Source organism: Stenotrophomonas sp. INTA L402-1 (genome assembly GCF_059295135.1).
Genome location: NZ_JCAFWP010000016.1, coordinates 1 through 54,998, shown reverse-complemented (window position 1 = coordinate 54,998; position 54,998 = coordinate 1). Strand labels below are relative to the sequence as shown.

Below are 54,998 nucleotides of genomic sequence, written 5' to 3'. Positions count from 1 at the left end.
AGCACGATGCGTTGCGATTGGGTTGCGCAGTGCAGCACGAGGTTCACAGGGCTGCGCGTGGAAGTTGACAAACCGCGGCTGTCCATCGAAAGAATGTGACAACGTTGTTCCCAGCCACTCTCCGACGCCGTGTTCTGCGGCCGTCGCCGCAGGAGCCCTCCTGATGTCCGCCGTCCCCGCTGCAAGCGCGCGCCCGAACGTGGCCACCTCCATCGCCATCGTTGGCGTGTTGTTCTTCCTGATCGGCTTCTTCACCTGGCTCAACGGCCCGCTGATCACCTTCGTCAAGCTCGCCTTTGAACTCAGCGAGGTCGGCGCCTTCCTGGTGCTGATGGTGTTCTACCTGTCCTACTTCTTCCTGGCCCTGCCGGCGTCCTGGATCCTGCGCCGCACCGGCATGAAAAAGGGCCTGAGCCTGAGCCTGCTGGTGATGGCCGGTGGTGCTGCGTTGTTCGGTGAGTTCGCCACCCAGCGCTGGTACCCGGGCGCGCTTGGCGGCCTGTTCGTGATCGGCAGCGGCCTGGCCCTGCTGCAGACTGCGATCAACCCCTACATCTCCATCCTCGGCCCGATCGAAACGGCGGCACGCCGCATCGCGCTGATGGGCATCTGCAACAAGATCGCCGGCATGCTGGCGCCGGTGCTGATCGGCACGCTGGTGCTGCACGGCATCGGTGACCTCGATGCACAGGTGCAGGCGGCAGATGCAGTCACAAAGGCCGCGCTGCTGAACGAGTTTGCCGCCAAGATCCACACCCCGTACCTGGCGATGGCTGCGCTGCTGGTGGTGCTGGCGGTGGCGGTGCTGTTCTCGCCGCTGCCGGAAATCAAGTCGTCCGAAGCCAACGCCACGCCGGCGGCTGCCGGTGCCGCCGAGCGCCGCAGCATCTTCCAGTTCCCGCACCTGTGGCTGGGCGTGCTGTGCCTGTTCGTCTACGTGGGCGTGGAGGTGATGGCCGGTGATGCGATTGGTACTTACGGGCATGGCTTCGACCTGCCGCTGGACCAGACCAAGATGTTCACCTCGCTTACCCTTGGCGCGATGCTGGTCGGCTATGTGGTCGGCCTGCTGTTGATCCCCAAGGTCGTGTCGCAGTCGCGCTACCTGACCATTTCGGCGGTGCTGGGCGTGGTGTTCTGCCTGGGTGCCTGGGCCACCCACGGTTATGTGTCGGTGGCCTTCGTGGCCCTGCTGGGCTTCGCCAACGCCATGATGTGGCCGGCGATCTTCCCGCTGGCGATCCGCGGCCTGGGCCGTTTCACCGAGACCGGCTCGGCGCTGCTGGTGATGGGCATTGCCGGTGGCGCGATCATTCCGCAGCTGTTCGCCGTGCTCAAGCAGCACATCGACTTCCAGCTGGTGTTCGTGTTGCTGATGGTGCCGTGCTACCTGTACATCCTGTTCTACTCGGTGGTCGGCCACCGCGCCGGCCTGCCGCAGGACAAGGCCTGATCGGCGATGATGGACGGCAGCCAACCCCAGGGAAAACCCATGCGCAGAGCGACCATCAAGGACGTTGCGGAAAAGGCCAAGGTCTCGCTGAAGACGGTCTCGCGGGTGATCAACAACGAGCCTTCGGTGATGCAGGCCACCCGTGCGCGGGTGCTGCGTGCCATCGCCGAGCTCGATTACGAGCCCGATCCGTCCGCACGCAACCTGCGCAGCGGCACCACCTTCGTGATCGGGCTGGTCTACGACAACCCGAACCCGTACCACATCATCGGCGTGCAGAACGGCGTGCTGGCCGCGTGCCGCGAGACCGGCTTCGGCCTGCAGATCCATCCCTGCGATTCCAGCTCGCCGCTGCTGGCCGATGAACTGGCCGACTGGGTACAGCGTTCGCGCCTGGCCGGGTTGGTGCTGACCGCACCGATGTCCGAGCGCCGCGACCTGATCCAGGCGCTGACCGCGCGCGGCATCAAGCTGGTGCGCATCATTGCGGCCACCGAAGACCCGGCCGATGGTGCCTGCGTATTCGTCGACGACCGCGAGGCCGCCTACGAGATCACCGAGCACCTGATCCAGCTGGGCCACCAGCGCATCGGCTTCCTCTGGGGCGGCATCTCGCACCGCTCCTCGGGCGAACGCTATGCCGGTTACGAAGCCGCACTGAAGGACTACGGCATGACCGTGGACAAGCATCTGGTGGTGCAGGGCGACTACACCTTCGACGATGGTTTCCGTGGTGCGCGCCGCCTGCTGGCGCTACGCGAACCGCCCACGGCCATCTTCGGTTCCAACGACGAAATCGCCGCCGGCGTGCTGGCCGCCGCGAAGTCGGCCGGCATGAACGTGCCGTACGACCTGTCCATTGCCGGCTTCGAGGACAGCCCGTTCTCGCGCCAGTCATGGCCGCCGCTGACCACTGCCAAGCAGGCCACCGAAGACATCGCCCGCCATGCCGCGCGCCTGCTGATCGCCCAGCTGCGCAGCGACGCTTACGACGATGCACCGGCGCCACTGCACAACCAGGGCTTCGTGCCGCAGCTGGTGGTGCGCGGTTCGACCGCGCCGATGCGCCCGGCCGGCGCACGCCCCCTTCCTTCCGATCCTGCCTGAGCCTGCCATGTCGCTGTCAGACCCCACGTCCACCCTGATGTTCGCCGAAGCCGCTGAAGCGGCCGACGTGGTCGCGCGCCAGTTCTCGCGCAACCACGCCACCATGGAAACCCTGGCCGCCAGCCTGCGTGCGGCGCCGCCGCCGTTCGTGGTCACCTGCGCACGCGGCAGCTCCGACCATGCCGCCACCTATGGCAAGTACCTGCTGGAAACCCAGCTGGGCCTGGTGGTCGCATCGGCTTCGCCGTCGGTGGGTTCGGTCTATGCCGCACCGCTGCAGCTGCGTGGCGCGCTGTTCATCGTCATCTCGCAGTCGGGCAAGAGCCCGGACCTGCTGCGCAACGCGGAAGCTGCCAAGGCCGCCGGCGCGCGCGTGATCGCACTGGTCAACGTCGAGGATTCGCCGCTGGCGCAGCTGGCCGATACGGTCATTCCGCTGCATGCCGGTGCCGAGAAGAGTGTGGCGGCGACCAAGAGCTACCTGGCGTCCCTGGCCGCGCTGCTGCAGCTGGCTGCCTACTGGAAGCAGGACGCAAGCCTGCGTGCGGCGCTGGACCTGCTGCCGGACGCGATGCGCGAGGCCTGGCAGTGCGACTGGACGCCGGTGACCGAGGGCCTGGTCGAGGCGACCAACCTGTTCGTGCTCGGCCGTGGCCTGGGCCTGGGCGCGGCGCAGGAAGCTGCATTGAAGTTCAAGGAAACCTGCAGCCTGCATGCCGAAGCCTACAGCTCGGCCGAAGTGAAGCATGGCCCGATGGCGCTGGTCGACCGCGGTTTCCCGGTGCTGGCCTTTGCCCAGCCTGATGAAACCGGCGCCGGCACCCGTGCCGTCGTCGAAGAATTCACCGCGCGCGGTGCACAGGTGTGGATGGCCGGTGCCGGTGGCAACCTGCCGGTAGCGGCCGCGCCGCATCCGCTGTGCGCACCGCTGCTGACCGTGCAGAGCTTCTACCGCGCGATCAACGCGCTGGCGCTGCGTCGTGGCTTCAACCCGGACCTGCCGCCGCACCTGAACAAGGTCACGGAGACGGTGTGATGGCAACGGTCCTGCGCAATGCCCGCGTCCTTGCCGGCGACGAATTCCGCGATGATCTGGCGGTGGTGATCGAGCACGGCCGCATCAGCGCGTTGCTGCCCGATGCAGCGCCGCAGCTGGGCCAGGCCGCCGAGCAGGTTGATCTGGGCGGTGGCTGGCTGCTGCCCGGCTTCATCGATGTGCAGGTCAATGGTGGCGGCGGCGCGCTGTTCAACAACACGCCGGACGTGGCGTCGCTGCGGACCATCGCGCAGGCGCACCGCCGCTTCGGTACCACCGCGATGCTGCCGACGCTGATCAGCGATGACGTGGGCGTGATGCGTGAAGCCATCGATGCGTTGCGCGAGGCGATCGCGCAGGGTGTACCAGGCGTGATCGGCATCCATCTGGAAGGACCGTACATCGCGCCGGCCCGCAAGGGTACGCACGATGCCAGCAAGTTCCGTGTGCCAGACGAAGCAGAGATCGCGCTGGCCGCATCGCTGGACAACGGCGTGACCCTGCTGACGCTGGCACCGGAACGCGTGCCGCTGGAAACCATTCGTGCGTTGGTCGAGCGCGGCGTGATCGTTGCCGCCGGCCACACCGCAGGCACCTATGAAGAGATCCGCGCCGGCCTGGATGCCGGCGTGCGTGGCTTCACCCATCTGTACAACGCGATGTCCCCGCTGCAGGGGCGTGAGCCCGGTGCGGTCGGCGCTGCGCTGGAAGACCGCGACAGCTGGATCGGCATCATTGTCGATGGCGTGCATGTGCATCCGGCCAGCCTGCGCGTGGCGCTGGCGGCCAAGCCACGCGGCCGCCTGCTGCTGGTCACCGATGCGATGCCGCCGGTCGGTGCCGACGATCCCAGTTACGTGCTGTACGGCGAAACCATCACCGCCATCGATGGCGTGGTGCGCAATGCGGCCGGTTCGCTGGCCGGTTCGGCGCTGGACATGGCCACTGCCGTGCGCAACACCGTGCAGCTCCTCGGCCAGCCGCTGGCCGAAGCCGCGCGCATGGCCTCGACCTATCCGGCGCAGTTCCTCAACGTTGACGATCGTCTGGGCCACATCGCCGAGGGCTACCAGGCCGACCTGGTGCTGCTGGACGATGCCCTGCAGGTGCGTGGCACCTGGATTGCCGGACAATACGAGGCCGCCTGATGAACAGTATGCCGCCGCGCCGCTTGGGCTCGATCGATGCCCTGCGCGGCATCACCGTGGCGGCAATGCTGCTGGTCAACAACCCGGGTGACTGGAGCGCGGTGTTCGCGCCGCTGCGTCATTCGGAATGGCATGGCTGCACGCCTACCGATCTGGTGTTCCCGTTCTTCCTGTTCCTGGTCGGCGTGTCGATGGCCTTCAGCGTGGCGCCACGCGCGCTGGACGCGTCGGCGCGACCGGCATTGGCACGCGGCGTGCTGGAACGCGCGCTGCGCATCCTGCTGGCCGGAGCGCTGCTGCACCTGCTGATCTGGTGGGCGCTGGATACCCATCACTTCCGCATATGGGGCGTACTGCAGCGGATCGCGGTATGCGCGGCGCTGGTGGGCGTGCTCGCGGTGTATGCGCTGCCGCGCGTGCAGGTCGGTGCGCTGATCGTGCTGTTGGTGGGGTACACCGTACTGCTGCTCGGCATCGGTGACCTTGCGCCGTGGACCAATCCGGCCAGTCGTCTGGATACCGCGCTGTTCGCACCGTGGATCTATCAATGGCACGCCGATACCGGGCTCGGCCATGACCCGGAAGGGCTGCTGAGCACGCTGGGCGCGTTGGCCAGCACGGTGCTTGGCCTGCTGGCGGGTGGCCTGCTGCGCAACCGGCGCACTGCTGCGTTGGCTGGGCTGGGCGCGGTTGCTGCCGTGCTGGGCTTGCTGCTGGCCGTGGTACTGCCGTTGAACAAGCAGCTGTGGACGCCCAGCTACGTGCTGTGGACCGGCGGCCTTGCGGCGCTGGCGCTGTGGCTGGGCTACGTACTGATTGACCAGAAGGGCTGGCCGGCACTCGGCCGGCGCTTCGGGGTCAATGCGATCACCGCGTATCTCGGGGCATCGGTGATGTCGGTGGTGTTGATGGCCACCGGCGCCTGGGGCTGGATCTGGCAGCAGTTGGCCACCGCGATGCCGCAGACGCTGGAGCTGGCGTCGATGCTGCAGGCGCTGGTGTTCGTCGCACTGTGGTGGGGCGTGGCGTGGTGGCTGGACCGGCGGAAGATCTATCTGAAGATCTGACCCCATCCGCCAACGGCATCCACGCATGGCGTGGATCTACCAGGTGCCATGAGTGAATCGATTGGCGATGCAGGGTCAGTAGATCCACGCCATGCGTGGATGCTTTGCGCGTGATTCCCAAGTTCCGAAAAAATGAACGATTTCAGGCACATCACATTGGCGTGAGGACCGGGCGTTTTCACATCTGAACTGTGATTCTCTGCACGCAAGTTCACCTGTCGAAACGCTTCACCACACGGCAGACTGCAAGCGCAGTGCCGCACATACGCAGTTCCTGATTTCCCGTCCAGGAGTGCCCCATGTCCCGTGCCGTTCCGCGTGCGTTCCGCCCGCGCCGCCTTGCTGTTTCCGTGTTGCAGGCCCTCGCCGTTCCGTCCCTGCTTCTGACGACCGCCGGCGTCGCCTGGGCGGGCTGCAACAACCCGGCACCGACCGCCGGCCAGACGGTCACCTGTGATGCCAACGCACCGAATCCGCAGACCGTTCCCATCACTGCCAGTGGCGTGGCCGGAATCACCGTCAACGTCGCCAATGGTGCCCAGTTGCAGCAGAATGGTGGTGGATCGGCCATCGCGCTGGTCGGTGCCGGCGGGCACCTGCTGTCAAACCAGGGCGCGATCAGTTCAGTGGGCGGTGTGGCCGTGCAGCTTGGGGGCGGCAGCCGCGTCGAGAACCTTGGCAGCATCAGCACCGGCAACACCATCGCCCTGCAGTTCGTCGGTGGCGGTAACAGCGTGTTGATCAACCGCGGAGCCATCAGTGGCCGCACAGGCGTGCAGTTCGATGCCGGCAACGATCGCCTCGAGATGCAGGCCGGCAGCATCGCCGGAGGTGTCCTGCAGGGTGATGGCAACGATGTGCTGCAGCTCAGCGACGGTACGATCGACAGCGTCGACCAGGGCACCGGTGATGACCAGGTGACCGTCACCGGCGGCACCGTCACCGGTGTGGTGGTGCAGGGCAGCGGCCGCGATGATTTCGTCATGAGTGGCGGCACGATCGGCGCGCTGCAGCAGGGCGACAACATCGATACCTTCCGCATGAGCGGTGGCCGCATCATCGGTGCGTTCGAGGATGGCGACCAGGCCTGGATGACCGCTGGCCGCGTCGGCCGCGTCAACATGAAGCTGGACAAGAATCTGTGGGATCAGTCCGGCGGCATCGTTGAGGGCAACGTGGTCACCGGCTTCGACACCGACACCATCATCATCTCGGGTACGGCCTACATCGGCGGCAATATCAGTGTCAGTGGTGGTGCCGATAGCGTGACCATCACCGATGGCACCGTGCGCGGCCAGGTACTGCTCAGCACCGGCAACGACACCTTCAACTGGAACGGCGGCGGCATCGTCTACGGCGCGATCGACTTGGGGCCGGACAACGACGTGGCCAACCTCAGCAACCTCAACCAGGGCAACCTTGGTGCAGTGCCGCTGTTCGACGGTGGCAGTGGCATCGATCAGCTCAACTTCAACAACGTCAAGGCTGCGGGCGTGGGACGCTTCCAGAACTGGGAGACAATCAGCCTGGCCAACAGCACCGAGCTGACCTTCGATGTTGATCTGGTGCTGGGTGACAGCGGAACCGGCACCGGCACGCTCACGGTGGATGACACCAGCACTGTCTACGCGGGCAGTGGCGGCCATGCCGTCCGTCCGTTCAACAGTGGCGGACTGGTGGAGATGGTCAATGCCGGGCGCATCGACCTGACCGGTGCCGGCGCCGGCGACGTGTTCACCGTGCGTGGCAACTACCGCGGTGACGGTGGCGGCCTGTACCTGCGTACCGTGCTGGGTGCGGACAATTCCACCAGCGATCGACTGGTGATCGATGGCGGTGCCGCCACCGGCACGACCGGCATCGGCGTCATCAACGCTGGAGGCAGTGGAGCGGCCACGTTGGCCGATGGCATCCTGTTGGTGCAGGCGTTGAATGGTGGTCGCACCGCGCCGGGCGCGTTTTCGCTGTTCGCACCGGTGGCAGCCGGTGCCTACGAGTACTTCCTGTTCAAGGGCGGTGTCAGTGCCGGTACCAGCGAGAACTGGTACCTGCGCTCGACCGTGGTGGCCGGCCCGGCACCGGCGCCCAACGGAAGCGGTATCAATGGCGCACCGCCGCCGCCGACACCACCCGTCGCACCCCCACCACCGATCACCCCGGCACCGCCACCGCCGCCCGAAGGTGCAACCGATCCGGATCTGACCGCAGGCGAGACCGCGCCGCCACCACCGCCGCCGGAACCCGTACCGGTGGCGCCGCCCAGTGATCCAGCGGTGCCGGACGTGCCGGTGGCTGGCGGAGCGCTGCCCGGAACCGGTGCGCCGCCGACGCCGGGTGCACGCCCCGCCGAGGGCGCAGTGGTACCGCTGTACCGCGTGGAAACCGCCACCTACGCCGTGGTGCCGCCGCTGCTGCGCGAGACCTCGCTGGCCAGCCTCGGTACCTTCCACGAGCGGCAGGGCGAACAACACCTGCTGTACAACCAGGGTGCATTCCGCACCGCGTGGGGCCGGTTGGTGGGGCAGAGCAGCGAGATCCACTGGAAGGGTGATGCGAAGCCCGGCTTCGATGGCGATGTGATGGGCCTGCAGGCCGGTCTGGATGTGTGGGCCGCAGCGTCTGACAATCATCGCAACCAGATCGGCGTGTTCGTCGGCCGCACCCGCGCGCAGGGCAAGACCACCGGCCTGGCACTCGGCTGGGAGAACGTGCAGGTGGGGCAGAACCGCTTGGACGACAAGCACGTGGGCCTGTACTGGACGTTCACCGACAGCAGCGGGGGCTACATCGACGCCGTGGCGATGCAGAGCCGCTACGACGGCCGCGTGCGTTCTTCGCGTGGACTCGGCTTCGGGATCAAGGGCGATGGCACCAGCGTATCGGTGGAAGCCGGCAAGCCGCTGCTGCACGTCGGTCAGTCCGCATGGTGGCTGGAACCGCAGGTACAGGTGATCTGGCAGCGCACCGCGCTGGACGACCGCCGCGATGAAGTATCGAGCGTGCGTTTCGACAACGACAATGCCTGGACCGGCCGCATCGGCCTGCGCCTGGCCGGCGACTACCAGTTGGCCGACAACGGCTGGCAACCGTACTTCAAGCTCAACTACTGGCATGGCCGTTCCGGCGAGGACCGCGTCGGCTTCGACAACGACACGATCATCAATTCGCAGCGCTCGCGTGCACTGGAAGCAGGCGTAGGTGTGGTCGGGCGTTTCAATCGCACCATCAGCGCCTATGCCGTGGCCGACTACACACGCGAGCTGGGCGGCGACCGCAACGAGAAGCGCCGCATCATCGAAGGCAACATCGGCCTGCGCGCGAACTGGTAGCGCCGGGCCATGCCCGGCGGCATGACCCGCTCTGGTGGGTGTCGACCTTGGTCGGCACAGATTCCACCGGCGCCCTGACCCTGCTCTGGTAGGTGTCGACCTTGGTCGGCACGGATTCCACCGGCGCCATGACCTTGCTCTGGTGGGTGTCGACCTTGGTCGGCACAGATTCCACCGGCGCCATGACCTTGCTCTGGTAGGTGCCGACCTTGGTCGGCACGACTCTCTCCGCTGCCATGACCCTGTAGAGCCGAGCCATGCTCGGCTGCTTCGGTCCAATCCCACAGAGCCGAGCATGGGCTCGGCTCTATAGGACAACGGTGCGTGGCGAGATCGATCCCGCCACGGCTATCCTATGGCTTCGATACATGACAAGGAGTCGTCGATGCTGGACCTAAGGAATGTTCGTGCCGCCATGCTCGCCACGCTGCTGCTTTCATCTGCGGCCGCTGTTGCAGAGGAAACAGTGGAGCTGCCGTCGCCCGAAGCGCGTGAGCAGATGCTGCAATTGTTGGAAACCCAGTCCTTGTACCGTGGCCGCGTCGATTGGAACGACGTGCGCGCGCGCCTGAACGCCGCAGGTGATGACCGCGCACAACAGCGCCGTGTTCTGGATGAGGCCGCCGCACTCAGCAGCGGAGGCCACGGCCGTTGGTTTTCACCAAGCGAGCAGCGTCAGCGCTCCGAACGTGCTCAGCGCTTGAATGCCGCTCAGGCGACCGACCTCGCTGCCCCCAGACACGCCAATCCCCGCATCGGCGTGCTGCGGGTGAGCCCCTTCGTGGAAGACCTGCAACGCAGCGAATCGGAACGTTATGAAGCACGCAAGGTCTACGCGCTGGCGTTGCAGGAGCGTATCGCTGGCCTGGATGACGGCATGCGGTGCGGCTGGGTAGTGGATGTAAGCAGCAATGGCGGCGGCAACATGTGGCCGATGTTGTTTGGTTTGTTGCCATTGCTGCATGGAACGCCGGATACGCAGGGAGCGTTGATCGGCGCTTTCCGTAGTGCCAATGGATTGCTGTGGTGGCGGCAGGCGGAAGGTGAAGTCGTGCAAGGCAACGCATCGATGCTGCGTTCACGACAGGGCGCGTATCGGCTGCGTGCGGGCACGGCACCGGTGGCGGTGGTGATGGGGGCAGGCACTGCCAGCTCCGGCGAAGCAGTGGCACTCGCGTTTCGAGGGCAACCAGGGAGTCGTAGTTTCGGTCAGCCGAGCGCGGGCTTTTCTACCGGCAATCGACCGACGACGCTGGTGGACGGTACCACCTTGCTGTTGACCCACAACGTCATGACCGACCGTAACGGCCAGGGCGACGGTGGCAGGATGCAGCCGGATCAGGCTACCCCCAGCGGACCGGCCACCCTTGCCGCCGCCCAAGCCTGGCTGCTGGTCCAGCCTGCCTGCCAGGGCAGCTGATCCATGATCCTGATCGGCCAGCAGGAGCGGGTGGTGGTGGTCGGCCCAGCCGAAGCCCACCACTGCCTGCGCTGCCAGACGGAAACCGAGTTCGCGCCCCAGCTGCGCTACAAGATGGCGCGCATCGACCTGCTGTTTGGCCTTGCCTACCATCGCCGCTACGAGACCCGCTCTGGTAGGTGTCGACCTTGGTCGGCACAGATTCCACCGGCGCCATGACCCTGTAGAGCCGAGCAATGCTCGGCTGCTTTGATCGTGTCCCATGCAGCCGAGCATGGGCTCGGCTCTACAACGGCTATCCGCGTAATGGCGCGGCATGATTCGCCACGGTTATGCTGTGAACCTGACCCAACGACAAGGAAACGTCGCATGCAGATGTGCAAGGGAGTTCTTGGGAATGGCGCGCTGATACTGACCCTTCTGGCAGCCAACGCAACGGCCGCCATCGCGTCCACCACCGAAGTACCTTCGCCGGAAGCGCAGGTACAGATCCTGGATCTGCTCGAGCATGAAGCCTTGTACCGCGACAAAGTGGACTGGCCTGCCGCTCGTAAGCGACTGGCGTCGTTGCAGGCGTACCCGGGTGCGTTGCATACCGCCCTGCGTGAAATCATCGTGGAGAGCACCGGGGGGCATGGTGTCTGGATGACGCTTGCACGCAAGCGTGAAGCCACGGAGCGCTCGAAGCAGGTCGGCGCTGAGGCCGTTGCCAAGGCGAAAGTGGCTGGTGCCGTCGATGCACGCATTGGCTGAGTGGTCATCGAAGGCTATGCCGCCACGCCGGGGGCTACGCGGCAGGACGAGTTCAATCAGGACATCCAGCGCGCGCTGCAATGGCAGGATGTCATCCGTGGCAAGGACAGCGGCGATCGCTGTGGCTGGATTGTCGATCTGCGCAGCAACCGTGGGGGCAACATGTGGCCGATGCTGCTGGGTGTTGCGCCGTTGCTGCGCACGTCGTCGACAGGCGTGGAAGAGGTCGGGTCGTTTGCTACTGCCCACGGGCCGCGGCGCTGGAGTCTGGCGCCGACCATGGTGCAGGTCGATGGTCGTCCCAGGCTGGGATTCGGTCGACCGGGGTATTCCCTCAAGCAGCCCGGCGCGCCCGTCGCCGTTCTGGTCGGGTCGAATACCGCCAGCTCTGGCGAAGCGACGATGCTGTCATTCAGGGGGCGCCCCCAGACGCGGAGTTTCGGGCAGTCGACAGCGGGCTTCTCGACAAGCAACGATACGCGGCCCTTGGTGGATGGCAGTGTGTTGGCGGTGACGACCGCGGTGATGAAAGACCGCACTGGCGCTGGCGCCGGTGCCAGGATTACTCCGGATGAATTGACGACAGGCGATGCGGCCACCCTTGCCGCCGCCCAAGCCTGGCTGCTGGCCCAACCCGCCTGCCAGGGCCGCTGATCCATGATCCTGATCGGCCAGCAGGAACGGGTGATGGTGGTCGGCCCGACCGAAGCCCACCACTGCCTGCGCTGCCAGACGGAAACCGAGTTCGCGCCCCAGCTGCGCTACAGGATGGCGCGCATCGACCTGCTGTTTGGCCTCACCTACCATCGCCGCTACGAGCTGGCCTGCAGCCGGTGCGGGCACGGCTGGGTGCTGGACACCGACACCATGGACCAGCAGCTGGGCGGGGTGCCGATCCCGTGGCGGCACCGCTTCGGCCTGCCGCTGATGCTGGTGGTGGTGGCCGGTCTGGCGGCGTTGGGCTGGCTGTGGCGTCATGGATTCCTCGGTTGAGGAGCGGGCCTGTTAAAGTCTGCCCTGCAATCACGTACCGGAACCGACCATGGACCACGACACCCCGTTCGAACCCCTCAACGACCTCGAGGCGCGCCTGCTGCAGGCCCAGGACGGCACGCTGACCGCAGCGCAGTTCCTCGACGGCCTGCTGACCTCGACGGCGTTCGTGCTGCTGGACAAGGCCATTGGCGAAGACGGCGCCTGGGACGAGAGCATCTCGCCGCTGGTGCTGACCAGCGAGAGCGGCGAGCCGATGTTCGCGGTGTTCACCGCCCCCGAGCGCGCCGGCCTGTGGCACGAGCAGCTGCCGCAGTTTGCGCATGCCATGCCGATTGCGGTGCACGCGCTGTTGGCCGGTATCGGCGACGGCGTCGGCCTGGTGCTGAACCCGGGCCTGGACGTGGGCATGGAGATGATTCCCGATGCCGTGGCCCAGCTGAAGCAGCGGGCTGCAGCGATCACACGTGGCATGGCGCACTGATCCAGGGATTGTCTGGTTGCCGCCCAGCGGCCGGCACTACCAGGGCTTCAGCGGGCGGCGGCGATGGCCTTCACCCGCGCCTTGGCCAGTGCTTCGCCGATGGCCGGGCCCTTCAGATGCGTGGTATCCAGATCCCGCGCCTGCACTGACAGCGCCGCCTGGTGCAGGCGCTTGAGCGTTTCGCCCTGTGGGTAGTCGGCATCCTCGAAGCCGAGCCGGCCGCGCTTGTCGGCCTCGCAGCACAGCGCAATGCGGGCCACGCGTTCCGGACGGCGCAGCGCATCGCAGCGGCCCAGCAGTTCCAGGACGGTGGCATCGCGCAGTTCGTCGATGCGGTGCACGTTCAAGTGCTCGCGGCAGACCGCTTCGGCCAGCTGCTGGTGCTCGGTGGGAATCTTCAACCGCGCGCACAATGCCTTCAGTGGCTTGATGCCGCGCTGCTCGTGCATGATGTGGCGTGGCCATTCCTCCGGCGGGGTCAGGCCCTTGCCGAGGTCGTGGGTGAGGGCAGCGAAGCCGACCAGGTCATCACCCGGTGCCAGCTTCGCGGCCATGTCGCTGACCATTTCCTGGTGGATGCCGGTATCGACTTCCGGGTGGAATTCGGCACGCTGCGGCACGCCATACAGCGCTTCCAGTTCGGGCAGGATCGGGCCCAGTGCCTGCGCATCGTGCAGCGTGCGCAGGAAGGCGGAGGGCCGTTCACTGACCAGCGCCTTGCGCAGTTCCTGCCAGACGCGTTCCGGCACCAGCGCGTCCAGCTCGCCACTGGCGGCGACCTCGCGCATCAGCGCCATGGTCTCTTCGGCGATGGTGAAGCCCAGTGGCGCGAAGCGCGCCATGAAGCGCGCCGCACGCAGCACGCGCAGCGGGTCTTCCACGAACGCAGGACCGACGTGGCGCAGCACGCGCTGTTCAATATCGCGCACGCCACCGTAAGGATCGACCAGCGTGCCGGTGTCTTCGTCACAGGCGATCGCGTTGATGGTGAAGTCGCGGCGCTGCAGGTCTTCTTCCAGCGTCACCGCCGGATCGGCGTCGACCACGAAACCGCGATAGCCGCGGCCGGATTTGCGCTCGGTGCGTGCCAGCGCGTACTCCTCGCCGGTCTTCGGGTGCAGGAACACCGGGAAGTCGCGGCCGACGGCGGTGTAGCCCTGCGCCTCCATCTGCGCGGGCGTGGCACCGACCACCACCCAGTCGCGGTCGCCGGCAGGGCGCTGCAGCAGGCGGTCGCGCACGGCGCCGCCGACAAGATAGATCTTCATGGGAGGATGATCGCATGCCCGGCACTACCGACGCAGCGGCATCACGGCAGGCCGCGCCACTCCGGCACGAACAGGCCGGCCAGGAACCACAGGCCGTAGACGATCCACAGGCAGAGGAAGTACAGCTTGATCTGCGATTCGTCCCACAGGCTGCCCCAGCTGTCGACGAAGGCCAGCGACTTCCAGCCTTCCATCCAGGCCGCGCCACCCCAGCGCAATACCCAGGTGGCGAACAGGCTCCAGGCGGCGAACATCCCGATCCAGGCCAGCAGGCTCATCGCTTTCCTCTCCCCGGGAAATGGATGCCGGGTAGTGCCGGCCGCTGGCCGGCAACCCTTGGATGATGGCCGAAGCCGGCCAGCGGCCGGCACGACCGTGTTGCGATCAATCGCCGCCCTGGTCAGCGTTGGCGGCGCAGCTGAAGCTCTTGCGCTTGTCCACCAGGCGGCCCATCAGGCGGTCGCTCAGCGGCAGCGCATCGCCATTGAGGCGCCAGTCGTAGATCACGCTGAAGGCCAGCACGCGGGCGACGTACTCGCGGGTTTCCTTGTAGCTGATGGTCTCGATCCACAGGTCCGGATCAAAGCCCGGGCGCTGGCCCTGCCAGCGCGCGGTCGGGGTCGGGCCGGCGTTGTAGGCGGCGATGGTCACGTACGGCAGGCCGTCGTACTTGTTCATCAGCTGGCGCAGGTAGGCGGTACCGATGGCGATGTTGGTGTCCGGGTCGTACAGGCTGTCGGCACCGCCGTAGCCGGTCAGGCCGATCGACTTGGCCACGCCGGCACCGGTGGCCGGCAGCACCTGCATCAGGCCCATGGCGTTGGCAGGCGAGCGCGCGCGCGGGGTGAAGGTGCTCTCGGCGCGGATCTCTGCCGCCACCCAGGCCGGATCGATCGCGTTGCGTGCCGATTCGCGGCGGATGGTGGCGTCGTGGTGCAGCGGGAAACGCAGGTCGTACAGGCGCTGTTCCTGCGGCTGCTTGCCGAGTGCGAACACGGCGCGGTCGAACCAGCCATTGTCCTGCGCCACGCGAACGGCGAGGCGGCGCTGGGTGTCATCGAAGCGCGATAGCGCGCTGTTCCATTCGGCCACGGCCCAGCCGGCGCGATCGATCTGGTACAGCGCCATCGCGCGCTGGATGGCTGGGTCGCGCGCGATCACCGCTTGTGCCTGCGTGCTGTCGTTCGGCTTCCACGGGCACAGCGTGTAGCCCTGCTGCAGTTTGTCGGCGGCGAGGAAACCATGGAAGGTCGGTGCGCGCGCGGCCTCGCGGAACAGCGGCTGCGCCTGTTGGGCCTGGCCGGTCTTCTCCAGCATGCGGCCTTCGAAGTAGCGCCAGCGCGGGTCGCTGCGCTGCTTGCTGCCCATCTTGCGGATCGCGGTCAGCGCCGCCGGCCAGTCACCGCGCGACATCGCTTCGCGCACGCGCCACTCGTGCAGGCGTTCGTCGTACGCCGATTCCGGCACCGCGTTGAGGCGCCGCGCCGAATCCGGAAGATAGGAAGCGACCGTCCACAGTGCGATCTGGTACAGCACCTGGCCCTGCTGCTCGGCACTCAGGCCCAGTGCCTGCGCGTACTGCGGCAGCTGCTGTTCGGTGGCGCCGGGATCGGCCTTGGCCAGCTTGGCCAGGCCATCGGTGGCGATGCGCCGGCTGCGCTCGTTGCGCGGCCAGTTCAACGCGCTGGCGTTGGGCTTGTCGACAAAGGCGGCGTAATTGTTGGCCAGCGCCAGGTCGGTGGCAGGCAGGCCCCGTGCGGCGCTGCGCATCACAGCGGGTTGCTGGGCGTCGGCGGCAGCGTCGATGCGTTCCCAGCGCAGGGCGTCGCTCAGACCACCCTGTGCCTGCAGCACGGCAAAAACGGCATCACAGCCGTCCGGCAGCGACTTGCCGTTCTTGCGCCACAGATCCTGCGCTTCGCTGATCCACTGCGGATCGACCTTGCCGGTCACCTGGCGCGCGGTCAGCTGCGCACAGCGCAGGCCGGCGTTGTCGGTGGGCGCCCAGTTGGCGAGCAGGGTCGGCCAGTCCTGGCGGCGCGCGACCGAGGGCAGCCATACGCTGCGGAACGTGTTGGCCACGGCTTGGCCGTCATAGCGCTTGAGGAAGGCCTGCGCCTGCGCGGTATCGACGGTGTCGATGTTGCGGCGCAGGTTGGCGTACTCCAGCCAGCCGTATGCCGGATGGCGGCTGAGTGCGGCGGCCTGGCCGGGATCGAACTGGCCGCGTTCGGCGGCAGCGATCGCGGCCTTCAGCTGCGCGTTCTGGGCGTCGAGGGACTGGGCATTGGCGCAACCGATCAGCAGCGTGGTGGCCAAGGGCAGCAGGGACAGGGCGGTCGAAGAGCGTCGGGTCATGGCGGGCAGCATAGCGGGCAATGGCTGAATTCAGTTTCGCATTGCGTGCACGCGATGGGTCGGCAACGGCAGCTGAATGCTCGTGCAGCAGGCACTGCCTCGCGAGCCTGCGGGCGACGTAGTGTCGAGCTTGGGCGAACGGCCCGGCTGCAGGGAGCGGCACATGGCGTTCAGTAGCGCAGGAAGAAGCGGCCCGCTGGCGGACATCAATGTCACGCCACTGGTGGATGTGATGCTGGTGCTGTTGATCATCTTCATCGTGACCGCGCCGATCGTGGCCCGGCCGATTGCCGTGCAGTTGCCGCAGGCCACCGATCGCGTGGTCGACCGTCCCGAACCGCCACCACCGATCGAGCTGCGCCTGGACGCAGCCAACCAGCTCAGCTGGAATGGCCAGCCGATGGCGATCAGTGAGCTGCAGGCGCGCCTGCAGGCACAGGCGGGCGAACATGCCGGCAACCTGCCGGAGCTGCGCATCGCCACCGATCCGGCGGCCGAATACGAAGGCATGGCGAGGATTCTGGCCGCAGCCGAGGCGACCGGCATGGAGCGCATTGCGTTCGTGCGGTAGTGCGATGTCTCACTGCCGCTCATGCGGTGATTGCTGCATGAGCGGCGCTTCCCCTGCTGACAGCGTCGCATCCAGGATCCGCAGAAAGGCCATTTCAATCTGCGCTGGAACCGGGGTTGGATGTGCTCGCCACCTTCCGGTCCCAGGGGCACGTTCAACGTCGAAAGCAGTCAACTCGGCTCTCTCGAAATCCACCACAACCGTCAATCCCTCTCCCGAGACCAAGGCCGCATCGCTGGGAGAGGGGCAGTTGTTGCACTCGATCACGCCGCCTGCTCTCGATTCGCCCGCCAGGGAAAAAAGCAGCGTCATCACCGTCGTGACACCCAGCACCGCACTCACCGCTTTCATGATCGATCCTCCCGCGAATGGCTGGAGGTGCGAGTCTGCGCTGGATCGACTAGCGGCGCCTTCTGAAAGAGGGAATTTCAAACTATTCCTGAAACGGTCCGGCAAAGACCTTTTCCATGAATGTGGCAGCCCCCGGCGCGCGCTGTCGCAGCCGGCATCAAGGTTGCCTGTCGTGAACAATATCGTCCGGTCATAACCTGCAGTCATCTGACGCAATCGGCCTGCAATTGCGTCAATTCCGCGTGAAAGAGTGTCGATCATCACGCCGCGATTTTTACCACTTGTTTACAAAGGAGACGGCGCCGCCATGCAGGGAGGGAGTGCGGCAGCCCTTGTCCCGACATTCCTTTGGAGAGAGAGCGAATGAATCACCTGCACCACCGCCCTTTGGCGGTTGCCGTCGCGCTGTGCGTGATGACCCTGGCACCGTTGGGTGCCGCTGCACAATCCACCACCAACCTCGATGCGGTGGAAGTCACCGGTACCCGCATCAAGCGCGCTGAAGTCGAAGGCCAGGTGCCGATCCAGACGCTGACCCGCGGTGATATCGAACGCACCGGCCTGACCTCGATCGGCGAAGTGCTGCAGCAGCTCACCGGTTCCGGTTCCGCGCTCAATGCCAAGTTCAATTCGTCCGGCAACTTCGGCTTCCCGCCCGATGGCAGTGGTGTAGGTGCTGGCTCGGCGCAGGTGGACCTGCGCCATCTGGGCGCCAAGCGCGTGCTGGTGCTGGTTGACGGCATCCGCTGGGTCAATGAGTCGTCCGCCTCCGGTGTGGGCTCGGCCACCGACCTCAACACCATTCCGCTGGCCATCGTCGAGCGCATCGAAGTGCTCGAAGATGGCGCGTCGTCGCTGTATGGCTCCGATGCCATTGCCGGTGTGGTCAACATCATCACCCGCCGCGACTTCGATGGCGGCCAGGTGACCCTGAACTACGGCGAGTACAGCAAGGGCGATGGCACGCAGAAGGGCGTGGACCTGGCCTGGGGCAAGAGCGGCGACCGCTTCAGCCTGTTCCTCGGCGCCAGCTGGACCAAGCAGGATCCGGTGTTCGCCAAGGACCGCGAGCAGTCGCGCTTCCCGATTCCCGGCACCGGCCTGGCCTTCGGCAGCGGTGGCATTCCGCAGGGCCGTTTCATGTTCACCGACCCGAACACCGGTGCGGTGCAGAACATCGTGCCCAATACCGGCGTGAGCAACCCGCGCTACGACGGCAGTGCCGGCTGCGCGCGCACCGATGACTATCACTGCTTCACCAGTGCTGATCGCTTCAACTTCGCCGAATACAACATGGTGCTGACACCGTCGGAGCGTAAGGGCCTGTTCGGCCAGTTCCGCTTCGACATCACCGACAACGTGCAGTGGTACGTCAAGGCACTGGGCAACCGCCGTGAGTCGACCAACCAGGCCGGCCCGGAGCCGCTGTTCTTCGGTCCCGATGGCGCCACCGGCAATCCGCTGGCCGACAACATCACCGTGTCTGCGCTCAACCCGTACAACCCGTTCGGCTTCGACCTGGTCTCGGGTGACAACCTGAGCCTGATCGGTCGCCGTCCGGTGGAAGGCGGTGCGCGCGTGTTCAAGCAGGAAGTGGACACCACGTATTTCGCCACCGGCTTCGTCGGCAACTTCCAGGCGGCTGACCGCAGCTGGTACTGGGACGTCAACGGCATGTACAGCAAGAACAAGGCCGAACAGACCAACTACGGCAGCTACAACATCTACAACGTCAACATGGCGCTGGGCGATCCGTCCGTCTGTGCGGCGACGCCGGGCTGCGTGCCGCTGAACATCTTCGGCGGTGCCGGTTCGATCACGCCGGACATGCTGAAGTGGATCCAGCCGGTGGTGCGTGACCGCAGCCAGAACGAACTGAGCCTGTTCACCGCCAACCTGTCCAGCGACCTGTTCACGCTGCCGGCCGGCCCGGTGTCGTTCGCTACCGGCTTCGAGTATCGCAAGTACGAGGGTTCGTACCAGCCCGATCCGCTGACGGTGGCGGGCCACTACAACGGCGTGCCTTCGCAGCCGACATCCGGCTCGTATGACGTCAACGAGGCCTACCTGGAGTTGAGCGTGCCGATCTTCGCCGACTCTTCATTCGGCAAGAAGCTGGACCTGAGCCTGGCCGGCCGCTATTCGGACTACTCCACCTTCGGTGGCGAGTTCACGCCCAAGTACGGCCTGCGTTGGCAGGTGACCGACGATTTCGTGCTGCGCACGACCTATGCCGAGGGCTTCCGCGCACCTTCGATCGGTGAGTTGTACGGTTCGGCCGCGCGTGCCGACCTGCAGTTGTTCGATCCATGCTCGGTGGGCCTGGGCGGTACGCCGCCGCGCGGCAGCGCCGCCAACTGTGCCGCGCTGGGCGTGCCGGCCGGCTTCCAGCAGGCCAACTCGCAGATCTCGGTGACCACCGGCGGCAACCGCGAGCTGGATCCGGAGCGCTCGCGCAGTTTCAGTGCCGGTTTCGTGTGGAGCCCGTGGTTTGGCAACAACACCTCGTGGTCCGAGCGCTTCGACGTGGAGGTGACCTTCTATCGCCATGCCATCGATGGTGCGATCCAAGCGATCAACGCGCAGACCCAGCTGGACCTGTGCGTGGAAACGCTGGATCCGATCTACTGCGATGGCATCACCCGCGCAAATACCGGTGCAGTGAGCAGCTTCAACAACCGCCTGACCAATCTCGGCTCGATCAAGACCGATGGCTGGGACGTGGATCTGTTCTGGACGTTGCCGCAGAGCTCGATCGGCCAGTTCAAGCTGGGCTGGAAGAACACGTTCGTCGGCCGCTACGAGGCCACCGGTGCGGCGGGCCAGAAGCAGCCGCAGAAGCCGGGCGTGGAAGTGGCCGACAGCTCGATTCCGGAATGGACCAGCAATGCCAGCATCGGCTGGACGCTGGACCGCTGGAGTGCCAACTGGACCGTTCGGCATATCTCCGAATTGACCGAGAACTGCGGTGACGCCTCTGTATTCCCGGTCTGCAGCAACCAGGCCGCAGGCACCAATACGCTGTCGGCCACCACCTTCCATGACATGCAGGTGGGCTACAAGATCGACTGGATGAAGGGGCTGCAGCTGACCGCTGGCCTGAACAACGTGTTCGACAAGGATCCGCCGATCTGCCTGTCGTGCTCGTTGAACGGTTACGACGCTTCGACCTATGACATCCCGCGTGGCCGCTACTGGTACCTGCGCGCGGACCTGCGTTTCTGATGAAGGGACGGCGCCGGGCTCAGCCCGGCGCCGTTGTAGAGTCGAGCCATGCTCGACTCGATCGCCACACAATGATGCGAACGGCAGCCGAGCATGGGCTCGGCTCTAAAGGAGCGGGGCGGTTGTGCCCCGCTGCTGATCAGAACGCCCAGGTAAACGTCAGCGAGCCGTTTCGGCCGTCGCCGTACGCACCGTAACCGGTGATCTGCGAGTAGTACTTCTTGTCCAGCAGGTTGTTGAGGTTGGCCTGCACGCTGAACTCCGGCGAGATGCGGTAGCGCACGAAGGCACTGACCAGCGCGTAGCCTTCCTGCTCAAAGCGGCCCACCACCGGTGCGGTGTAGTAGATGCGGTTCTGCCAGTTGGCGCCGCCGCCGACGGTCAGTGCCTGCAGCGACTGCGGGGTGTAGCTGGTGAACAGCTTCAGTGCGGTCTGCGGCAGGTTGGTGTTGATGTCGGCGCCGTTGATGTCCTTGGCCACGTAACGTGAAGCACCGAAGGTCGCGTTCCAGCCCGGTGCCAGTTCGCCATTCACTTCGAACTCGAAGCCGCGGCTGACGGTGCCACGTGCAGCGATGTAGGCGGTTTCGTTCAACTGCCCGTCAACCTTTTCCATGGTTGCCTGGCCAACGTTGTCCTGCTCGATGCGGAACACTGCCACGGATGCATTCAGCCGGTTGTCGAACCACGCGCCCTTGATGCCGACTTCGTAGCTCTTGCCATCGACCGGATCGAGGTAGCTGCCCTGCTTGTTGCGCAGCGTCTGCGGCTGGAAGATTTCGGTATAGCTGGCGTAGGCGGAGTAGGTATCGTTGATGTCGTAGACCAGGCCGGCATACGGCGTGGTCACTTTGTGCGAGCGGTCGTTGCCTTCGTCTTCGCTCTTCCAGTCGGTGTAGCGCGCACCGATGATCAGCTTCAGTGGATCGGCCAGCGACAGGCGTGCGGCGGCATAGCCGGCCTTCTGGGTGATGGTGCCCTGGCTGGCAAGCTTCAGCGGTCGCCAGTTCGGCTGCGGGAAATCACCGGTCCAACCGAAGTAGCTGGCCAGCGGCAGGTACTGTGCACTCGGATCGTTGAAGTCAGGCTGGAAATCACCATAGTTGGCGAACTCACGCTTGTTGTAGCTCAGGCCGGCCATGAACTGGTGCTCGCGGCCGAACAGCTGGAACGGCCCATCGATGTAGCCATCGATGCCATCAACCTTGCGCTCGGTGTTGTAGAAGCCGGCCATCGGCGTGATGCCGGCGCCCGTGGTCTTGTCGAACGCGGTGTAGGACGGATAGAACAGCTTGTCGTCGGCCTTGGTGCGATCGTGGGTGGCACCGATCTTGAACTTCCAGCCATTGCTGAAGGCATGCTGCAGTGTGGCGAACGCACGCTTGCTGGTGGTGTCCCAGTAGGTCCAGTCCGGCGACGGATTGAACGAGGTCGGATAGTTGGTCGGGCTGCCATCGGCGTACCACATCGGGAAGCCGCCCCAGGTCGCGCCGTTGGCGCGCTTCTGCTGGTAGTCGTAGCCCACGCTGAGCTGCGTGTCCGGGGTCAGGTCGGCGTCGATGACGGCATAACCCAGCGTCTTGCGCTGGTTGTAGCGGTCCATCTGACCATCGGTGTCCAGGTAGCTGCCGATCACCCGGCCGCGCACCGTGCCACTGGCGTTCAGCGCGGTGCCCACGTCCACGGTGGTGCGTGTGCGGCCCCAACTGCCGACGTTCACCGAGACGCTGCCGGTCAGTTCTGCGCTGTCGGCGTGTTTGCGGATGAGGTTCACCGAGGCGGACGGATTGCCGGCACCGCTGAGCAGGCCGGTAGCGCCGCGTACCACTTCCACGCGGTCGTACAGCGCAAGATCGAGGCCGGAATCGCCGTAGCTCCAGTTCTGCACCATCTGCGTCGGCAGGCCATCGAACTGGTAGGCATCGATGTAGAAGCCACGCGCGTAGAACTCGGTGCGCTCGCTGTCGGACTGGGTGCTGGTCACGCCGGTGGTGTTGGCCAGCACGTCGATGATGTCGTCCAGCTTCTGATCTTCGATGCGCTGGTGGCTGATGATGCTGACCGACTGCGGGATCTCGCGCGGTGCCAGATCGAAGCGGGTACCGGCCGAGGTGCGGCGCACCGAATAGCCTTCGGCACGTTCGCCCTTGACCACCACCTTGTCCAGCGTGTTCGGATCGGCGGCGGTGTCGGCGAAGGCGGCCGGGGCCACGGCGCAGAGAACGGCAAGCACGGCAACGGACAGCCGCTGCGGCTGCAGGGTACGGAAGGCGGGACGGGTCATGGGGGTCCTGGACGAGCACGCGCGTTCGGCCGGCATCCAGGAGGCGAGGCGCTACGGGTAGGGGGAGGGCGGGCAGGCCGTCCTGGCACCACCGGAAACGAAAGAAATGGTAATACGAACTATTCCTATTTACAAACCATGAACGATTCGGTGCGCGGGTGCGCCGTGGCGATCAGCGCAGCAACGGCAACGGGTCGCGGGGGCCGTTCGTGCCGTAGATGCCCCAGTGCAGATGCGGCGGCGTGCCCTTGGCATTGCCGCTGTCGCCCACGTGGCCGAGCAGGTCACCGGCCTGCACCACCTGGCCGCGCGCCAGGCCCTCGGCCCAGCCTTCCAGATGCGCGTAGTAGTAGCGTTCCCGCCCGGGCCCGATCACCCAGACCTGGCGACCACCGAGGCCGCGTTCGCTGACATCCGCGATGACGCCGGCAGTGACGCTGCGCACCGGCGTGCCGCGCTGGGCGAAGATATCGATGCCGGCGTGGGTGCGGTCGCGGCCGCGCGGCGCGTCGAAGGTATCGGCGATCTGGCGGGGGTGCACACCCTCCACCGGCACCGGGAGTTCGGTGGCCGGCGGCATGCGCGAGAGTGTCCACAGCATCCTCGGCGTGGCCGCCCATGGGCTGTTCCACAGCGCCATCGCGGCAACGACGGCAATGGCCGGCCACAGGCCGCGCAGCAGCCAGCGGCGCAGGCGACCGGCAGGAGAGGAAGGAGTGCTCATGGTCTCCGACTGTAGCGTCGAGCCATGCTCGACGGCTGTTGCTTTGCGGTAAAAGCGCAGTCGAGCATGGCTCGACGCTACAGAACCGGTGCCAGCGGGACCTCGAAACTCCGCTTCAAGGTGCCCAGTGCCACCGAGGTACGGAAGCGCTCGATGTTGTCATCGCCACCGAACAAGCGCTCGGTGATTGCCTCGTACTCCTCCATCGACGCCGCCGAAAGCAACAGCAGGAAATCGCCATCGCCGGTGATCGAGTAGCACTGCTGCACGGCCGGGTCGTCCTGCACGCGACGCTTGAACGGCGCCACGCGTTCGCGCTGCTCGCTGACCACGCGCACCTCGACGATGATGGTCAGCGGTCGTCCGACCTTCGCCGCAGCGACCACGGCCACATTGGCCGCGATCACACCACTGTCCTGCAGGCGCTTGATCCGGCGCTGCACGGCCGGGGTGGACAGGTGCACGGCCTCGGCGATTTCGCGCTGCGGCAGGGTGTTGTCCCGCTGCAGCAGGTCGAGGATGGCGCGGTCGAAACTGTCGAGCAGGGGGGCGATGGCCATGGCGAGCAGAAGTTGCACGAACGGGCCGTCAATTGAGCCAAGTGCTCGGCGCCGGCGCAATAGACTTTGCGCATGCAGACCTCACGACTCGCGCCGATGTTGCCGGCGCTGGCGGTGCTCGGCTCGGTCACCTCGCTGGCCATCGGCACCTCCTACGCAAAACACCTGTTCCCGCTGATCGGTGCCCAGGGCACCAGCGCGCTGCGCGTGGGCTTTTCGGCGCTGTTGCTGCTGCTGTTCTGGCGGCCATGGCGCTGGAAGACCAGCCGCGTGGATGCGATCACCATCCTGCGCTACGGGCTCACCCTGGGCCTGATGAACCTGCTGTTCTACATGGCCCTGCGCACGATTCCCTTCGGCATCGCGGTGGCCATCGAGTTCACCGGGCCGCTGACGGTGGCGATGCTGTCATCACGACGACCGATCGACTTCCTGTGGGTGGGCTGCGCGGCGGTGGGGCTGCTGTTGCTGTTGCCGATCGGTGGCGGCCCGGCGCTGGATCCGGCCGGCGTGCTGTATGCCATGGGTGCGGCGGCGTGCTGGGGCCTGTACATCGTGTTCGGCAAGCGTGCCGGCCATCTGCACGCCGGGCATTCGGTGTCGCTGGGGCTGCTGGCGGCGTCGCTGGTGGTGGTGCCGGTGGGCGTGGTGCATGCCGGCGCCGCACTGCTCGATCCGAAGATCCTGGCCGCTGGCCTGCTGGTGGCGTTGGTGTCCAGCGCGATCCCGATGTCGCTGGAGATGATGGCGCTCAAGCGCCTGCCCAAGGAGACCTTCGGCATCCTGATCAGCATGGAGCCGGCAGTAGCCGCGCTGTGGGCGATGCTGCTGCTGCACGAGCACCTGCATGGATTGCAGTGGCTGGCGATCGGCTGCACGGTGCTGGCCTCGGTGGGCAGCACGATGACCGCGCGGCGGCTGAACGTGCCGGTTACCGCATGAAAAAAGGGGACGGAGGGGATTAAGTCGTTTGTGGCACAAACGACTTAATCCCCTCCGTCCCCTTTTTTCAGCGCAGGGCGTCGGCCGGGACGTCGATCTGCATCGCCAGGGCGAGGTGATCGGAGAACGCGGCCGGTACGGCTTCCACGGTGCGGGTCTGCAGGCCGCTGCTGACCAGGATGTGGTCGATGGCGCGATCGGGGCGCCAGCTGGGGAAGGTCGGCACGATGCAGCCCGGTGGTTGCAGGCGGGTCTTCTGGTACAGCACCTGCATTTCCGGGCGTTCGGCCAGGCAGTTGAAGTCGCCCATCAGGACGGCGTTGGGATGGTCGGACAGCAGCTCGGCAATGAAGCCCAGCTGCGACATCCGCGAACCCGCGCCCAGCGACAGATGGGCTACCGCTACCGCCAGGCCATCGGCGCCGTCGCCGAACTTGGCCAGCAGCACGCCGCGCCCGCCGATGCGGCCGGGCAGGGCGTGATCCTGCACTTCCACCGGTTCCAGCTTGCTCAGCAGGCCGTTGGCGCTGGAGGCGACCCCGCCCATGCGCCGGTTCGGCTGGTGGCTCCAGTAGTTGAAGCCGGCACGCTGGGCCAGGTAGTGGGTCTGGTTGGTGAAGCCCGAGCGCAGGCTGCCCGGGTCGGCCTCCTGCAGGCCGACGATGTCGTGTTCGCGCGCCAGGGTGGCGATCGCGTCCAGGCTGCTGCGCTTGCGGCCCGCCGGCAGCGCATGTGACCAGCTGCGGGTCACATAGTCGCTGTAGCGGCGGGTACTTGAGCCGGCCTGGATGTTGGCCGTCAGCAAGCGCAGGGTCCGTGTACGGGGGGAATTCACGGCCGGGAAACGCTTCTCTTGGATCAGTGAGCCTGGGCCGCACCGCGTTCGCGGGCGATCAGGTGGTCGGCAATGCGCAGCATGTCCGGGAAGCTCTTGCCCTTCACCAGGTACTTGCCGTTGACGATGATCGACGGGGTGCCGCTGATCTGGCTGCGCTGGGCGAACTGCTTGGCCGAGTTGGTCTTGGCATTCACCGCGAAGCTGCCCATGGTGGCGGCGAACTGCTTCGGATCCACGCCGTAGGCACCGTAGAACTTGGCGATGTCGTCAACCGAATCGGTGCCGCGCTCGCCCTTCAGGGTCTTCTGCGAATGGATGGCAGCGTACAGGGCTTCGTGGGTCTTCTCCTGCACGCCCAGGGTCTGCGCGGCGTAGAAGGCACGGGCGTAGTTGTCCCAGGTACCGCCGAACATGGCCGGCACGTAGACGAAGTTCACGTCGCTCGGCAGGCCGGCCTTCCACGGGCCGACCAGCGGCTGGAACGCGGCGCAGGCCGGGCAGACATAGCCGAAGATCTCGGTCACTTCGATCTTGCCGGCGGCCGGCTGGAACGGCTGGCCGTTCGGGATCACCTGGTAGTCGGCGCCTTCCACCGGGGCCGGGCCGGTCAGTGCGGTGGTGGTCGGGGCCGGTGCAGCGGCCGGGGCGGCTTCAGCCGCGGCCTTCTCGCCTTCGGCAGCGGCCGGGGCGGCGCCTTCGGTACCCGCGGCCGGAGCGGCCGGTTCGGTGGTCGCCGGAGCTGCAGCCTGTTCGGCCGGGGCCGCGGTGGTGTTGGTGCTGCCGTCGTCGGCCTTGCAGGCCGCCAGGATCGGCAGCAGCGCTGCGAGGGCGAGGGCGTAACGGATCTTCATGGAAACGTCTCCAGCATCTGGAAAGGTGGGGCCGGCGTCATGCGCCGGCCAGGGGGAAATGATGACACGCGGCGGCGACAGCGCCGTGTCGGTGGTGGGTGTTGGTTCAGCGGCCGCGGGCGGCGCGGGCCTGGGCGATCAGCGCCGAGGCGATGCGCAGCTGGTCGTCGAAGCTGTCGCCACGGACCAGGTACTGGCCGTTGATGATCAGCGCCGGGGTGCCGGGGATCTTGGTGCGCTGGGCGAACGCGCGGGCGGCATCGACCTTCTTCTGTACGGCATCGCCGCGCAGGGCCTGCAGGTAACGGTCCGGGGTCACGCCGTAGGCCTTGTAGAAGGTGGCGAGCTCATCGGCCGAGACGTTCTGCATCGGCAGCGAGCCGTCCTGGTGCAGGGCCTTGAACACGGCGGCATGGCTGCGCTTGGCCACGCCGACTTCGTCGGCGGCGTAGTAGGCCAGTGCCCAGGCATCCCAGGCGCCGCCGAAGGCTGCCGGAACCGGAGTGAAGCGCACATCGGCCGGCAGCTTGGCTGCCCAGGCTTCCAGCTGCGGTTCGAAACGGGCGCAGTGCGGGCAGGTGTAGCCGAAGACCTCGACCACCTCGATCTTGCCGGCCAGCGGCTGGAACGGGCCCGGCTGGGCGATGCGCTCGTAGTCCTTGCCTTCGACCAGCGGGGCATTGGCGGGGGTGGCGGCGCAGGCTACCAGCGGCAGCAGCACCAGCACAGACAACAGCAGGCGGGAAATCAACCTCATCGACACGCATCTCCGTTGAAAAAAGCAACGCCGGCGCGGTCGCCGGCGTGAAGGAAACATACCGCAGCCGCGGGCCGGCGTGGCGACCCGGGCCGACCAGTGGTGGTCAGGGGGCGGCAGCCGGTTGTGCCGGCGCGGTGGCAACGGCCACGTCGTCGGCCTTGTTGTGCAGGCCCTGCAGGTAGCTCGACAGCGCCTGCACCTCCTGCTCGCTCAGCTTCTGCGCAACCGCAGCCATGATCTGGAAGTGCGCCTTGTCGGTCTCGTTGGTCTGGCCGGCCTGGTATTCCTGCAGGCGGCGCGCGACATAGCTGGCATGCTGGCCACCGATGTGCGGATAGGCCGGCCCCGGATTACCGGCGCCACTGGGGCCGTGGCAGGCCATGCAGGCCGGCAGGCCACGCTTGGCATCGCCGCCACGGTACAGCTGCTGGCCGATCTCGTAGAACTTCATGCCCTTGTAGGGGCCGTCGGTGACCGCCGTGTCATCGGCGATGCCGGCAGTGGCCTTCTGCGTGGCGAAGAACGCGCCGATGTCGCGCATGTCCTGCGGGGTGAGGTTCTGCACGAACGGCACCATCGCCACCGCCGCGCCGGAGCTGCGCTGCCCATTGGCGATCAGGGCCATCTGCTGGGCGACGTAGCGTTCGCTCTGACCGGCGATGGACGGGTACATCTCCACCGTGGAATTGCCGTCGGCGCCATGGCAGGCCGCGCAGGCCGAGGCCTTGGTCTGGCCGGCCTTGGCATCGCCCCAGTGGGTCTTGCTGAAATCGACCTCCAGCGAAGCGGTGTTGATCGGCCCGTTGTCGGGCAGCGGGGTCAACGTGGTCTGCGCGAACGCAGCAGCGGCAACAACTATGGCAGTGGCAAGGGCGGATACGGCAAGAACGCGAGCGTGGCGCATGCTAAAGCTCCGTATGGACCGGGCCGGGCGGTGGCCGCCGGCATCGCCCGGATTATCAACGCCGTTTCCGCGCACGGTCAACGCAGCAGTGCAGCAAAATGCCCGCAAAGGCCGCCGGCACGGGCGCGCGGCGCCGCAACATGCGATCCTAGGCACATGTCATTGCTCATCGAACGCGCCCGTTACCACCTTTCGGCCCACAACGTGCGGCAGCTGCCGCCCGACGAAGGGGCCGAAGTGGCCTTTGCCGGCCGCTCCAATGCCGGCAAGTCCAGTGCGCTCAACGCGCTGACCCGCCAGAACGCCCTGGCCCGTGTCTCCAAGACCCCCGGCCGCACCCAGCAGCTGGTGTTCTTCCAGGTCACCCCGGAAGCGCATCTGGTCGACCTGCCCGGTTACGGCTACGCCAAGGTGCCGCTGGACCTGCAGGCGCACTGGCAGGCCTTCATCGACAGGTATTTCCGCACCCGCGAAGCCCTGAAGGGGCTGGTGGTGGTGATGGACATCCGTCATCCGCTGAAGGACTACGACCGGCAGATGCTGTCCTATGCCGTGCAGCGTGGTCTGCCGGCGCACGCGCTGCTGACCAAGGCCGACAAGCTCAGCCGCAGCCAGCAGATGCAGTCCCTGCAGAAGGTGCGCAAGGAACTGCAATCGGCCTACGGTGACAGCGTCAGCGTGCAGGTGTTCTCCGGCGAAGACCGTACCGGCGTGGACGAAGCCCGCGGCGTAATCGGCGGCTGGCTGGGGCTGGAATAAGGCATTTCCGGTCGCCCGGCTGGCAGCCGGGCGCTACCGGATCGGGTGGGTGCCGACCTTGGTCGGCACACTCTCACAACGGCGAATGCTCCGCCGGCACCCACGCATAGGCCTTGCCCTCGCCACGCACATGGCCCAGACCGGGGAACGGCAGGTGCGCACCGGCCACCCACCAACCGTTGGCGGTGGCCTGCTGCAGCAGGCCGCGACGGCTGGCGATGGCCGCTTTGCGGTCCGAATCGGCCTCGAAGGCCGCCTCCGGGTGCGCGAACTGCACCGCGTGGAAGTGCAGCACATCGCCCCACACCAGCAGTGACTGGCCCTGGCTGTCGAACCGGTAGGAGACATGGCCAGGCGTATGGCCATGGGTGTCCATCGCCACCGCGCCACCGGGCAGGGCATCGCCGGGACTGAAGGTGCGCAGGTGGCCGCTGGCCTGATAGGGCGCTACCGCGTTGCGCGCCAGCGGGAAGGCAAAGCGCACGCCCTTCGGCGCGGTGGCCTCGCTGGCCGGGTTGAGCCAGTAGTCGGCATCGGCCTTGGACAGCCACACCGTGGCATTCGGGTAGGCCGGCTTGCCCTGCGCGTCGAGCACGCCGCACAGATGGTCCGGATGGGCGTGGGTCAGCAGCACCTCATCCACCTCGGCCGGGTCCACGCCGGAGGCGCGCAGGTTGCCCAGCACCTGGCCCAGGCCGGGGCCGAAGCACTGCGCGGTACCGGTATCCACCAGGGTCAGGTGGTTGCCCTGGCGCACAAGGAAAGCGTTGATCGCGGTCTGCAGGCCCTTCTTGTCTTCGGGCACGTAACGGCCTTCCAGCAGGCGGCTGACCAGCGTCGGCGGCACGTCCACGACTTCCTGCCGGCCCAGCGCGACCACGCCATCGAACAGGGCGGTGACCTGCAGCGCACCGACGCGCTGGTGGTAGACGCCTGGGACCTGCTGGGTGGGGGCAGGCGACGTGGTTTCGGCCAGCGCGGCCAGTGGCAGGGATGACAGGGCCAACAGCAGGGCGCGGTGCAGCGGCAGGGGACGCAGGGACATGGTGGTTCTCGGTGGACGACGGGCGGTTCCGTTGCCGTATAGCGTGCCGTGGCCGACGTGTGTGCGGCGCTCAAACCACTACGCGGAATGCTCAGGGAGGGGGGTTGTCTGCAGGGCTGCGCCCTGCACCCGCAGAGGCAACGGCAACGGCAACGGCCGAAGCAACAGCAACAGCAACAGCCGAGGCAACAGCAACAGCGGGCTATCCGTGGGATGGCGGGGTGGGTCCGGTTGCGGGGGCCGCTGCAAGTACGTCCATGTAAGCTCGGTCGCCGCATCCATGCGGCTCACGCCCCCGCAACCGGACCCACCCCGCCTTCGACAGTTTTCTGCGATCTGTTGGAACGACGTATTGCCCTGGTGGGGGTCGACCTTGGTCGACACAGTAGATCCACGCAATGCGTGGATGATTCATTCGATATCTGACAGAAAAATCGTGTCGACCAAGGTCGACACCTACCAACAGCCGCGGAGATCTGTCGGAGGCGGGGTGGTGTGGGTGGGCAGGACCGTTGGCGCCATGGATGGCGCCATCGAGCCCCCATGGATGGGTTTACGGCGTGTCCTGCCCACCCACACCGCCCCGCCTTCCCTCGGATAGCCGCTGTTGCTGTTGCTGTTGCTTCGGCCGTTGCCGTTGCCTCTGCGGGTGCAGGGCGCAGCCCTGCCGAACCCCTTCAAATGTCTGTGGGAGTCAGTCCGTATTGCTCGGCGAAGCGCTTGCTGAAACTCGCCGCAGACCGGTAGCCCGCGCGTGCTGCGACGGTCTTCAATGGCAGGTCCGTGGTGTAGAGCAGCTGCATGCCATGCGCCAGCCGGGCCTCGGTGAGCAGCTGGCGCAGGCTGGTGTCCTCGGCGGCGAGACGACGACGCAGGGTCGCACCGCTCAGCGCGAACTGTTCTTCCACATCACGCGATTGCCAGTCGCGTGCCGGTTCGGCGGCGATGCGGTCGCGGATCTGTTCGCCCAGGCTCGGCGCCTGCGGCAGCAGCAGGTTGCCGTGGCCCTGCCGGCACAGGGCCAGCACCAGCGAGGCCAGCGCCAATCGTGCCTCGCTGTAGCGGCCGTCCTGCAGCGATTGCCGCCACTGGCGCAGCACCGGGCCATGGTCGATCAACGGCAGACGTGCCATCGCCTGGCCCGGCGCGGGAAGGTCCTCGCTCCACAGCGTGCGTGCGGCCGCCAGCACTTCGGCACACAGCGGCACGATGGCACTGAGGTAGCGGCCGGTCCCCGGGTCGGGCGTGTTGACCACATCGATCCGGCAGCGCTGGGTCAGCAGCAGGATGTCGCCGGGGATGAATTCCAGCGACTGGTGCGCGGTGCGCACCTGCTTGCGGCCCTCCAGCAGGATCGCGAACTGCGGTTGCGGAATCTCCACCGAGCTGGCGCCATGCTCGCGACGGGCGGTGATGCAGGCATAGCCTTCGGCGCGCTCACAGCCCGCCAGACTGGCCATCTCGGCCAGCAGTGCGGTGGCCGGGGGCAGCATGGCGGTCATGTCACGTGTGCGCCGAGCAGGCGACCGACGCCGGCGGCCGCGGCCATCGCCAACGCGCCCCAGAACATCACCCGGATCGCGCCGCGTACCGGCGGTGCGCCGCCGGCCTGGGCCGCCATCGCGCCGGTCAGGCACAGGCCGAGCAGGGTGCTGGCGGTGGTCATCATCGCGACCTTGTCGACCGGCGCGAGCAGCGCGGTCAGCACCGGCAGTGCCGCACCACAGGTGAAGGCGCCAGCCGAGGCCAGCGCTGCCTGCAGCGGGCGCGCGCGCAGGGTATCGGTGATGCCCAGCTCGTCGCGGGCGTGGGCGCCCAGTGCGTCGTGGGCGGTGAGCTGCTCGGCCACCTGCCGCGCCAGCGCCGGCTCCAGGCCGCGGTGGCGGTAGATCGCGGTCAGCTCTTCCAGCTCGCTGTGCGGATCTTCGTGCAGTTCGCGCTTTTCCATCGCCAGGTCGGCGTCTTCGGTGTCGGCCTGGGTCTGCACGGAGACATACTCTCCAGCAGCCATCGACATCGCGCCGGCCACGGTGCCAGCCACGCCGGTGGCCAGAATGGTCGCCGCGGAGGCGCCGCTGGCGGCCACGCCGACCACCAGGCCGGCCACCGAGACGATGCCATCGTTGGCCCCCAGCACGGCGGCACGCAGCCAGCCGACGCGCTCGGAGCGGTGCAGTTCGGGGTGTCGTGAATGGCGGCTCATGGCCCCGAGTGTACGAGGGTCAAGAGGGCGTCGGTAGGATGCTGAAAACCGTCTCCGTCGCATGACGCAACGGGTCGCCACGCTATAGTGCGCCCTTGCGATGGAAGGCCCCGGGCCCCACATCCCCCGCCACTGTCCAGCGAGCCTTCCCCTTGTCGAGCCCCAGCCACGTCGCCGATACACCCATTACCGACCGCTCGCAGCTGGTGGAGGTGATCGCCTCCGGCGAGAAACCCCGCGCGCAGTGGCGCATCGGCACCGAGCACGAGAAGTTCGGGTTCCGCCTGGATGACCTGCGCCCGCCGACCTTCGAGGGCGAGCGCGGCATTGAGGCACTGCTCAACGGCCTGGTCCGCTTCGGCTGGGAGCCGGTGCAGGAGAACGGCAACACGATCGCCCTGCTGCGCGATGGTGCCTCGGTCACGCTGGAACCGGCGGGCCAGTTGGAACTGTCCGGCGCGGCGCTGGAGACCATCCACCAGACCTGCGTGGAGACCGGCACCCATCTCAACGAAGTGGCACAGGTGGCAGGTGAGCTGCAGCTCGGCTTCCTCGGCATGGGCTTCCAGCCGAAGTGGAAGCGCGATGAGATGCCGTGGATGCCGAAGGGCCGCTACAAGATCATGCGCGCGTACATGCCCAAGGTCGGTTCGCTGGGCCTGGACATGATGACCCGCACCTGCACGGTGCAGGTGAACCTGGACTACGCCACCGAAGCGGACATGGTGAAGAAGTTCCGCGTGTCGCTGGCGCTGCAGCCGATCGCCACCGCGCTGTTCGCCGATTCGCCGTTCACCGAAGGCAAGCCCAACGGCTACCTGAGCTACCGCTCGCACATCTGGACCGACACCGACGCCGACCGCACCGGCATGCTCGACTTCGTGTTCGAGGATGGCTTCGGTTACGAGCGCTATGTCGATTACCTGCTCGACGTGCCGATGTATTTCTCCTACCGCGATGGCATCTACCACGACGCCAGCGGGCAGAGCTTCCGCGATTTCATGCAGGCCAAGCTGCCGGTGCTGCCGGGCGCGCTGCCGACGCTGCGCGACTGGTCGGACCACATGACCACCGCGTTCCCGGAAGTGCGCCTGAAGAAGTACCTGGAAATGCGCGGTGCCGACGGTGGCCCGTGGAGCCGCCTGTGTGCGCTGCCGGCATTCTGGGTGGGCCTGTTGTACGACGACACCGCACTGGATGCGGCCTGGGACCTGGTACGTGATTTCACTCTGGCCGAGCGCCATGCACTGCGCGACGGCGTGCCGAAGCATGCGATGAACCTGCCGTTCCGCACTGGCAGCGTGCGCGACCTGGCCCGTGAAGCGGTGAAGATTTCCGTCGAAGGCCTCAAGCGCCGCGCGGCGCGCAATGCCGACGGCCAGGACGAGAGCAAGTTCCTGGACGTGCTGCAGGAGATCGTCGAGTCCGGCCTGACCCCGGCCGAACGCAAGCTGGCGCTGTTCCATGGCCGCTGGCACGGCGACGTCGATCCGGTGTTCCGCGAGTTCGCGTACTGACACTGTTCCGGCGGGTGCCAACCGGGGCCGGCACCTGCCGTTGCGTCACCACCCGCGCGCTGCGAACAGGCGCGCGTAGATGCCGCGAACCACATCCTGCTTGCTGCGGTTGTAGGCCTGCACGTTGGCATTGCCCTGCAGTGCTGCCTGCTTGGCCTGTGCATAGCGCCTGCGGTCATCTTCATGGCTGCGCAGCCAATCGCGGAACAAGCAGTGGCGGAGGTGCTCGGCGCAACCAGGTGCGAACACGTGCAGGTTCACGCGCGGCACGTCCAGTCGCAGCATGCGGTGCTGGTACCACGAGGGTTCGCGGATGGTAAGCACGTAGCCCAGTGCCTGCAGCGCTGGCAGCCAGGCCGCTTCGTCGGCGGGATCGGCAACCAGCAGGTCGATGTCAAGTACCGGTTTGGCCGGCAGGCCCGGCACCGCGGTGGAGCCGACATGTTCAATGCCCAGCGCGGTGTTGCCGAGTGTCGCCTGCAGCTGCGTGCGCTGCTGCTCGAACTGGTCGGCCCACAGCGTGGACCAGGGCACCACCTGCAGCGCTTCCGGCTGCGGCGCGCCGAGAACCCAGGGATTCTCCTCAGGGTCGCCATCGGCGAAGGTGGTGATTGCGGTGGGATCGAACGGGATATCGGACATGCCCACCATGGTGCCATGCTCAGCGGTGATGTCAGCCCGGCTTGCCGTCGCGCCGTGGGCACAGGTAGATCCAGCCCAGCCGCGCCACCCACGGTGCCAAGGCCAGCAACCAGCCGATGGCTGCGGCGAAATGCCACGCATGGGCGTCGGGCATCAGTTCGGCAGCGATGCGCATGATCGCCACCGCCTGCAGCGCGACGAACGCAAACCAGGCCACTGCCGGCATCACCAGCGGTCGGCCGGAATGGCCCTGGGTGACCCGGGTCACCATCGCCACCAGCAGGCTGCCGAACAGGCCCACGGCGAGGGCATGCAGCGGCGCGCGGCCGAGCAGTTGCGGATGGCCCAGCATCTGGCCGATGTCCTGCAGCAGATACAACGCGAAGCTGATCGGCAGCCACGCCAGTGCAAGGAACAGGGCCGCGAGCAGGCCCGGCATCGGCCCGCGTGGCCACCAGTGCCATAGCGCCTGCAGCGACAACATCAGCAGCGGCGCATCGGCCAGCCACAGCAGGTGGTCGACCTGCAACGCGCTCAACAGCAGGCGCAGCATCAGCAGCGCCCACATCGCAGCCAACCAGCGCAGCGGGCGCCACGCCACATAGCCATCCACCACGTTGTTGGCGAAGAACGGGATCATCCGGTGCGCGACGGTGAGGTAGACCGGCAGCAGCAGGCCGAAGGTGCCGAGTGCCACCGTGACCGGCATCAGCGTGGCGTGTCCGCGCCCCACCGCCATGAACAGCAGCAGCCCCAGCCAGCCCAGCAGCAGTGCGGCATAGCAGGCGCGCGCATGCCAGTTGCGGTTGGGACCGGCGGCCTTGAGCACGCGTCCCAGCACGATCAGTCCGGCGCTCCAGCCGGCCAGTGCCAGCAGCAGGCCGGGCCACAGTCCGGGTGTCCACCCGCAGGCGGCGGCAATCAGCAACGCCTGCCCACCAAACAGGCCGATGCCGACCGGCGCATAACGGCTGCGTGGCAGCTCCGGCTGTGCCATCCAGCGCGGGAACACGGTGAGCAGGAAGCCGAAGATGAAACTGGGCAGTACCAGGTACTGCATCAGCAGCGCGTGCAGCCAGGCCGGAGGCAGCGGCGGTGGCTGCGGCCTCCACAACCCGCGCAATGCGCCCAGCCACAACGCCCACCACAGCATTGCCAGCAGCAGGTTGCTGGCGCCGATGAAGAACAGCAGCCGGTGCGGCGCGCGCATCAGCATCGCAGGGGAGGGCAGGCGGGCCATGCAGCGAGTCTGCGCCCGGCTGGTGGCCGGGTCCTTGATCTTCGTCATGCCCAAGGAGGGGAGGCAACCGCTTCGCTCGCCGGGCATGGCCCGGCGGACGGGCCGTGCAACGCAAACAAGAAACCCCGGCAGTGCCGGGGTTCTTCGTTCACAGTCGCCGATCGATCAGGCGGCGTTCTTCATCGTCGCCATGTCGATCACGAAGCGGTAGCGCACATCGTTCTTCGCCATGCGCTCCCAAGCTTCGTTGACGTTCTTGATGTCGATCATCTCGACATCGCTGACGATGCCGTGCTCGGCGCAGAAATCCATCATTTCCTGGGTTTCGGCCATGCCGCCGATCGCCGAGCCGGTCAGGTGCTTGCGGCCGAAGATCACGCTGCCGCCGGTCAGCGGCGGATCCAGTTCGGTCAGCACGCCGACCAGGCACATGGTGGCCTCGCGCTTGAGCAGGCCCATGTACGGGTTGGTGTCATGGCCAACCGGAATGGTGTTGAGCAGGAAGTCGAAGCTGCCGGCGTGCGCCTTCATCTGCGCGGCATCGCGCGAGACCAGCACTTCATCGGCGCCCAGGCGCTTGGCATCGGCACCCTTTTCCGGCGTGGTGGTGATCATCACCACGTGCGCGCCGAGGGCCTTGGCGAACTTCACGCCCATGTGGCCGAGGCCACCGAGGCCGATCACGCCGACCTTCTGGCCCGGGCCGACCTTCCAGTGGCGCAGCGGCGACCAGGTGGTGATGCCGGCGCACAGCAGCGGCGCGGCGGCCTTCAGGTCCAGCGTTTCGGACACCTTCACCACGAAGCGCTGTTCGACCACCACGTGGTCGGAATAGCCGCCGTAGGTCGGCGCGCCGCTTTCGCGTTCACGGCCGTTGTAGGTCCAGGTCGCGCCTTCGGCGCAGTACTGCTCCAGGTCGTGCTCGCAGGCGTCGCAGTGGCGGCACGAGTCGACCATGCAGCCCACGCCGGCGTGGTCGCCCACCTTGAAGCGGGTGACGTTGCTGCCGACCTCGGTGACGCGGCCAATGATCTCGTGGCCCGGCACCATCGGGTAGATCGAGCCACCCCAGTCGTCGCGGGCCTGGTGCAGGTCCGAATGGCAGATGCCGCTGTAGAGGATCTCGATGCGCACATCGTCCGGGCCGACCGCGCGGCGTTCGAATTCGTACGGGATCAGCGGGTCGGTATGTGAATGGGCGGCGTAACCACGGGCGAGGGACATGGGGAATCCTTGGCAGGGTTTATCGAAAGGCGCTTTACAATACGCCCCGTACCCAGCGGCAAAAAGCCCGGATATCGGCATGATTCATCAAGTGAAACTGCACAATCATGGCCACTGACAATCTCTCCCACCTGGCCGCGTTCGCCGCAGTCGCCCGCCACCGCAGCTTCCGCCGTGCCGGCGCCGAGCTGGCGCTGTCGACCTCGGCGGTGAGCTATGCGATCCGCGCGCTTGAAGAACGGTTGGGGGTGGGCCTGTTTCATCGCACCACCCGCAGCGTGGCCCTGACCGAGGCCGGGCAGCGTCTGCTGGAGCGGTTGCAGCCGGCCTTGGGGCAGGTGCACGATGCGTTGGAGGAGATGAACCAGTTCCGTGCTGTCCCGGCTGGGCTGCTGCGCATCAACGCCACCCGTGCTGCGGTGGCGACACAGCTGGGACCACGGCTGGCGCGCTTCCTGCACGCCCATCCCGACGTGCGGGTGGAGCTGACCGAGAACGACGGCCTGGTCGACATCGTCGCCGAGGGCTACGACGCCGGCGTGCGCCTGCACGAGTTCGTACCCGAGGACATGGTGGCAGTGCCGATGGGGCCACCACTGCGCGGGCTGATTGTCGGCTCGCCGGACTATCTGCGGCGGCATCCCGCGCCACAGCATCCGCGCGATCTCGCTGCACACGAATGCATCCGCTTCCGCTTCGCCAGCGGGCATCTGTACAAGTGGCAGTTCGAGCGCGGTGGGCAGGCGCTGGAGATCGACGTGCCCGGACGGCTGACGCTGGGCGAGCAGGGCACCGTGGTCGGCGCGGTACTCGATGGCATCGGCCTGGCCTACGTGCTGGAAGACACCGCGCGGCCCTACATCGAATCGGGGCAGATGGTGGCGGTGCTGGAAGACTGGAGCGAACCGTTCGCCGGCTTCGCGCTGTACTACCCGAAGCAGCGGCAGATGCCCGGTGCGCTGCGTGCGTTCGTGGATATGCTGCGCGAGTGAATCGCGGTGGATGGCGCAGTGCCGTCCAATGACCGGCTCCAACGAGAGCTTTCCGGGTAGATCCACGCCATGCGTGGATGGCGTTCACCCGCTAGAGTGAGTCTTCTCAACAAAAGGACGTCATTGAGCATGCTCGCCGATCTCGAACAGGCTTCCGGCCAGACCTTCCCGCCGTTGTTCCGCCAGCTGGTGGAAGGCAACCGTTTCAGCTGGGGCGAGCAGGGCCCGAACTGGTACCGCACGGTGTTCCCGCAGGTGCAGCCGCAGCCGCCGGTACTGCTGTATGCCAACGACTATGAACCGATCGAGCCGAGCGAACTGCGCGCAGCGTGGGAAGATCTGACTGCCGAAGATCATTACAACCCGCTGCGCGATGATCTGAAACTGCTGCCGTTCGCGCGCACCGGCGCGGGTGATCACTACTGTTTCTGGACCAATGCACCGGGTTCCAGCGAGTCGCCGGTGCTGCTGGTCTGGCATGACGATGATCGCGCCGATCTGCTGGCCGCGAACTTCCAGGACTTCCTGTTCCGCAAGATGGCCGAAGCGGTGGTGGAGCTGGAGGAAGAGGATTCGCTGCTTTCGGAGGGCGATATCGGAACCAATCTGCAGGCTTGGCTCAGTACCCATCGTGGCTGGCTGCGAGGGGACCAGGTAGCGGCGCTGGAGGCGTTGTATGCACGCGTGGATGACATCACTGCGGGTGAGATCAGTGACGAGGACGTGCAGCCGCTGCTGCAGCTGATCGCGTTCGACGGTATCGACAGCGAAATGCCCTACGTGCAGGCGTGACCTGATCCGAAGCGCTGCCGGTAGAACCTCGCCATGCGTGGATGCGGCCGGCTACGGCGCCTACAGTACGGGTGCCAACAATTCCAGGCAATCACGCAGATGCACCTCTACCGGCGCATCCTCGGCCACCACACCGATCACGCGTTCGCGCAGCGGCTCGGCCACGGCCATCGCCAGGATCAGCCGTGCCATGCACGCGGCATCTCCCTCGCGCAGCAGCCCGCGCTGCTGCTGACGCGCCAGCCAGTCGGCCAGCAGCGCACGGCCGCGTTCGATGCCATTGTCCAGATAGGCCTGCAGCAGCGCGTCCTTGCCAGGAAAGTCGGTGGCCAGCAGGCGGAATACCTGCACTGCCTGCGCCGACAGTGCCTGCGCGCACACCGCGTGCAGGATGGCCTGCAGCAACGGCATCACCTCGTCGGCGTCGTGCGCATCGCGCTGCAACTGCGGCGCGAAGCCGTCGGTCCACTCGCGCACGGCCAACCCGACCAGTTCTTCGCGGTTGCTGGCGTGGCGGTACACGGTCTTCTTCGCTACCCCGGCGTGCGCCGCCACCGCTTCGATGGTAGTGGCCTCGTAACCCTGTGCCAGCAGCAGCTCCAGCGTGGCCTGCAGCACGGCGTGGCGGACTTCGGCTTCCGGCCGCGCAGGGCGGCCGCGGCGGCGGATTGGTGAGGGTGGCTCGGGCAGGGTGGTGCTGTTCATTGCGCCCATCTTACCGCATTCGGATAATTGCGAAACGAATAACGTTTCCGTATTGTCAGGTCTCCCGACATGCAGGAGACCCCGATGGATACCGCTGTGAACGCCCGCGCCTGGCTGGACCACCACGATCTGCTCGACCCCGCACCGATGCGCTTGGAAACCGGCATCCAGCGCCGCGAAGATGGCACCCTGCTGGTGGCGGTGCGTACCGATCTGCACGGTTGCAAGGGCCGCATGCTGGACTGGTGGTTTACGTTCTTTGAGACCACACAGCACATCCGCTGGTGGCATCCGGTCGATCATGTCGAGCATCGCGGCTGGGACGCGGCCTGGCAGCGCGGACGCAGCTACCACGGTGCCAGCATCCACGCGGTGGAATCGCTGGCCGACATCCCGCCGGTGGCGGCACGCCTGAAGTTCCATGACCCGCGCACGTTGCTGGTGCCCGAGCGCCTGCAGGTGGCACAGGATGCAGGCGATGTATCGGCAGTGATCGCCGCGCGCATCGGCTTTGGCGACCACGTACGCCTGGATGCAAACGGTGATCCCTGCGACGGGCAGATGCTGCACGTGGCGCGCGATACGCCGTTTGGCTGTGTGCTGCGCAGCCGCTTCGTGCTCGGCCTGGACAGCACCGATCCGCACTGCGATGCCGGCGATGCGGTCGGCCTGGGCCTGCTCAAGCACTGCTACACGGAGTTCAGTTTCCTCTCGCGCCTGCTGCCGTCGCTGTACTACGGTGAGCGCGCCAACGGTGAAGCAGTGCCGTTGCCGTGGTGAACGGCGCACCGGTCATTCGACCAGCGCGTTGTAGCCTTCGCCGCTGAACTGGATCAGGCAGAAGCCATGCCCGAACGGATCGGCCAGCACGGCGATGCGGCCCCAGCGTCGCTCGCGCACGGACTGCTCAAGCGTCGCCCCGGCCGCAACCGCACGGGCCAGTGCGGCCTCGATGTCATGCACTACCCAGTCCAGGTGCAGCGGCGTCCAATGACGCTCGTAGTCGCGCACGTCGCCGTCTTCGGTGGCGGCGCTGCCGGCCTCGTTCTGCAGCAGGTACAGCGGCGCTGGCCCACCGAGAAGTTCCACGGCGCCTGGGCCGAGGCTGCGGCCGATCTGCAGGCCGAAGGCTTCGGTGTAGAAGGCTTCAGCCACTGCAAGATCGGAAACGTCGAGATTGACGATGAATGATGCGGTGACGGAGCTCATGGGGACTTTCGTCATGTTGTTGGGCTCGGATGTGCGGTCTAGGATCGAACTGTAGTTCCAGGCCGGAGTGCCGCAATCGTTCCGGCCGGTGGCCCCGTTGCCAAGGAGGATTCCATGCATGAGCTGGAAGTGGAAGCGCGGGCGCGCGCTGGAGAAACAGGTCGGCCGATGGCGCTGGCCGCAGGTGGCATCGCCGTCCTGGGCGGAGCCAAGCAGATTCCGCCGAAGGCGAAGCCTGCATCCGTGTAATCCACGTGGAGGCTGAGGGCAGGTGACGGAACAACCACAGACCCAACCAAGGAGTGCAACATGCGTGAGCAGGATATAGCCGTACGATTGGAACGTCTGGAGCGCAGACTGCGTCGCAGGAATCTGCTGGCTGCCTCGATGTTCGCGCTGGGCGCGTCGTTGGCCCTGATCGGAACCAGCGTGGCCACGCCTGATGACGGCGTGGTGCCGGAGATCCGTACCTACAAGCTGACCGTGCTCGACAGTGAAGGGCGCACGCGCGTGCAGATTGCTGAGGATGCCAGTGACATTGCCCGCAACTCACGTGCAACGGGCATGACCATCTACGATGCGAAGGGCGATGAGCGCGGTGGCATCGGCACCATGGCCAACGGCAGCGCGGTAATGGCGCTGGATGCACCGGTTGGCGTGGGCTACAAGGTTCGCGATCGAGCGGGCATGAGGGTCGCGCCCGATGGCACAGCCGTGATCACGGCGCTGTCCAACGAGGGCAGCTTTGCCGCCAGCCTGGTGGCGCAGGGCAACCAGGGGCGGCTGGAGCTGAGCCGCAAGGACTCGGCCAAGGGTGAGATCAGCACCCGTGTGCTGACCTTCGACTCGGATGCGACCAAGGTCGAGAAGGCGCCGTAACGCGTTCCGCGGCGAGGGGCGCACCGCTTCCACGCATGGCGTGGATCTACTGTGCGCGCGGGTAGTCGAGATAGCCTGCTTCGCCGCCACCGTAATAGGTGCTGCGATCGGGTGTGGCGAGTGCAACATCACGTTGCAGGCGCTCGACCAGATCCGGGTTGGCGATGAACGGTTGGCCAAACGCCGCCAGGTCGATGATGCCGGTCTCGACCAGTTGCAGGGCACGCTCGCGGGTCATGCCGCCGGCCAGGATCAACGTGCCACCGTAGGCCTGCTTGAACTGCTGCAGGAACGCCTCGCCCAGCACCGACTGCCCCGCCTGCAGGTTGTCATTGAGGTGCACATAGGCCAAGCCGCGCTTGCCCAATTCCTCGGCCAGGTACAGATAGGTGGCTTCGTTGTCGGGGTAGAACGGCATGTCGAAGGTGAGGTTGTTCGGTGCCAGGCGCACGCCGATGCGGTGGGCGCCGATGCGCTGTGCCATCGCATCGACCGTTTCCAGGATCAGTCGTACGCGGTTGGGCAGCGAGCCACCGTAGCGGTCCTCGCGTTCGTTGATGAGCGGGTTGAGGAACTGCTCGAACAGGTAGCCGTTGGCGGCATGCAGTTCGATGCCATCGAAACCGGCGGCGATGGCGTTGTCGGCGCCGCGTGCGAAGTCGTCAATGATGCCCGGGATCTCTTCGGTGGCCAGCGCACGCGCCGGGGTGGGATCGGCGTGGCCGCGGCTGCCATCGTCCAGATACACGAACGAGGTGTTCTTCGGCGCGCTGGCGACCGGGCGGGTACCGGCGCTGACCGGTTGCCCACCCTCAGGCTGCAGCGAGGAATGCGACATCCGGCCCACATGCCAGAGCTGGGCGAAGATCGTGCCCTGCGCGGCATGCACCGCCTCGGTGACCAGCTTCCACCCGGCCACCTGTTCGGCTGACCAGATGCCCGGCACGTCGATGTAGCCCTGGCCTTGCGGCGAGACCGGCGTGCCTTCGCTGATGATCAGGCCGGCGCTGGCGCGCTGCCGGTAGTACTGCGCGGTCAGTTCGTTGGCCACGATGCCGGGGTTACGGGCGCGGGTCATCGGTGCCATCGCGATGCGGTTGCGCAGGGTGGTTCCAGCGAGGTCGTAGGGGTGGAAGAGGGCGGCGGTCATGTCGGTCATCTCGGTGCGGGGGAGGCGCCAGCGGCGCGATGCACACAGGATGGAGTTGACATGCAGGCGCATAAAGCGCTTCGATCTCCCTTGGTGCGGGACTATTTGTCCCGAATGGAGCGCAAGAGATGTTGCCGCTGGAATCCTTGAATGGCTTGGTGACGTTCGTCACGACCGCACGCTCGGGCAGCTTCACCGAGGCGGCAGACGCGCTGGGCATCTCGCGTTCGGCCGTGGGCAAGGCCATCGCCCGGCTGGAAACACGCCTGGGCGTGCGCCTGTTCCATCGCACTACGCGGCGCATCGCGCTGACCACCGACGGCGAGGCGTACTACGCGTCGTGTGCGGCGGCGCTGGAGGAAATCTCCGCGGCCGAGGCCTGCCTGGGTTCGGCGGGCCTGCCCAGCGGGCGGCTGCGCATCGACATGCCGTCCTCGTTCGGGCGGCTGGTGGTGCTGCCGGTGCTGCTGCGGTTGTGCCGGCAGTATCCGGACCTGCAGTTGACGATGACCTTCACCGATCACTTCGTCGATCCGGTCGAAGAGGGCATCGACCTGCTGATCCGCTTCGGTGGGCTACACCATGCCGAGCATCTGGTCGCGCGCCGGCTGGGGCGCCAGCGGCTGGTTACCTGCGCAGCGCCGGCGTACCTGCAGGCACACGGCGTGCCGCGCACGGTGGAGGAACTGGCACAGCATCGCAGCATCGTCGGCTTCCGCCACGGACAACCGATCTGGTGGCGGATCGGCAGCGAGGAGGACGAGGGGACGTTCATTCCCAGTGCGCCCTATCAACTCAATGATGGCGACGCGGTGATCGAAGCGGCAATCGCCGGCCTCGGCATCTGCCAGATGCCCATTTCACTGGTGCGCCGCCATCTGGATTCCGGCGCGCTGCAATCGGTGCTGGACGAACACATGCAGCGGCACATCGACATCCATGCGCTGTGGCCACCGACGCGTCACCTGCGGCCGAAGGTGCGCTATGTGGTGGACGAACTGACCCGGTTGGCGGGTGAGGGATTGTTCGATTGAGCCGAATGTATCAATAGCTGACGATCCGGGCGGATGTGTCTTCGCCTTCCTGAAGTGCTTCAAGCACATCAATCAGAAGCGTAATCAGATCACGCCCATGTGCAGTGACGAAATAGGTCCCCAAGCTATCGATCTCGGGAGCGATATAGTCTCCCCAGGGCGGACGCTGCGCTCGATCGTCGAGCGACCAGATGGCATGGGCCGGTGGCATTTCGGCCAGCTCAGTGCGGATGACGTGCATCTCGGACAGCGCTGCGGCCGCATCTGATTTCTGCACGCAGCCGGCATAGAACTGCTTCATGATGATCGGGAAGCGGCTTCCCCATCCATCCGGTTCCAGATTGCCGGTGATTGTCGAGAAGAACGCATACAGAAAATCGCTGCTGCCGATCTCATCGGTGACGCGCCCGAGTTGGATGCCAATACCCATTGTTTGATTCCAGCCGTTGCCGACCCCAGAGCTTGCCTGACACGGTGTTAGTGGCCGCTGGATCGTTGCAAGTAATTGATTCGGTTGAATTCAAAGCTGCCGTCTCGGCGTGTCAGAAAGCCATTTGCGTCAAGTCAAAGGCTTCTATGTATACTATCCCCCAGTATAGTTCCTGGGTGGCCCCGCCATGCCGCACTCCCCCGAAGAGAAGAAGAAGGTCCTGGCCCGCGTGCGCCGCATTCGCGGCCAGTGCGATGCGCTGGACCGCGCGCTGGAAGCCGGTGCCGACTGCGGGCCGGTGCTGCAGCAGATCGCCGCCATCCGTGGCGCGGTCAATGGCCTGATGTCCGAAGTGATGGAGGCCCATCTGCGCGAGGAGTTCGGCCAGCCTGCGGCCTCCGATGAACAGCGCGCCGAACGCGTGCGCGACATGAGCGCATTGATCCGCTCGTACCTGAAGTAAGCGATGGCGCATCACCGCGCCATGCATCCCGTTTTCCCTATGTCTGGAGAGTCCACCATGAAGTCCCGTGCCGCCGTCGCCTTTGGTCCCGGCCAGCCGCTGCAGATCGTTGAGATCGACGTCGCCCCGCCGAAGAAGGGCGAGGTGCTGGTCAAGATCACCCACACCGGTGTCTGCCACACCGATGCGTTCACCCTGTCCGGCGATGATCCGGAAGGCCTGTTCCCGGTGGTGCTGGGCCATGAAGGCGCCGGCATCGTGGTGGAAGTGGGCGAGGGCGTGACCAGCGTCAAGCCGGGCGACCACGTCATTCCGCTGTACACCGCCGAGTGCGGCGAGTGCCTGTTCTGCAAGAGCGGCAAGACCAACCTGTGCGTGTCGGTGCGTGCCACCCAGGGCAAGGGCGTGATGCCCGACGGCACCAGCCGCTTCAGCTACAACGGCGAGCCGCTGTACCACTACATGGGTTGCTCGACCTTCAGCGAGTACACCGTGGTGGCCGAAGTCTCGCTGGCGAAGATCAATCCGGACGCGAACCCGGAGCACGTCTGCCTGCTCGGTTGTGGCGTCACCACCGGCATCGGCGCGGTGCACAACACCGCCAAGGTGCAGGAAAGCGACAGCGTGGCGGTGTTCGGCCTCGGCGGCATCGGCCTGGCGGTGATCCAGGGCGCGCGCCAGGCCAAGGCCGGCCGCATCATCGCGGTGGACACCAACCCGTCCAAGTTCGAACTGGCGCGCGAATTCGGCGCCACCGACTGCATCAACCCGAAGGACTACGACAAGCCGATCCAGCAGGTCATCGTCGAGATGACCACCTGGGGCGTGGACCACAGCTTCGAGTGCATCGGCAACGTCAACGTGATGCGCGCGGCGCTGGAATGCGCGCACCGTGGCTGGGGCCAGAGCGTGGTGATCGGCGTGGCCGGTTCGGGCCAGGAGATCTCCACCCGTCCGTTCCAGCTGGTGACCGGGCGCAAGTGGATGGGCACTGCCTTCGGCGGCGTGAAGGGCCGCAGCCAATTGCCGGGCATGGTGGAGGACGCGATGAAGGGCGATATCGAACTGGCACCGTTCGTCACCCACACCATGGACCTGGACAAGATCAACGAAGCCTTCGTCCTGATGCACGAAGGCAAGTCGATCCGGTCGGTGGTTCACTACTGAGCCGCGTCATGGGCTGGCTGGATGCCCTGCGCCGGCCGCGTGCGGAAGACCCGCGCGCGGCCCTGGTGGTTCCGATCGAGCAGGCGTTGCGTGCGCTGGGCTGGGTAGTGGGGGAGGTGGGGCCGCCGCGTGCGGTGACCTCGGCCTTCGGCAGCGACGATGGCATGCCGTTCGAGCAGTGGCTTGCGCAGGTATTCCTGCCGCGCCTTCATGAGGCGCGCGCGGCCGGACAGTGGCCGCCGCGCAGCGATGTGGCCGTGGCGGCCTGGCGCAATCTTGATGGCCAGCCTGGCGTCGAATCGTTGCTGCGCCTGCTGGCGCAGCTGGATGAACGGATCAACAAAGGCATCCACGCCGCGCGTGGATAAGCCGACCAAGGTCGGCATCTACCAGAAGCACGCGTGCGCTGACGCGCCGCGCAGGAGAGCACCATGGAACGTATTGAACACCGCGCCTGTTTCGGCGGCTGGCAGGACGTCTACCGCCATCATTCCACCACGCTGGGCTGCGACATGCAGTTCGCCGTGTACCTGCCGCCGCAGGCGGAAACGCAGAAACTGCCGGTGCTGTACTGGCTGAGCGGGCTGACCTGCACCGAGCAGAACGTCATCACCAAGGCGGGCGCGCAGCGCTACGCGGCCGAGCATGGCGTGATCATCGTCGCGCCCGATACCAGCCCACGCGGCGATGACGTGGCCGATGCCGAGGGCTATGACCTGGGCAAGGGGGCGGGGTTCTACCTCAATGCCACCCGTGCACCGTGGGCGAAGCACTACTGCATGCACGACTACGTGGCGCAGGAACTGCCGGCACTGATCGAGGCGAATTTCCCGGTCACCGATGCGCGCGGCATCAGCGGCCACTCGATGGGCGGTCACGGTGCGCTGGTGATCGCGCTGCGCAACCCGGGGCGCTACCGCAGCGTGTCGGCGTTCTCGCCGATCGTTGCGCCCAGCCACGTGCCGTGGGGGCAGAAGGCCTTCCACGCCTACCTGGGCGACAACCCGGCGGACTGGGCGCAGTGGGATGCCAGCGAACTGGTCGCCGTGGCCACTGAGCGCCTGCCGTTGCTGGTCGACCAGGGCGAGGCGGACGAATTCCTGCAGACCCAGCTGCAACCGCAGCGCCTGCAGCAGGCCTGTGATGCCGCCGGTCATCCGCTGACCCTGCGCCTGCAGCCGGGCTACGACCACAGCTACTACTTCATCGCCAGTTTCATCGGCGAGCACATCGCCCACCACGCCCGCGCCCTGCACGGCTGACGGCTTTCCGGTAGTGCCGGCCGCTGGCCGGCAACCTGCAGCCCTGTGATTCCCCGGGATTGCCGGCCAGCGGCCGGCACTACCATGGCGGGGCACGCGAAGTGTCGTATTGCCGTATTGGATCACGTGGCCGTGGCGCGGGCGGGGCTATCGTGCGCCCATACGGCCTTGCGGATCGGGGGATGCATGCCGGTAGTGCTGGCGCTGCTGTATGTGCTGTGCCACGGCCTGGTCGTGGCCCTGTGGCCGGGTCCCGCCGGTGCGGGTTCCTTCGGGTTCCTCACGGGCGCCCCGTTGCTGGCGGCGGCGGCCTGCCTGTGGCGGGCGCGGCGCGACCGTGCCGCGCTCGGCTGGCGCGCCACCGCCCTGGCGCTGCTGCTCTGGGCGGGTGGCATGGCCGTCAACATGATCGATGCGCTCGGTGCCGGCCGTGCCGATGTCACGCCGCAGGCCAGCCTGTTCCTGTATGTGCTGTACGGCGTGCCGCTGGTGTTCATCCTGGCCCGTGCACGCCGCGAGCGGCTGAGCATCAGCCTGATCGACGCGGCGATGGCCGCGTTGCTGGGCGTGCTGTTCTTCGTGCATGCGCAGTCGTTCGCCGCGCGCGTCGACATCGACGACCACGCGTTGTCCAACATGCAGCGCATGTTCGATATCCAGAATCTGTGCATTGCCGGGTTCGCGGTGGTGCGCTGGCTGGTGGGCGACGTTCCGGAGCGGCGCAACTTCTTCCGCGCGCTGGCGATCTACGCGGTGGGCTACCTGATGGTGGCGTACTACATCAACCACTACACCTCGGAACAGTCCTTCGGTGCCTACAACGATCTGCTGATCGACCTGCCGTTCCTGCTGCTGGCGTTGCTGGCGATGAGCCAGGCGCCAGCGCCGACGTTCGTGATGCACCCGAGGCTGGGCAGAACGGTGCAGGCGGCGGGGCCGATGATCCTGCCATTGCTGCTGCTGGTGGTCGGTACCCTGGTGGTCGACCATGCGCGGCCGCTGGCGGTCACTGGCTTCGTGGTGGCAACGCTGGGCTTCGGCGTGCGCAGCATCCTGCTGCAGGTGGACCTGATGGAACGGCAGGCATCGCTGGACCAGCTCGCTCGGCAGGATGGCCTGACCGGTGTGGCCAACCGGCGCGAGTTCGATGCACTGCTGCTGGCGGAATGGAACCGTGCGCGGCGCAGCGGCAGCGAGCTGGGGCTGCTGTTGCTGGACATCGACCATTTCAAGGTCTTCAACGACCGCCACGGACATCCGGCCGGGGACCGCTGCCTGCAGGCCGTGGCCACGGTCCTGAAGATCAGTGCCGGCCGTGCCGGTGACAGTGTTGCCCGTTACGGCGGCGAGGAATTTGCGGTGATCGTGCCCGGAAGCCCGCTGTCGGGCGTGCTGGCGCTGGCCGAGCGCCTGCGTGAGGCGGTGGCGGCGCTGCCACTGCCGGAAGGGTCGGTCAGTATCAGCATCGGCGTGGGCTACCTGCACCCGCCGGCTCTGGCCAGCGCCGATCAGTTGCTGGCGGATGCCGATGCCGGCCTGTACGCCGCCAAGCGTGCCGGTCGCAACCAGGTGATCCTGCATGCGCACGTGCTCGACGACGAAGGCAGTGCGCACGGCAGGCTGGATTGCTGAGCGCGCCGGGTGCCCGGTCCCCGTGCGTGATTACGCACGGGCGGCGCGGCCGGGTCAGCGCTGCCGCAACCAGCCAGTGGGATCGAGCAGCCTCAGCCCGACCGGTGACAAAGAGCGCTGGCGCAACGGCAGGTTTGCCGCCTGCACGGCCATCGCACAGCGCGCCAGCTGCTGGCGCAACGGTGCCAGCGTGTCATCTTCGCGCGGGCGTGCATGCCGCCACTGGGCGATGCGCAGCAGGCAGACCAGCAGGTCCAGTTCGCTGGCCGCGATGAACGGTGAGCCAGCGGGCAGCAGGTCGATCGGGGCGGTGGGCGTGGCCAGCAGCGGCAGCAGGCCGACGAACGCGTCGCAGCCTTCGGGATCAATACCGAGGCTGCTCAGCTGGGCGAGTCCATCGGCCTGTTGATCAGGATCGTGCAGCTGGCGTATCGCCGCCAGCAGTGCCTGTTCGCCGCGGCCGAACTGGCGGCCGAAGGCGCGGTAGTTGACGCGGGTGGGAAACAACGGGGAACGGGAGGCCATGGTTGCTAGGGTTGTGGGTCGCGGGTTTCCACCAGCACGGGACAGGGCGCGTGGTCGATGGTCCATTGCCCGATCGAGGGTTCGAACAGGCGTTCCAGGCGGGACAGGTGGCGGTGGCCGATGACGATCAGGTCGCACTTCAGGCGCCGGGCCTGCTCGCTGATCACTTCGCCCGGGTCACCCGAGGGAATCTGCGCGATGGCGTCGACGCCGCGCTCGCGCAGCTCGGCCAGGGCTTCGGCCAGCACCGCTTCGGCCCGCGAGCGCTGGCGGGCGGCTTCCGGGTACTCGATGCGGTCGGCTTCGCTGGCATCGGCCGCCAGCGCGAATTCGGGGTCGAGCACGCACAGCAGGTGCAGGCGGCTGTGGGGGCCGGCGATGGCTGCGGCCAGGTCCAGCACGCGTGCGTGCTGGGGGCCACCGTCCAGGGCGACCAGCAGGGTATTGAACATGGATGTCTCCTTGGCAGGCCGGGGATGGTCGCCGATGTCACTGCGCGCACCCATGCCGTGCGCGGCAGTCAATGAATGCGTAAAACGCAATCGACTGTGGTTACAAGTGTCGTAGAGTCATCTGATTTACTGGAGACTGTCATGCCCCTGCCGGACCTGAACCTGTTGCTGGCACTGGACGTGCTGATTGACGAATGCAGCGTGGCCGCCGCCGCGCGGCGGATGAACCTGAGCGCGCCGGCGATGAGCCGTACCCTGGGCCGGATCCGCACCGCGCTGGGCGACCCGGTGCTGGTGCGTGCCGGCCGCGGTCTGGCCCCCACGCCCCGCGCGCTGCAGCTGCGTGAGCAGGTCCGCGATGTGATCGAGCAGGCCCACCGTGTGTTCAACGCCGGTCGCGAGATCGACCTGCGCACCCTGGAGCGCACCTTCAATGTCCGCGCCAATGATGTCTTCATCGGTGGATTCGGCGGACGCCTGCGTGAACTGTTCCGCCAGCAGGCGCCGCGCGCGGTACTGCGCTTCGTGCCCGAGGGCGATACCGACGACGACGCGATGGCGCAGGGCCGGATCGACCTGTACATCAGCACCGCCGGCAAGCATGCACCCGATACCAAGGTGCAGAACCTGTTCAGTACCTCGTTCATGGGCGCCGCGCGCGAAGATCATCCGTTGTTCGATGAGGAGATCAGCGCCGAGCGTTTTGCTGCTTGCGACCACATCGCGGTGTCGCGGCGGGGGCTGCCGCGTGGCCCGATCGATGACGACCTGGCCACGCTGGGCCTGCAGCGGCGGGTGGCGCTGATCAGCCCGACCTTCCACGGCGCGATCTTCGCTGCCGCCGAGTCGGACCTGATCCTGCCGCAGATGCCGAGCGTGATGCTGGAGCGGATCGTCAGCATGCGCCTGCCGCTGCGCCTGTTCCCGCTGCCGATCCCGGTGCGCACCGCCGCCATCGTCCAGGCCTGGCACCCGCGGCTGGACAACGATGCTGCGCACCAGTGGCTGCGGCGCTCGATCAAGACCATGTGCGAAAGCGCAGGGGAGGCTCCGCGCTGACACTTTCATGCGTGCGCGTGACGCACGCCTGGGATGCGGGCTGCGCCATTTTTCGCAGGGTACCAGCTCCCTAGACTGCGCTCCCCGGAGTTTCACTGAGCGCATTCCAATGACCCCCAACATGCCGTGCACTGCACGGATCGGTGCCCGGCGATGAGTACGCCGGCCGCCGCTGTCCCGGCCGCTGCTGCGCCCCGTCCTGCCGCCGCCCCCGGGCTCGACCGCCGCGTTCTGGTCGGCCTGTGTGGCGTGCTGCTGGCGGTGCTGGTGTCGGGCTTCAACGAGAACATCACCAAGGTCGCCCTGGCCGACATCCGCGGTGCGATGGGTTTCAGCGTCGATGACGGCAGCTGGATCGTCGCCCTCTACAGCGCGATGTCGGTCAGCGCGATGGCCTTCGCCCCGTGGTGTGCCGCCACCTTCTCGCTGCGCCGCTTCGCGCTGGCGATGATCGGTGGCTTCATGGTGCTGGGCGTGCTCTGCCCGCTTGCCCCGAACCTGCAGGTGTTCCTGCTGCTGCGCGCGCTGCAGGGGCTGTGTGGTGGTGCGCTGCCGCCGCTGCTGATGAGCGTGGCACTGCGCTTCCTGCCGCCGGGCATCAAGCTGTATGGCCTGGCGGGTTACGCGTTGACCGCTACCTTCGGCCCGAGCATGGGCACGCCGCTGGCCGCGTTCTGGGTCGAGCAGGTGGGCTGGCACTGGGCGTTCTGGCAGATCGTGCCGTACTGCCTGGCTGCCATGGCGATGGTCAGCTGGGGCCTGCCGCAGGACCCGCTGCGGCTGGAGCGTTTTGCCCAGTTCGATGGCGTGGGCCTGGCGCTGGGCCTGCCGGCGCTGGTGCTGCTGGTGCTGGGCCTGGTGCAGGGCCCGCGCCTGAACTGGTTCGACTCGCCGATGATCACCCTGATGATTGGTGGCGGCGCCGGCCTGATGGTGCTGTTCATGATCAATGAATGGTTCCACCCGCTGCCGTTCTTCAAGCTGCAGCTGCTGGCCAACCGCAACCTCAGCTACTCGCTGGTGACGCTGGGCGGCGTGCTGTTCGTGCTGCTGGCGGTGATCTCGATTCCCTCCGGATTCCTGGCCAGCGTGCAGGGCTACCGGCCATTGCAGACCGCACCGATGCTGCTGTGGGTGGCGCTGCCACAGGTGATCGCACTGCCGTTGGTGGCGGCGTTGTTGAACATCCGCGCAGTGGATTGCCGCTGGGTGCAGGCCACCGGCCTGGCGATGCTGGCGCTGGCCTGCTGGCTGGGCTCGCACCTGGATGTGGCCTGGATCCGCGACAACTTCCTGTGGGTACAGCTGCTGCAGGTATTCGCCCAGCCGATGGCGGTGTTGCCGCTGCTGATGCTGGCCACTGGCGGGCTGGCACCGCAGGACGGTCCGTTCGCCTCGGCGTGGTTCAACACGGTCAAGGGCTTTGCTGCCGTGCTCGCCAGCGGCGTGCTGGATGCCGTCGCCCAGGGCCGCCGTCATTTCCATTCCACCGTGCTGGTCGACCGCCTTGGCGAGCAGCCGTGGCTGGCCGAGGGCCCGCAGCTGGGCGCGCGCCTGCATACGCAGGTGCAGGCGCTGACCTCGGCCGACCTGTACTGGGTGGTCGCGCTGGTGGCGCTGGCCTTCATTCCCCTCATTGCCTGGATGCCCACCCGCATCCATCCGCCACGTGCCGTGGCCTGAACCTTTCGCAGGAACCCCCTCATGACGATCAATCGAACCACTCTCAATACCGGCCTGGGCCTGGGCGTGCTGGCCCTGGCCATCGGTGCCTGGCTGCTGCTGCGCGACGGCGGTCACCAGACCACCAACAATGCCTATGTCGTTGCCGACTACACGCTGGTTGCGCCGAAGATTCCCGGCTTCGTCAGTGCCGTGGAAGTAGAGGACAACCAGTCGGTGAAGGCGGGCGACGTGCTTGCCCGCATCGACGACCGCGACTACCAGGTGGCCCTGCAGGCGGCCCGTGCCGACCTCGCCAACGCCCGTGCACAGCTGGCCAACGCGCAGGCCGCACTGGCCCAGCAGGACTCGCTGATCGAACAGGCCAGGGCCAGTGTCGATGTCAGCCGTTCCGAACTGACCCTGGCCAGCGCCGACCAGCAGCGTTACCGCGAACTGGCCCGTGATGGCGCCGGTACGGTGCAGAACGCGCAGCAGGCGCAGTCGAAGCAGGCCGTGGCCAGTGCGCACCTGCAGCAGGGCCAGGCCGCGCTGTCGACCGCACGCCAGCGCACCGACATCCTCAGCGCTGGCGTGCAGGCCGCACAGGCGGCGGTACAGCGTGCAGAAGCGGCGCAGGCGCGCGCCGAACTGGATCTGTCGCACACCGTGCTGCGCGCGCCGATTGACGGCATGGTCGGCCGCCGCGCGGTACGCGTGGGCGCCTACCTGACCCCGGGTACGCCGGTGGCTGCGGTGGTACCGCTGAAGCGCGCCTTCGTGGTCGCCAACTTCCAGGAAACGCAGATGACCCGCATGCAGGCCGGCCAGCAGGTCGAGCTGAAGGTGGACGTGTTCCCGGGCAAGCCGCTGCGCGGGCACATCGACAGCATCGCACCGGCCACCGGCGTCACCTTCGCCGCCGTCGCACCGGAGAACGCCACCGGCAACTTCACCAAGGTGGTGCAGCGCATTCCCGTCAAGATCGTGCTGGAACCCGGCCAGCCACTGCTGGACCAGCTGCGTGCCGGCATGTCGGTGGAAGCCAGTGTTGACCTGGGCAGCCGCGCCCGCGCGCAGAGCGTGCAGCACAGTCCGGGCCACAAGAGCGGGGAGGGTGCATGAGCGCAGTCACCCTGTTCCGCACCTTCGTTGCGGCCAGCCTGTGCACGGCCCTGGCTGCCTGCACGATGGGTCCGGACTTCGTACGCCCGCAGGCGGAACTGCCCAGCCACTGGCAGGGTGAGGCGGTCGCCGGAAACGCCATCGACCAGGACGCGGCCTGGTGGGCCGGCTTCGACGATCCATTGCTGGGGCAGCTTGCCGGCCAGGTGCTGGCGGCCAACCTGGACCTGCAGCTGGCGGCCAACCGCGTGCAGCAGAGCCGCGCCGCACGTGGCATCACCGCCGCCGATCGCCTGCCCAGCGTCAGCGCGAGCGCCAGTGGCGTGCGTGCACGCAACAGCGAGGTGGGCCTGAATGATCCGTCCGGCAACGGCGGCCGTGATGACTACGGGCTGTTCCAGGCCGGCATCGGCCTGAGCTGGGAACTGGACCTGTGGGGGCGTGTGCGCCGCCAGGTGGAAGCGGCCGACGCACGCGTGCAGATCGCCGAGGAGGATGCACACGCGGTGCGCATCGCGCTGCTGGCGGAAACCGCGCGTGATTACCTGCAGCTGCGCGCGACGCGGCAGCTGCTGGCGATCACCGAGGACAACCTCAGCATCGCCCTCGACATGAAGCGCCTGACCGAGGCACGCCAGCAACAGGGCGTGGCCAGCACGCTGCAGGTGTCCAGCGCGTCCGCGCAGGTGGCAGCGCTGCAGGCCCGCATCGCGCCGCTGCGGCATCGTGAATCGCAGCTGCGCAATGCGCTGGCGTTCCTGCTGGCGCAGCCGCCGCAGGCGCTGGACGCGCAGCTGCAGGATGCACGCCGTGACTGGCCGGCGCTGCCGGCTGTAGCGGTGGGGGTGCCCAGCGAACTGGCCGAGCGTCGCCCGGACATCCGTCGTGCCGAAGCGGCACTGCATGCGGCAACGGCCGGCATCGGCGTGGCCAAGGCCAGTTTCCTGCCACGCATCACCTTGAATGGCGACGCTGGGTTCCAGGCCAAGCAGCTGGATGATCTGGATGGCTGGAACGCGCACCGCTTCAGCATCGGCCCGTCCATCAGCGTACCGATCTTCCAGGGCGGGCGGCTGAAGGCCAATCTCGCGCTGAGCAGGCTGCAGCAGCAACAGTCGGCGCTGCAGTTCCGCCGTACCGTGCTGCAGGCCTGGCATGAAGTGGACGACGCCATCGATGGCTATGCCGCCGAGCAGCAGCGCACGGTGCAGCTGCATGTGGCGGTGGACGAGAGCGAGAGCGCACTGGGCGCGGCGCGCCGGCAGTACCAGGCTGGCGTGGTCGACATGCTGGATGTGCTGACCACCCAGCGCATCGCGCTGGACAACCAGGCTGCACTGGCCAACAGCCAGGCCACGGCTGCTATCGCGCGGGTGGAGCTGTACCTGTCTCTTATACACATCT

Annotated in this window: 55 protein-coding genes and 1 pseudogene; 32 read left to right on the top strand and 24 right to left on the bottom strand. The window is 66.8% G+C overall.

What is annotated here, in order from left to right:
* Positions 1-163: 163 nt before the first annotated feature.
* From AC5O77_RS11180 to AC5O77_RS11155, 6 genes are all read left to right on the top strand, one after another.
* The gene (locus tag AC5O77_RS11180) at positions 164-1,453 is read left to right on the top strand and encodes a sugar MFS transporter (RefSeq protein ID WP_032128949.1); all 1,290 of its coding nucleotides are present in this window, start codon (positions 164-166) and stop codon (positions 1,451-1,453) included.
* Positions 1,454-1,492: 39 nt separating this feature from the next.
* The gene (locus tag AC5O77_RS11175; protein ID WP_006391719.1) at positions 1,493-2,560 is read left to right on the top strand and encodes a LacI family DNA-binding transcriptional regulator; all 1,068 of its coding nucleotides are present in this window, start codon (positions 1,493-1,495) and stop codon (positions 2,558-2,560) included.
* Positions 2,561-2,567: 7 nt separating this feature from the next.
* Positions 2,568-3,596, top strand: a complete 1,029-nt coding sequence (locus AC5O77_RS11170; RefSeq protein ID WP_049400482.1) for an SIS domain-containing protein — start codon at positions 2,568-2,570, stop codon at positions 3,594-3,596.
* Positions 3,596-4,744, top strand: a complete 1,149-nt coding sequence (nagA, locus tag AC5O77_RS11165; protein WP_012512109.1) for an N-acetylglucosamine-6-phosphate deacetylase — start codon at positions 3,596-3,598, stop codon at positions 4,742-4,744. Before AC5O77_RS11170 ends, nagA begins: the two co-directional genes overlap by 1 nt.
* Positions 4,744-5,811, top strand: a complete 1,068-nt coding sequence (locus AC5O77_RS11160; RefSeq protein ID WP_494506816.1) for an acyltransferase family protein — start codon at positions 4,744-4,746, stop codon at positions 5,809-5,811. The genes nagA and AC5O77_RS11160 overlap by 1 nt, the downstream gene beginning before the upstream one ends.
* 299 nt (positions 5,812-6,110) lie before the next feature.
* Entirely contained in the window at positions 6,111-9,140 is a 3,030-nt protein-coding gene (locus tag AC5O77_RS11155) for an autotransporter family protein (RefSeq protein WP_494506815.1), read from the top strand.
* Here the strand turns inward: AC5O77_RS11155 and AC5O77_RS11150 are convergent.
* Entirely contained in the window at positions 9,103-9,360 is a 258-nt protein-coding gene (locus tag AC5O77_RS11150) for a hypothetical protein (RefSeq protein WP_494506814.1), read from the bottom strand. The two genes, AC5O77_RS11155 and AC5O77_RS11150, sit on opposite strands and share 38 nt — an antisense overlap.
* 165 nt (positions 9,361-9,525) lie before the next feature.
* Here AC5O77_RS11150 and AC5O77_RS11145 point away from each other — a divergent pair, with 165 nt between their 5' ends.
* The 6 genes and pseudogenes from AC5O77_RS11145 to AC5O77_RS11120 all read left to right on the top strand — a co-directional run bounded on the left by AC5O77_RS11145 (position 9,526) and on the right by AC5O77_RS11120 (position 12,790).
* Positions 9,526-10,560 carry a S41 family peptidase gene (locus tag AC5O77_RS11145; RefSeq protein ID WP_494506813.1) on the top strand — a complete coding sequence of 345 codons (1,035 nt, stop codon included), beginning with the start codon at positions 9,526-9,528 and terminating at the stop codon, positions 10,558-10,560.
* 3 nt (positions 10,561-10,563) lie between these two features.
* A pseudogene (locus AC5O77_RS11140) lies at positions 10,564-10,743 on the top strand (hypothetical protein); the annotation flags it as partial.
* A 186-nt stretch (positions 10,744-10,929) separates the two neighbouring features.
* Positions 10,930-11,313 carry a hypothetical protein gene (locus AC5O77_RS11135; protein WP_494506812.1) on the top strand — a complete coding sequence of 128 codons (384 nt, stop codon included), beginning with the start codon at positions 10,930-10,932 and terminating at the stop codon, positions 11,311-11,313.
* A complete protein-coding gene (locus tag AC5O77_RS11130) occupies positions 11,314-11,967 on the top strand; it encodes a S41 family peptidase (protein WP_494506811.1) in 654 nt (217 codons plus the stop codon).
* A gap of 3 nt (positions 11,968-11,970) precedes the next feature.
* Positions 11,971-12,306 (top strand): hypothetical protein, encoded by a 336-nt coding sequence (locus tag AC5O77_RS11125; protein WP_483005379.1) that lies wholly within the window; start codon positions 11,971-11,973, stop codon positions 12,304-12,306.
* A gap of 49 nt (positions 12,307-12,355) precedes the next feature.
* Positions 12,356-12,790, top strand: coding sequence for an SseB family protein (locus AC5O77_RS11120; RefSeq protein ID WP_494506810.1), 435 nt, complete (start codon positions 12,356-12,358; stop codon positions 12,788-12,790).
* Between the two features lie 47 nt (positions 12,791-12,837).
* Here AC5O77_RS11120 and AC5O77_RS11115 read toward each other — a convergent pair whose 3' ends face one another.
* From AC5O77_RS11115 to AC5O77_RS11105, 3 genes are all read right to left on the bottom strand, one after another.
* Positions 12,838-14,058, bottom strand: a complete 1,221-nt coding sequence (locus AC5O77_RS11115) for a multifunctional CCA addition/repair protein (RefSeq protein ID WP_494506809.1) — start codon at positions 14,056-14,058, stop codon at positions 12,838-12,840.
* Between the two features lie 41 nt (positions 14,059-14,099).
* A complete protein-coding gene (locus AC5O77_RS11110; protein WP_182266699.1) occupies positions 14,100-14,336 on the bottom strand; it encodes a hypothetical protein in 237 nt (78 codons plus the stop codon).
* A gap of 106 nt (positions 14,337-14,442) precedes the next feature.
* Complete coding sequence (locus tag AC5O77_RS11105; protein WP_494506819.1) at positions 14,443-16,428, bottom strand: transglycosylase SLT domain-containing protein; 1,986 nt, start codon at positions 16,426-16,428, stop codon at positions 14,443-14,445.
* A 151-nt stretch (positions 16,429-16,579) separates the two neighbouring features.
* Between AC5O77_RS11105 and AC5O77_RS11100 the strand changes: the two genes are divergently transcribed.
* Complete coding sequence (locus AC5O77_RS11100) at positions 16,580-16,987, top strand: ExbD/TolR family protein (RefSeq protein WP_032128960.1); 408 nt, start codon at positions 16,580-16,582, stop codon at positions 16,985-16,987.
* A gap of 9 nt (positions 16,988-16,996) precedes the next feature.
* Here AC5O77_RS11100 and AC5O77_RS11095 read toward each other — a convergent pair whose 3' ends face one another.
* Entirely contained in the window at positions 16,997-17,599 is a 603-nt protein-coding gene (locus AC5O77_RS11095; protein WP_494506808.1) for a hypothetical protein, read from the bottom strand.
* Between the two features lie 102 nt (positions 17,600-17,701).
* Here AC5O77_RS11095 and AC5O77_RS11090 point away from each other — a divergent pair, with 102 nt between their 5' ends.
* A complete protein-coding gene (locus AC5O77_RS11090) occupies positions 17,702-20,563 on the top strand; it encodes a TonB-dependent receptor (protein ID WP_032128961.1) in 2,862 nt (953 codons plus the stop codon).
* A 139-nt stretch (positions 20,564-20,702) separates the two neighbouring features.
* Here the strand turns inward: AC5O77_RS11090 and fhuE are convergent, their stop codons facing one another.
* The 3 genes from fhuE to AC5O77_RS11075 all read right to left on the bottom strand — a co-directional run bounded on the left by fhuE (position 20,703) and on the right by AC5O77_RS11075 (position 24,131).
* The gene (gene fhuE, locus AC5O77_RS11085; protein ID WP_478057547.1) at positions 20,703-22,847 is read right to left on the bottom strand and encodes a ferric-rhodotorulic acid/ferric-coprogen receptor FhuE; all 2,145 of its coding nucleotides are present in this window, start codon (positions 22,845-22,847) and stop codon (positions 20,703-20,705) included.
* A 172-nt stretch (positions 22,848-23,019) separates the two neighbouring features.
* The gene (locus AC5O77_RS11080) at positions 23,020-23,571 is read right to left on the bottom strand and encodes a M23 family metallopeptidase (protein ID WP_478057546.1); all 552 of its coding nucleotides are present in this window, start codon (positions 23,569-23,571) and stop codon (positions 23,020-23,022) included.
* Positions 23,572-23,648: 77 nt separating this feature from the next.
* A complete protein-coding gene (locus AC5O77_RS11075) occupies positions 23,649-24,131 on the bottom strand; it encodes an Lrp/AsnC family transcriptional regulator (protein ID WP_478057603.1) in 483 nt (160 codons plus the stop codon).
* Positions 24,132-24,203: 72 nt separating this feature from the next.
* Here AC5O77_RS11075 and AC5O77_RS11070 point away from each other — a divergent pair, with 72 nt between their 5' ends.
* The gene (locus AC5O77_RS11070) at positions 24,204-25,073 is read left to right on the top strand and encodes an EamA family transporter (RefSeq protein ID WP_478057545.1); all 870 of its coding nucleotides are present in this window, start codon (positions 24,204-24,206) and stop codon (positions 25,071-25,073) included.
* Between the two features lie 67 nt (positions 25,074-25,140).
* Here the strand turns inward: AC5O77_RS11070 and AC5O77_RS11065 are convergent, their stop codons facing one another.
* From AC5O77_RS11065 to AC5O77_RS11050, 4 genes are all read right to left on the bottom strand, one after another.
* The gene (locus AC5O77_RS11065; protein ID WP_005419292.1) at positions 25,141-25,878 is read right to left on the bottom strand and encodes an endonuclease/exonuclease/phosphatase family protein; all 738 of its coding nucleotides are present in this window, start codon (positions 25,876-25,878) and stop codon (positions 25,141-25,143) included.
* A gap of 53 nt (positions 25,879-25,931) precedes the next feature.
* Positions 25,932-26,762 carry a thiol:disulfide interchange protein DsbA/DsbL gene (locus tag AC5O77_RS11060; RefSeq protein WP_478057544.1) on the bottom strand — a complete coding sequence of 277 codons (831 nt, stop codon included), beginning with the start codon at positions 26,760-26,762 and terminating at the stop codon, positions 25,932-25,934.
* 106 nt (positions 26,763-26,868) lie between these two features.
* Positions 26,869-27,519 carry a thiol:disulfide interchange protein DsbA/DsbL gene (locus AC5O77_RS11055; protein ID WP_032128968.1) on the bottom strand — a complete coding sequence of 217 codons (651 nt, stop codon included), beginning with the start codon at positions 27,517-27,519 and terminating at the stop codon, positions 26,869-26,871.
* Positions 27,520-27,625: 106 nt separating this feature from the next.
* The gene (locus AC5O77_RS11050; RefSeq protein ID WP_180838418.1) at positions 27,626-28,426 is read right to left on the bottom strand and encodes a c-type cytochrome; all 801 of its coding nucleotides are present in this window, start codon (positions 28,424-28,426) and stop codon (positions 27,626-27,628) included.
* A gap of 156 nt (positions 28,427-28,582) precedes the next feature.
* Here AC5O77_RS11050 and yihA point away from each other — a divergent pair, with 156 nt between their 5' ends.
* A complete protein-coding gene (gene yihA, locus AC5O77_RS11045; protein WP_014038472.1) occupies positions 28,583-29,185 on the top strand; it encodes a ribosome biogenesis GTP-binding protein YihA/YsxC in 603 nt (200 codons plus the stop codon).
* Positions 29,186-29,258: 73 nt separating this feature from the next.
* Here the strand turns inward: yihA and AC5O77_RS11040 are convergent, their stop codons facing one another.
* The 3 genes from AC5O77_RS11040 to AC5O77_RS11030 form a co-directional block, all read right to left on the bottom strand.
* On the bottom strand, positions 29,259-30,230 hold the full coding sequence (locus AC5O77_RS11040; RefSeq protein WP_478057543.1) for an MBL fold metallo-hydrolase: 972 nt from the start codon (positions 30,228-30,230) through the stop codon (positions 29,259-29,261).
* 677 nt (positions 30,231-30,907) lie between these two features.
* On the bottom strand, positions 30,908-31,732 hold the full coding sequence (locus AC5O77_RS11035; RefSeq protein WP_494506807.1) for a helix-turn-helix transcriptional regulator: 825 nt from the start codon (positions 31,730-31,732) through the stop codon (positions 30,908-30,910).
* A complete protein-coding gene (locus tag AC5O77_RS11030) occupies positions 31,729-32,433 on the bottom strand; it encodes a VIT1/CCC1 transporter family protein (RefSeq protein WP_049421856.1) in 705 nt (234 codons plus the stop codon). Before AC5O77_RS11030 ends, AC5O77_RS11035 begins: the two co-directional genes overlap by 4 nt.
* Before the next feature lie 152 nt (positions 32,434-32,585).
* Between AC5O77_RS11030 and AC5O77_RS11025 the strand changes: the two genes are divergently transcribed.
* Positions 32,586-33,950 carry a glutamate--cysteine ligase gene (locus AC5O77_RS11025; RefSeq protein ID WP_032129893.1) on the top strand — a complete coding sequence of 455 codons (1,365 nt, stop codon included), beginning with the start codon at positions 32,586-32,588 and terminating at the stop codon, positions 33,948-33,950.
* A 45-nt stretch (positions 33,951-33,995) separates the two neighbouring features.
* Here AC5O77_RS11025 and AC5O77_RS11020 read toward each other — a convergent pair whose 3' ends face one another.
* From AC5O77_RS11020 to AC5O77_RS11010, 3 genes are all read right to left on the bottom strand, one after another.
* A complete protein-coding gene (locus AC5O77_RS11020) occupies positions 33,996-34,592 on the bottom strand; it encodes a GrpB family protein (RefSeq protein ID WP_239669743.1) in 597 nt (198 codons plus the stop codon).
* Between the two features lie 31 nt (positions 34,593-34,623).
* Entirely contained in the window at positions 34,624-35,880 is a 1,257-nt protein-coding gene (locus AC5O77_RS11015) for an NnrS family protein (RefSeq protein ID WP_317218059.1), read from the bottom strand.
* A gap of 117 nt (positions 35,881-35,997) precedes the next feature.
* On the bottom strand, positions 35,998-37,056 hold the full coding sequence (locus AC5O77_RS11010; RefSeq protein ID WP_032129891.1) for an NAD(P)-dependent alcohol dehydrogenase: 1,059 nt from the start codon (positions 37,054-37,056) through the stop codon (positions 35,998-36,000).
* 107 nt (positions 37,057-37,163) lie between these two features.
* On the opposite strand from AC5O77_RS11010, the gene AC5O77_RS11005 reads away from it, so the two are divergent.
* Positions 37,164-38,048, top strand: a complete 885-nt coding sequence (locus AC5O77_RS11005; protein WP_149908660.1) for a LysR family transcriptional regulator — start codon at positions 37,164-37,166, stop codon at positions 38,046-38,048.
* A 129-nt stretch (positions 38,049-38,177) separates the two neighbouring features.
* Positions 38,178-38,840, top strand: a complete 663-nt coding sequence (locus tag AC5O77_RS11000; RefSeq protein ID WP_478057802.1) for an SMI1/KNR4 family protein — start codon at positions 38,178-38,180, stop codon at positions 38,838-38,840.
* 60 nt (positions 38,841-38,900) lie between these two features.
* On the opposite strand, the gene AC5O77_RS10995 is transcribed toward AC5O77_RS11000, so the two are convergent.
* Positions 38,901-39,554: a TetR/AcrR family transcriptional regulator gene (locus tag AC5O77_RS10995; protein WP_494506806.1), complete on the bottom strand. Its 654-nt coding sequence runs from the start codon at positions 39,552-39,554 to the stop codon at positions 38,901-38,903.
* Between the two features lie 75 nt (positions 39,555-39,629).
* Between AC5O77_RS10995 and AC5O77_RS10990 the strand changes: the two genes are divergently transcribed.
* Entirely contained in the window at positions 39,630-40,325 is a 696-nt protein-coding gene (locus AC5O77_RS10990; protein ID WP_107433164.1) for a DAPG hydrolase family protein, read from the top strand.
* Between the two features lie 12 nt (positions 40,326-40,337).
* Here the strand turns inward: AC5O77_RS10990 and AC5O77_RS10985 are convergent, their stop codons facing one another.
* A complete protein-coding gene (locus AC5O77_RS10985; RefSeq protein ID WP_478057799.1) occupies positions 40,338-40,754 on the bottom strand; it encodes a VOC family protein in 417 nt (138 codons plus the stop codon).
* Positions 40,755-40,868: 114 nt separating this feature from the next.
* On the opposite strand from AC5O77_RS10985, the gene AC5O77_RS10980 reads away from it, so the two are divergent.
* Complete coding sequence (locus AC5O77_RS10980; protein ID WP_478057798.1) at positions 40,869-41,003, top strand: hypothetical protein; 135 nt, start codon at positions 40,869-40,871, stop codon at positions 41,001-41,003.
* A gap of 60 nt (positions 41,004-41,063) precedes the next feature.
* Complete coding sequence (locus AC5O77_RS10975) at positions 41,064-41,633, top strand: hypothetical protein (protein WP_139103707.1); 570 nt, start codon at positions 41,064-41,066, stop codon at positions 41,631-41,633.
* A gap of 46 nt (positions 41,634-41,679) precedes the next feature.
* Here AC5O77_RS10975 and AC5O77_RS10970 read toward each other — a convergent pair whose 3' ends face one another.
* The gene (locus AC5O77_RS10970; protein WP_478057797.1) at positions 41,680-42,783 is read right to left on the bottom strand and encodes an alkene reductase; all 1,104 of its coding nucleotides are present in this window, start codon (positions 42,781-42,783) and stop codon (positions 41,680-41,682) included.
* 128 nt (positions 42,784-42,911) lie between these two features.
* On the opposite strand from AC5O77_RS10970, the gene AC5O77_RS10965 reads away from it, so the two are divergent.
* Positions 42,912-43,817 (top strand): LysR family transcriptional regulator, encoded by a 906-nt coding sequence (locus tag AC5O77_RS10965; RefSeq protein ID WP_478057796.1) that lies wholly within the window; start codon positions 42,912-42,914, stop codon positions 43,815-43,817.
* A gap of 10 nt (positions 43,818-43,827) precedes the next feature.
* Here the strand turns inward: AC5O77_RS10965 and AC5O77_RS10960 are convergent, their stop codons facing one another.
* A complete protein-coding gene (locus AC5O77_RS10960) occupies positions 43,828-44,247 on the bottom strand; it encodes an Imm70 family immunity protein (protein WP_478057795.1) in 420 nt (139 codons plus the stop codon).
* 187 nt (positions 44,248-44,434) lie between these two features.
* Here AC5O77_RS10960 and frmR point away from each other — a divergent pair, with 187 nt between their 5' ends.
* The 5 genes from frmR to AC5O77_RS10935 all read left to right on the top strand — a co-directional run bounded on the left by frmR (position 44,435) and on the right by AC5O77_RS10935 (position 48,771).
* Positions 44,435-44,710, top strand: coding sequence for a formaldehyde-responsive transcriptional repressor FrmR (gene frmR, locus AC5O77_RS10955; RefSeq protein WP_005411009.1), 276 nt, complete (start codon positions 44,435-44,437; stop codon positions 44,708-44,710).
* A gap of 57 nt (positions 44,711-44,767) precedes the next feature.
* A complete protein-coding gene (locus tag AC5O77_RS10950; RefSeq protein WP_478057794.1) occupies positions 44,768-45,877 on the top strand; it encodes an S-(hydroxymethyl)glutathione dehydrogenase/class III alcohol dehydrogenase in 1,110 nt (369 codons plus the stop codon).
* A gap of 8 nt (positions 45,878-45,885) precedes the next feature.
* The gene (locus tag AC5O77_RS10945; protein ID WP_012512081.1) at positions 45,886-46,245 is read left to right on the top strand and encodes a YqcC family protein; all 360 of its coding nucleotides are present in this window, start codon (positions 45,886-45,888) and stop codon (positions 46,243-46,245) included.
* Positions 46,246-46,308: 63 nt separating this feature from the next.
* Positions 46,309-47,139 (top strand): S-formylglutathione hydrolase, encoded by an 831-nt coding sequence (fghA, locus tag AC5O77_RS10940; RefSeq protein WP_478057793.1) that lies wholly within the window; start codon positions 46,309-46,311, stop codon positions 47,137-47,139.
* 186 nt (positions 47,140-47,325) lie between these two features.
* Positions 47,326-48,771, top strand: coding sequence for a GGDEF domain-containing protein (locus AC5O77_RS10935; RefSeq protein ID WP_121504400.1), 1,446 nt, complete (start codon positions 47,326-47,328; stop codon positions 48,769-48,771).
* 54 nt (positions 48,772-48,825) lie between these two features.
* Here the strand turns inward: AC5O77_RS10935 and AC5O77_RS10930 are convergent, their stop codons facing one another.
* Together AC5O77_RS10930 and AC5O77_RS10925 are read right to left on the bottom strand one after the other, a co-directional pair.
* Complete coding sequence (locus tag AC5O77_RS10930; RefSeq protein ID WP_049400257.1) at positions 48,826-49,296, bottom strand: hypothetical protein; 471 nt, start codon at positions 49,294-49,296, stop codon at positions 48,826-48,828.
* A 5-nt stretch (positions 49,297-49,301) separates the two neighbouring features.
* Positions 49,302-49,748, bottom strand: coding sequence for a universal stress protein (locus tag AC5O77_RS10925; RefSeq protein ID WP_032129880.1), 447 nt, complete (start codon positions 49,746-49,748; stop codon positions 49,302-49,304).
* A gap of 141 nt (positions 49,749-49,889) precedes the next feature.
* Here AC5O77_RS10925 and AC5O77_RS10920 point away from each other — a divergent pair, with 141 nt between their 5' ends.
* From AC5O77_RS10920 to AC5O77_RS10905, 4 genes are all read left to right on the top strand, one after another.
* Positions 49,890-50,807 (top strand): LysR family transcriptional regulator, encoded by a 918-nt coding sequence (locus AC5O77_RS10920; protein ID WP_032129879.1) that lies wholly within the window; start codon positions 49,890-49,892, stop codon positions 50,805-50,807.
* Positions 50,808-50,960: 153 nt separating this feature from the next.
* Entirely contained in the window at positions 50,961-52,490 is a 1,530-nt protein-coding gene (locus AC5O77_RS10915; RefSeq protein ID WP_494506805.1) for an MFS transporter, read from the top strand.
* 21 nt (positions 52,491-52,511) lie between these two features.
* Positions 52,512-53,594 carry an HlyD family secretion protein gene (locus AC5O77_RS10910; RefSeq protein ID WP_006384446.1) on the top strand — a complete coding sequence of 361 codons (1,083 nt, stop codon included), beginning with the start codon at positions 52,512-52,514 and terminating at the stop codon, positions 53,592-53,594.
* On the top strand, positions 53,591-54,998 hold a 1,408-nt coding region (locus AC5O77_RS10905), incomplete at its 3' end, for an efflux transporter outer membrane subunit (protein ID WP_494506804.1). The genes AC5O77_RS10910 and AC5O77_RS10905, both read left to right, overlap by 4 nt.

Excerpts from the sequence above, each read along its gene's own strand:
- AC5O77_RS11180 (WP_032128949.1), top strand. The coding sequence starts at position 164 with ATGTCCGCCGTCCCCGCTGCAAGCGCGCGCCCGAACGTGGCCACCTCC.
- AC5O77_RS11175 (WP_006391719.1), top strand. The coding sequence starts at position 1,493 with ATGCGCAGAGCGACCATCAAGGACGTTGCGGAAAAGGCCAAGGTCTCG.
- AC5O77_RS11170 (WP_049400482.1), top strand. The coding sequence starts at position 2,568 with ATGTCGCTGTCAGACCCCACGTCCACCCTGATGTTCGCCGAAGCCGCT.
- nagA (WP_012512109.1), top strand. The coding sequence starts at position 3,596 with ATGGCAACGGTCCTGCGCAATGCCCGCGTCCTTGCCGGCGACGAATTC.
- AC5O77_RS11160 (WP_494506816.1), top strand. The coding sequence starts at position 4,744 with ATGAACAGTATGCCGCCGCGCCGCTTGGGCTCGATCGATGCCCTGCGC.
- AC5O77_RS11155 (WP_494506815.1), top strand. The coding sequence starts at position 6,111 with ATGTCCCGTGCCGTTCCGCGTGCGTTCCGCCCGCGCCGCCTTGCTGTT.
- AC5O77_RS11145 (WP_494506813.1), top strand. The coding sequence starts at position 9,526 with ATGCTGGACCTAAGGAATGTTCGTGCCGCCATGCTCGCCACGCTGCTG.
- AC5O77_RS11135 (WP_494506812.1), top strand. The coding sequence starts at position 10,930 with ATGCAGATGTGCAAGGGAGTTCTTGGGAATGGCGCGCTGATACTGACC.
- AC5O77_RS11125 (WP_483005379.1), top strand. The coding sequence starts at position 11,971 with ATGATCCTGATCGGCCAGCAGGAACGGGTGATGGTGGTCGGCCCGACC.
- AC5O77_RS11120 (WP_494506810.1), top strand. The coding sequence starts at position 12,356 with ATGGACCACGACACCCCGTTCGAACCCCTCAACGACCTCGAGGCGCGC.
- AC5O77_RS11115 (WP_494506809.1), bottom strand. The coding sequence starts at position 14,058 with ATGAAGATCTATCTTGTCGGCGGCGCCGTGCGCGACCGCCTGCTGCAG.
- AC5O77_RS11110 (WP_182266699.1), bottom strand. The coding sequence starts at position 14,336 with ATGAGCCTGCTGGCCTGGATCGGGATGTTCGCCGCCTGGAGCCTGTTC.
- AC5O77_RS11105 (WP_494506819.1), bottom strand. The coding sequence starts at position 16,428 with ATGCTGCCCGCCATGACCCGACGCTCTTCGACCGCCCTGTCCCTGCTG.
- AC5O77_RS11100 (WP_032128960.1), top strand. The coding sequence starts at position 16,580 with ATGGCGTTCAGTAGCGCAGGAAGAAGCGGCCCGCTGGCGGACATCAAT.
- AC5O77_RS11095 (WP_494506808.1), bottom strand. The coding sequence starts at position 17,599 with ATGATCGACACTCTTTCACGCGGAATTGACGCAATTGCAGGCCGATTG.
- AC5O77_RS11090 (WP_032128961.1), top strand. The coding sequence starts at position 17,702 with ATGAATCACCTGCACCACCGCCCTTTGGCGGTTGCCGTCGCGCTGTGC.
- fhuE (WP_478057547.1), bottom strand. The coding sequence starts at position 22,847 with ATGACCCGTCCCGCCTTCCGTACCCTGCAGCCGCAGCGGCTGTCCGTT.
- AC5O77_RS11080 (WP_478057546.1), bottom strand. The coding sequence starts at position 23,571 with ATGAGCACTCCTTCCTCTCCTGCCGGTCGCCTGCGCCGCTGGCTGCTG.
- AC5O77_RS11075 (WP_478057603.1), bottom strand. The coding sequence starts at position 24,131 with ATGGCCATCGCCCCCCTGCTCGACAGTTTCGACCGCGCCATCCTCGAC.
- AC5O77_RS11070 (WP_478057545.1), top strand. The coding sequence starts at position 24,204 with ATGCAGACCTCACGACTCGCGCCGATGTTGCCGGCGCTGGCGGTGCTC.
- AC5O77_RS11060 (WP_478057544.1), bottom strand. The coding sequence starts at position 26,762 with ATGAAGATCCGTTACGCCCTCGCCCTCGCAGCGCTGCTGCCGATCCTG.
- AC5O77_RS11055 (WP_032128968.1), bottom strand. The coding sequence starts at position 27,519 with ATGAGGTTGATTTCCCGCCTGCTGTTGTCTGTGCTGGTGCTGCTGCCG.
- AC5O77_RS11050 (WP_180838418.1), bottom strand. The coding sequence starts at position 28,426 with ATGCGCCACGCTCGCGTTCTTGCCGTATCCGCCCTTGCCACTGCCATA.
- yihA (WP_014038472.1), top strand. The coding sequence starts at position 28,583 with ATGTCATTGCTCATCGAACGCGCCCGTTACCACCTTTCGGCCCACAAC.
- AC5O77_RS11040 (WP_478057543.1), bottom strand. The coding sequence starts at position 30,230 with ATGTCCCTGCGTCCCCTGCCGCTGCACCGCGCCCTGCTGTTGGCCCTG.
- AC5O77_RS11035 (WP_494506807.1), bottom strand. The coding sequence starts at position 31,732 with ATGACCGCCATGCTGCCCCCGGCCACCGCACTGCTGGCCGAGATGGCC.
- AC5O77_RS11030 (WP_049421856.1), bottom strand. The coding sequence starts at position 32,433 with ATGAGCCGCCATTCACGACACCCCGAACTGCACCGCTCCGAGCGCGTC.
- AC5O77_RS11020 (WP_239669743.1), bottom strand. The coding sequence starts at position 34,592 with ATGTCCGATATCCCGTTCGATCCCACCGCAATCACCACCTTCGCCGAT.
- AC5O77_RS11015 (WP_317218059.1), bottom strand. The coding sequence starts at position 35,880 with ATGACGAAGATCAAGGACCCGGCCACCAGCCGGGCGCAGACTCGCTGC.
- AC5O77_RS11010 (WP_032129891.1), bottom strand. The coding sequence starts at position 37,056 with ATGTCCCTCGCCCGTGGTTACGCCGCCCATTCACATACCGACCCGCTG.
- AC5O77_RS11005 (WP_149908660.1), top strand. The coding sequence starts at position 37,164 with ATGGCCACTGACAATCTCTCCCACCTGGCCGCGTTCGCCGCAGTCGCC.
- AC5O77_RS11000 (WP_478057802.1), top strand. The coding sequence starts at position 38,178 with ATGCTCGCCGATCTCGAACAGGCTTCCGGCCAGACCTTCCCGCCGTTG.
- AC5O77_RS10995 (WP_494506806.1), bottom strand. The coding sequence starts at position 39,554 with ATGGGCGCAATGAACAGCACCACCCTGCCCGAGCCACCCTCACCAATC.
- AC5O77_RS10990 (WP_107433164.1), top strand. The coding sequence starts at position 39,630 with ATGGATACCGCTGTGAACGCCCGCGCCTGGCTGGACCACCACGATCTG.
- AC5O77_RS10985 (WP_478057799.1), bottom strand. The coding sequence starts at position 40,754 with ATGAGCTCCGTCACCGCATCATTCATCGTCAATCTCGACGTTTCCGAT.
- AC5O77_RS10980 (WP_478057798.1), top strand. The coding sequence starts at position 40,869 with ATGCATGAGCTGGAAGTGGAAGCGCGGGCGCGCGCTGGAGAAACAGGT.
- AC5O77_RS10975 (WP_139103707.1), top strand. The coding sequence starts at position 41,064 with ATGCGTGAGCAGGATATAGCCGTACGATTGGAACGTCTGGAGCGCAGA.
- AC5O77_RS10970 (WP_478057797.1), bottom strand. The coding sequence starts at position 42,783 with ATGACCGCCGCCCTCTTCCACCCCTACGACCTCGCTGGAACCACCCTG.
- AC5O77_RS10965 (WP_478057796.1), top strand. The coding sequence starts at position 42,912 with ATGTTGCCGCTGGAATCCTTGAATGGCTTGGTGACGTTCGTCACGACC.
- AC5O77_RS10960 (WP_478057795.1), bottom strand. The coding sequence starts at position 44,247 with ATGGGTATTGGCATCCAACTCGGGCGCGTCACCGATGAGATCGGCAGC.
- frmR (WP_005411009.1), top strand. The coding sequence starts at position 44,435 with ATGCCGCACTCCCCCGAAGAGAAGAAGAAGGTCCTGGCCCGCGTGCGC.
- AC5O77_RS10950 (WP_478057794.1), top strand. The coding sequence starts at position 44,768 with ATGAAGTCCCGTGCCGCCGTCGCCTTTGGTCCCGGCCAGCCGCTGCAG.
- AC5O77_RS10945 (WP_012512081.1), top strand. The coding sequence starts at position 45,886 with ATGGGCTGGCTGGATGCCCTGCGCCGGCCGCGTGCGGAAGACCCGCGC.
- fghA (WP_478057793.1), top strand. The coding sequence starts at position 46,309 with ATGGAACGTATTGAACACCGCGCCTGTTTCGGCGGCTGGCAGGACGTC.
- AC5O77_RS10935 (WP_121504400.1), top strand. The coding sequence starts at position 47,326 with ATGCCGGTAGTGCTGGCGCTGCTGTATGTGCTGTGCCACGGCCTGGTC.
- AC5O77_RS10930 (WP_049400257.1), bottom strand. The coding sequence starts at position 49,296 with ATGGCCTCCCGTTCCCCGTTGTTTCCCACCCGCGTCAACTACCGCGCC.
- AC5O77_RS10925 (WP_032129880.1), bottom strand. The coding sequence starts at position 49,748 with ATGTTCAATACCCTGCTGGTCGCCCTGGACGGTGGCCCCCAGCACGCA.
- AC5O77_RS10920 (WP_032129879.1), top strand. The coding sequence starts at position 49,890 with ATGCCCCTGCCGGACCTGAACCTGTTGCTGGCACTGGACGTGCTGATT.
- AC5O77_RS10915 (WP_494506805.1), top strand. The coding sequence starts at position 50,961 with ATGAGTACGCCGGCCGCCGCTGTCCCGGCCGCTGCTGCGCCCCGTCCT.
- AC5O77_RS10910 (WP_006384446.1), top strand. The coding sequence starts at position 52,512 with ATGACGATCAATCGAACCACTCTCAATACCGGCCTGGGCCTGGGCGTG.